The organism is Paenibacillus sp. CAA11 (genome assembly GCF_003060825.1).
GTDB lineage: Bacteria > Bacillota > Bacilli > Paenibacillales > Paenibacillaceae > Fontibacillus.
Genome location: NZ_CP028922.1, coordinates 1732501 through 1790171 on the forward strand (window position 1 = coordinate 1732501; position 57671 = coordinate 1790171).

Genomic DNA, 57671 nt, shown 5'->3' on the forward strand with positions numbered 1-57671 from the left:
AGTTGCACAGACAACCAGGATGTTGGCTTAGAAGCAGCCACCATTTAAAGAGTGCGTAATAGCTCACTGGTCGAGTGACTCTGCGCCGAAAATGTAACGGGGCTAAACACACCACCGAAGCTATGGCTTGATATGAATGTATCAGGGGTAGGGGAGCGTTGTGTATGCGTTGAAGGTGTACCGTAAGGAGCGCTGGAGAGTACACAAGTGAGAATGCCGGTATGAGTAACGAAAAGATCAGTGAGAATCTGATCCGCCGAAAGCCTAAGGGTTCCTGAGGAAGGTTCGTCCGCTCAGGGTAAGTCGGGACCTAAGGCGAGGCCGAAAGGCGTAGTCGAAGGACAACAGGTGGAAATTCCTGTACCACCGTAAACCGTTATGAGCGATGGGGTGACGCAGTAGGGTAGTGACGCGGACTGATGGATGTCCGTCCAAGCAGTGAGGCTGGTGTGTAGGTAAATCCGCACACTTTAAGGCTGGGCTGTGATGGGGAGTGAAAATTACAGTAGCGAAGGTCATGATCTCACACTGCCAAGAAAAGCCTCTAGCCAGGTGAAGGTGCCCGTACCGTAAACCGACACAGGTAGGCGAGAAGAGAATTCTAAGGCGCGCGGAAGAACTCTCGTTAAGGAACTCGGCAAAATGACCCCGTAACTTCGGGAGAAGGGGTGCCTCGGTAGGGTGAATAGCCCGAGGGGGCCGCAGTGAAAAGGCCCAAGCGACTGTTTAGCAAAAACACAGGTCTGTGCGAAGCCGCAAGGCGAAGTATACGGGCTGACGCCTGCCCGGTGCTGGAAGGTTAAGGGGAGCGGTTAGGGTAGTCCCGAAGCTGTGAACCGAAGCCCCAGTAAACGGCGGCCGTAACTATAACGGTCCTAAGGTAGCGAAATTCCTTGTCAGGTAAATTCTGACCCGCACGAATGGCGTAACGACTTGGGCGCTGTCTCAACGAGAGATCCGGTGAAATTTTAATACCTGTGAAGATGCAGGTTACCCGCGACAAGACGGAAAGACCCCATGGAGCTTTACTGCAGCTTGATATTGGACTTTGATACGATTTGTACAGGATAGGTGGGAGCCTAAGAAGCCGGAGCGCCAGCTTCGGTGGAGGCGACGTTGGGATACCACCCTGATCGTATCGGAGTTCTAACCTGGTACCGTGAACCGGTGCGGGGACAGTGTCAGGTGGGCAGTTTGACTGGGGCGGTCGCCTCCTAAAGAGTAACGGAGGCGCCCCAAGGTTCCCTCAGAATGGTTGGAAATCATTCGAAGAGTGCAAAGGCAAAAGGGAGCTTGACTGCGAGACTGACAAGTCGAGCAGGGACGAAAGTCGGGCTTAGTGATCCGGTGGTACCGCATGGAAGGGCCATCGCTCAACGGATAAAAGCTACCCTGGGGATAACAGGCTTATCTCCCCCAAGAGTCCACATCGACGGGGAGGTTTGGCACCTCGATGTCGGCTCATCGCATCCTGGGGCTGAAGTAGGTCCCAAGGGTTGGGCTGTTCGCCCATTAAAGCGGTACGCGAGCTGGGTTCAGAACGTCGTGAGACAGTTCGGTCCCTATCTGTCGTGGGCGTAGGAAATTTGAGAGGAGCTGTCCTTAGTACGAGAGGACCGGGATGGACGCACCGCTGGTGCACCAGTTGTTCCGCCAGGAGCACAGCTGGGTAGCTAAGTGCGGAAGGGATAAGCGCTGAAAGCATCTAAGCGTGAAGCCCCCCTCAAGATGAGATTTCCCGAGTTAGTAAGACCCCTTGAAGACGACGAGGTAGATAGGCTGGGGGTGGAAGTGCAGCAATGCATGGAGCTGACCAGTACTAATCGGTCGAGGGCTTATCCTAAAATGACCCCACAAAGTGAAGAAGAGGCTTCGAGGCTGATTCCGAATACTTTGCGGGGACCCTGAGAAGATCTAAATCACAATTTCGTTTCGTATCCAGTTTTCAGGTGATCAAACATCTGAACAATTGTGGGTGGATATCAAGGTTTGATATTTTCTCGCAGGCTGTTTTTGAAGGTGGGTTATTTTCCTTGATGAATTTCAGGGAGCGATAGCGACCGGAAAAAACCTGTTTGGTGGCGATAGCGGAGGGGTTCCACACGTACCCATCCCGAACACGACCGTTAAGCCCTCCAGCGCCGATGGTACTTGGACCGCAGGGTCCTGGGAGAGTAGGACGCCGCCAAGCACATCTCTATGAGATGATACATTACATATATATCAAGGCCCGTTGGTCAAGCGGTTAAGACACCTCCCTTTCACGGAGGTAACAGGGGTTCGATTCCCCTACGGGTCACCATTTATTCTGTGGAACCGTGGTGTAGAGGCCTAACATGCCTGCCTGTCACGCAGGAGATCGCGGGTTCGAATCCCGTCGGTTCCGCCATATTTACAATTTAACAATATGGCAGTACAATGTTTTACATGCGGTCGTGGCGGAATTGGCAGACGCGCACGGTTCAGGTCCGTGTGGGCTAACCCCCGTGGAGGTTCGAGTCCTCTCGACCGCATCCTATTTTCACATCGGGATGTAGCTCAGCTTGGTAGAGCACCTGGTTTGGGACCAGGGGGTCGCATGTTCAAATCGTGTCATCCCGACCATTATATTTTGCGGGTGTAGTTCAATGGTAGAACTCCAGCCTTCCAAGCTGGTAGCGTGGGTTCGATTCCCATCACCCGCTTAACCGAAAGCTCTTGCATAGGCAAGGGCTTTTTTTTGCATTCTAAAAGTCATATCCCCATGAAGTTGAATGTTAACTTTTCATGGTAATGATTTCTTGATCATAAACGGTCGTAAATAATCATAAAATGACTATTTACACTTCGTGAAAACGCTGTTATAATCATAAATGAGCAAAGGTAATCACAAACAATCATGAAATTGCTCATAACTGCCCGTTATAAAGGGGTGATGTAAACCGTGTTCGAAGAAGAAAGAAAGCAAAGTGTTATCCAGTACTTACAGAGACACCAGCGAGCGTCGGTTCAGGAGCTTAGTGAAGCATTTGAAGTGTCTGAATCAACGATCAGACGTGATCTTAAGGAGCTGGAAGAAGCTAAGCAGCTTAAGCGTACCCATGGAGGTGCAGTTTCGCTGCAAAGCGCCAACTTTGAGCCGAACATGATCGAGAAGGAAGACTTTTTTCGCGAAGAGAAAGAGAGAATTGCCAGACTTGCTGCCGAGCTTATTCAAGAAGGTGACACGATTCTATTGGATTCTGGAACAACGACGTTGCATCTGGCTCGAGAGCTTCGTAAATTAAACCAAATTAGAGTGATCACGAATTCACTAATTGTTCTGAATGAATTAAGGGATTGTCGAAATATTGAAGTTTCGCTTACGGGCGGGTTGTTGCGGCAGGAGACTTTAGCATTTGTCGGTCCGATGACAGAAACGTCCTTGGATATGGTTAGAGTAGACAAAGCCTTTATTGCAACCAATGGCATTGACTTAAGAAACGGGATAACCACTCCGAATATGATTGAAGCCGCTACCAAGCGCAAAATGATCGAGATTGCCAAAGAGGTTATTCTGCTGACAGATCATAGCAAAATCGGGCAGATTGCCTATGCAAAATTCGCTGATTTGACAGCGCTTCATCAATGTATATTCGATGTTGGTGCTCCGGATGAATTTATTAAACAGCTAAGAAAATTAGGTGTGGCTGTAACCCTTGCGTAGATTGGAGTCAAAACTAATGAAGCATTCAGTTCTAACAATAACCCTTAACCCGGCTCTAGATAAGACGGTGAACCTCGATCAGTTTGAGGTTGGAGGATTGAACCGGGTATCTGAGCTTCGGATTGACCCGGGTGGTAAAGGAATTAATGTAGCTAAAGTACTCCGGCAATTTGGAGAATCGGTTATAACAACGGGATTTGTTGGTGGATATACGGGAGAACAGCTTCTGACATTTCTAGACTCATTGCAGATTAGACATGAATTTATTGAGGTTAGCGGCGAGACCCGAACCAATCTGAAAATCGTGGATAATACGAAAAAAATAACTACAGAGATTAATGAACGGGGACCGGAGATTTTATCTGGTGAAGCAGAGGTTTTTAAGCATCAGATTGGTTCCTTACTGGATGAGACAGCTGTGCTTGTGCTGGGAGGAAGCGTCTCACCTGGCATATCTCAGGACATTTATCAAGCTCTAATCGAAGCAGCTAAGCTAAAGGAAGTTAAGACGATCCTTGATGCTGACGGAGAGGCGCTAAAACATGGGCTAAAGGCTAAGCCTTATGCGATCAAGCCTAATATTCATGAGTTAGAACAGCTGCTAGGGAAGAAGCTCGATACAGAAGAGGAAATTATAAGTGCTGGAAATGAATTTATCCGGCAGGGTGTTAGCTGGGTCATCGTCTCCATGGGAGGGGAGGGTTCCCTATTCATCAGTCAAGATGAGGTCGTAAGAGCCCATCCTTTCCCGATTACACCAAAGAGTACAGTAGGCGCCGGTGATTCAATGGTAGCTGCGATATCAGCTTGCTTGCTGCATGGACGCAGCCTAGAGGAAACGGCAAGGTGGGCTACTGCTGCTGGGACTGTAACCGCTTCAATGCCCGGTACAGAAGTTTGCAGCTTGGAAGAGGTTGAGACTCATTTGGATCAGGTTCAAACATTTAAACGTGTGAACACCAACCATTAAAAGGGGAAGTCAATATGAAAAAATTACTCGCAGTTACCGCATGTCCAACAGGAATTGCCCATACGTATATGGCTGCAGAGTCTATAGAGAAAGCAGCAAAAGAAAAGAACATTCCGATAAAAGTAGAAACACGGGGGGCAGTGGGTGTTGAGAATGGTCTGACACCGGAAGAAATTGCAGAAGCCCATGCTATTATTATTGCAGCAGATACTGATGTGGATGAATCACGTTTCGCTGGCAAGCCAGTTGTGAAGGTACCGGTGGCTCAAGGTATTAAAATACCTGCTCAGCTCATTGAGCAAGCACTTGCGAAGGAAGCCTCTAGTGGGGCAGCTGCAGCAGCTCCAAAAGCACCAGAGAAAGAAGCTAGTACGGGAAGCAGCATTTATAAACACCTGATGAACGGTGTTTCCAACATGCTTCCGCTTGTAGTCGCTGGTGGATTGATTATTGCGATTTCCTTCCTGTTCGGTCTGAATCCTGTTGATGGATCGATTGGCGCAAAATTGCTTAGTATAGGTAAAGCAGCGATGGGGCTCATGGTTCCCATTCTCGCAGGATTTATCTCTTACTCTATTGCTGGCGGTAAGCTTGGCCTGGCTCCTGGTCTGGTTGGCGGTGTTCTTGCGAATGAAGTAGGCGGCGGCTTCCTAGGCGGTATTATTGCCGGTTTCCTTGCAGGCTACATCACGAAATGGCTCATTAAATATGTGAAATTGCCTAAAGTAATGGAGGGACTTCGTCCAGTACTGATCATTCCTTTGTTGTCAGTTCTTGCAGTTGGTCTTTTGATGGTCTTTGTGATTGGAAACCCTCTAAATTGGCTAATGATGACATTAACGGATTGGCTCAAAGATATGGGTGAAGCGAATGCGATTATCCTTGGCGCTGTACTTGGCGGGATGATGGCGATCGATATGGGTGGACCATTCAATAAAACAGCGTATACTTTTGCAGTAGGCTTACTCGGTGCAAGTGTGTATGAACCAATGGCTGCTGTCATGGCCGCAGGTATGACCCCGCCGCTTGGAATCTGGCTGGCTACAATGATTGCTAAGAACAAGTTCACGAAGGAAGAACGCGAAGCCGGTAAGGTCGCTTCTGTTCTAGGGTTGTCATTTATCACAGAAGGGGCAATACCTTTCGGAGCAGCTGACCCGCTGCGTATTATCCCAGCCTTCGTGATTGGATCGGCGGTTACTGGAGCACTGTCCATGATGTTTAATGTTACCCTGATGGCTCCGCATGGCGGCATATTCGTTCTATTAATCCCGAACGCTATTGGTCATATCCTCTGGTATGTGCTTGCCATTGCAATCGGAACTGTAGTGACTGGCCTGCTGGTTAGCTTCTTTAAACGTAACAAGACTGTATCTGCTTAAAAATTGAGATTAGAAAATGGAGATGGATAGAATGAACATTCACGACTTATTAACCAAAGAAACGATCTTTCTGCCGCTTGAAACGGGAACAAAAGAAGAAGTTATCCGAAGAATGGTTTCCGGTCTGACAACGGCCGGAGCTGTAACAGATGCTGAAAGCTATGTGCAGGCTGTACTTACTAGAGAGCAATCGAGCTCCACGGGAATCGGGTTTGGCGTTGCCATCCCTCACGGCAAATCAGCCGGGGTAGCGCGAGCAGGTCTGGCCTTTGCCCGGCTCTCTGCCCCAACAGATTGGGAGTCGCTCGACGACAGCCCCGTAAATATGGTGTTCATGATCGCTGTACCGGAGGCTAATGTAGGCAATGAGCATCTGCAGATTTTGGTCGCTCTCTCCAGAAAGCTGATCCATGAAGAATTCAGACAGAAGCTGCTAGGAGCACAAACTGCTGAAGAGGTAATTGAAATTCTCAAAAATATGTAATAGATAAAAATCTTGAACAAAAGCCGGACGCTTGCCGTCCGGCTTTTTTGTAATAGAGGATTGCTCTGGCTCCTTAATGAAAAAGCCCACAAAGCCAAATCGCTTTATGGGCTGATGCTGTGTTATTGAGTTTGGTTCTGACGAGAGATCATAAAGAGAGTCGTCCAGATCAGGATGAAGCCTAGACATTGTGCCAAAGTTACAACTTCTTGGAACACAGCCCAGTTGATAATGACACCCACCATAGGAAAACTCAGCTCTGCTAATGTGGCGATAGATGCCTTTGTATTGGAAAGACCTTTATAGTATAGAAGCAGGCTCAGCAATCCTGGAAGAGCAGCTTGAAAGATAATGTTGATGACTATAGCTGCGATCGGGCCGCCTTCAGAAGGAAAATGCCAAGCAGAGCCTTCAAAAGCTGTAATCACAAAGAGTAAGGGAAGGGCCAGAATAAATCGGAGTGAAGTTACGGTCCCATACTCCATTTTGCCGAGCATCAATCTGCCCATAACTGTAGAACCGCCCCAGAGTGCCGCCGCTCCCAGTGAAAGAAGACTGCCGATTTGAATGAACTCGTTCACATGGCCGAAAGGAATATTCCAGCCGAAGGTAAGCAGATAGGTTCCTATTAATGCGATTGGAAATAAGAAAGAAAAATGCTTAGGCAAGGATTCACGCAGAATCACTCGGGCCAGGATGATCGCGAACAAAGGTTGGAGCTTCTGCAGCAGTACAACTGCATTCGCGTTACCCGAAGCAAGGGCTTCGGTAAACAGAAGGGTGGCTAAGGCTGAACCTCCCCAGGACAAGAAGAGAAGCGCCCCGACATGCTGCCATTTAAGACCGCGAAGTTCACTTCGATGTACCCATAGAACTGGGGCAGCGAATAGGAACAACAGAATATGCTCGAGCAATACAATTTGAGATGAGGTCAAATAGTCGAGCAGTAATTTGCGGAAGAGAGGATCGACACCCCAGAGGGCAGCCCCTAGAACAACGAGCCAGAATCCGCTTTTGATACGTGCAGGACGGTAAGTTACAGCTTGATTAATGGTTTGCATATAGACTCCTTCTGTGGATCTTGAAGCGTAAAAAGCCCCTGATTGTCCGTGAATAGGCAAACAGGGGCTGATCAAATAAACCTGCGGTATTATCGGCCTAAAGGCAGAATTAAAACAGCAAGATTATCAATGACCTTCTTCCATCCGGACTTTACCGTCGGCCTCGGAATTACACCGAGTCAGTCCCCAATTTATATTCTAGATAAATTAGGGAGTCGCGGGCTTAAGCTCGTATAATGAGCCTCACCGCCGGTTAGGAATTTCACCTCACCCCGAAGATCCTAATATTTAGATTTTTTTATAACTTAAATTAAGTATACGAAAATTATAAGAGAACCACTGTCAAAAAAGTCATAGTCTCTTGTTAAAGATCTCGTTTGATCCAAGCAGCAAGTTCCCGTAAAGCCTCCTCATTACGGCGATAATAGGTCCACTGTCCGATCCGTTTAGCCTCCAGCAATCCGGCGCGCTGCAGCATGGCTAAATACTGTGAAGTTGTAGATTGTGAAAGCCCCGCCTTCTCTTGAATAGAACCTACACAAACACCACCGTTGAAATCTCCGGTATCACAGTGCTGAGCGTTAGTTGTGAAGTGTTTGTTAGGCTCCTTGAGCCATTTAAGCAACTGAAGCCTGGTCTCATTGGAAAGGGCCTTGAAAATTAATGTATAGTCCATAAATGTAATTATATCGAGCTTTTTGAATATGTCAATTTAAGTTTTGGATCAAGATCCAGTTCATGAGGAAAATGGTCCAGATGCGTTAGATGCCGAACATCATCATGATGACCATCATTCCTGCAGCAATCAATCTGTTGATTGTTATCGGGTTAACCTTGGCTCATAGTTGGATCGTTGCTTTATTCTTCATTCTTATGGCACCAGCCTCGATCTACTTGGTGAGAGTATTCAGAACTAAGATGTCTAACAACAACCGTGATGTCCGTAAGAACATCGAGAAGATGTCCGGTAAAATATCCGAAACTGTCGAAATGATTCCCGTTACCCGGGCACATGGCTTAGAGGATGTAGAAATACGCAAAGTGGATGCGGCGCTCCAAAATATAAGAGAACGGGGATATCGGCTGGATATCGTGGAGGCTTATTTCGGCTCAAGCAGCTGGGTTACGTTTCAGTTATTCCAGGTAGGCTTTCTGTTCTTTACAGCATTTTTGGCCCATCGCGGGTATATGGAAATTGGCGATATTGTAATGTATCAAGGCTTCTTCAATATGATTATCGGTTCGGTGACGTCGATATTAAATGTTTACCCCAACCTGGTTAAAGGCTTTGAATCTCTTCATTCCGTAACTGAGGTGCTGATGTCTCAGGAGACCGAAGAATATAAAGGACGAACTAAGCCGGAGCAAATGCAAGGGGAATTAATTTGAGAATGTTGGCTTTAGTTACAAAGAGGGAGACCGGCACGTGCTTGATGACTTCTCACTTCACGTTAAAGCTGGGGAGAAGGTGGCCTTTTTTGGGGAATCTGGATCAGGGAAATCTACCATTCTTAATCTGATTATAGGTTTTTATAAACCGCAGTCAGGCAAGATATGGATCGATGGAGTTCCTATGGATGAACTGAGCATGAAGCGCTATCGTCAATCCCTGGCGATTGTGCTCCAGAATAACATTTTATTCTCCGGTTCTATTCGTGAGAACATTACCTATGGCCTCCCGCATATCTCTGAGGAGCGTGTACAGCAAGCTGTATGGATGGCGAACCTGCAGGATGTTATTGATAGTCTTCCTGACGGCCTGGATACTCTAGTCGGAGAGCATGGAGGCAGGTTATCCGGGGGACAGCGTCAACGTATTGCGATTGCGCGGGCGGTGGTACGTGATCCGCAGATTATCATTCTGGATGAAGCCACCTCCGCTCTGGATAATTTGTCAGAACGACATGTTCAGCAAGCGATGGAGCAGCTCATGGAGGAACGAACTACATTCATTGTAGCCCACAGGCTGTCGACGGTTCGCAATGCGGATCGCATTGTAGTCATGAAGAAGGGAAGGATTGTAGAGTCAGGAACTTATGAAGAGCTTCTTGCCGTGCAGGGAGAATTTTATAAGCTAAAAAATCTGTAATACTGTAAAGAAAGCTGTGCCTCAAGAGGGTGCAGCTTTCTTTGTACCTATAAGGTAAGTCGTAGATTAGTCTGGCTTATATACATAGTCGGCATAGTAAGCGTAATAGCGCCGCCCATAGTTTGCTTAGTAACTGTGAGCTTAAGAGATTCTCCTCATTTATCCAGGTCAGCAGGAAATTGGTGGGTTTTCAGAAAATGAAACTTTGATTAAGTTTGTTTATTTTCATTATTGTGTAAAAATATATATATTTTTCGTGCAAACATATTGACATTTGTCTCAAAAAATTGTTAGATAGTTCGTGTGCGAAATATTAAAAACAATAACTAATTCGTAAAGGAAGGATCGTGACATGGAATCTCAGGATAAAATTCATATGCTCATCGACTCCTTTCGAGAGGTGAAGAAGGCCTCAAATCAGTTATTGTCCAGACAGGCTGAACAATTGGGGATAACAAGAATTCAATTTATGACTTTGACTGCTTTAATGAAGCAGCCCCATATCGGACTGACCGAGCTTGCTGATTCCCTGCGCATGGGTAACAGTACGATGAGCGGGATCATCAACCGTTTGGTAAAGGCAGGATTAGTGGAGCGCAAGCGTGTAGATACGGACCGCAGATCCGTAGCGCTTCAATTAACAGAAAAGGGGAAGGAGGTTGAGAAGCAAACATACCTGCTATATTCGGAGGCTTTGTCCGCACTGTCGGATATACCTGACGAGGACATTGATAATTTGATCGCCGTTCACAGGCAAATCATAAATAAATTAGAGAAAGAGAGAGAAGGAACCTTACATGAACACAAACCAGGCACAAGCGACGGCGCCGACCTTTAAGAAGGCTCCCATTGTTGTCGCTCTTCTGATTGGTGCTTTTGTCGCCATTCTGAATCAGACACTTATGAATGTAGCTTTACCTAAAATGATGGCAGATTTAAATGTTGAAACAACGACCATTCAATGGTTGACCACTGGCTTTATGCTGGTAAACGGCGTACTTATTCCGATTAGCGCATACTTAATGGAGCGTTTTACGACACGCAAGCTGTTTATCACAGCGATGATCCTATTCTCGATAGGTACGGTGATATGTGGTATAGGAAGCAGCTTCTCAATGGTGCTGGTAGGACGGCTGATTCAGGCTGCTGGCGCTGGCGTACTTATGCCGCTCATGACTGTTATCTTCCTGACGATCTTCCCGATTGAGAAGCGCGGACAGGCGATGGGGATGATGGGGATCGCGATGATCTTTGCCCCGGCGGTTGGTCCTACTTTGTCCGGATGGATTATTGAGCATCATTCCTGGCATCTGCTGTTCTGGCTGATTCTGCCTTTTGGTGTCCTCTCCGTATTGCTCGGTATTTTCTTCATGAAGAACGTGACGAAGGTATCGAACCCGAAGCTGGATGTCCTGTCTGTCATCTTATCGACACTTGGTTTCGGCGGTATTCTGTACGGCTTCAGTGAAGCCGGTAGCAGCAATGATGGTTGGAGTGGACCGGAAGTTATTATCAGTCTGGTTGTAGGTGTGGTTGCACTTGCCTTGTTCTTATGGCGTCAATTGGTTTCCGAGAAACCGATTCTTGAATTCCGTGTATTTAAGTACAACATGTTCTCATTGACTACAGTCGTGAATGTTGTTGTAACTATGGCTCTTTATGCAGCTATGATTCTCTTGCCTATTTATCTGCAAAATATTCGCGGCTTTACCCCGCTTAAATCGGGTCTGCTGCTGATGCCTGGCGCGATTCTCATGGGGATTATGTCTCCAATTACGGGGATTATCTTTGATAAGATCGGTGCGCGTTGGCTGGCTGTTATTGGTCTGGCAATTACAACGGTAACCACATGGGAATTCAGTAATTTGTCCGAGACAACTACTTATACGCATTTGATTCTGCTGTACACGGTTCGTATGTTCGGGATGTCCATGGTTATGATGCCTATCCAAACTGCGGGTCTGAATCAGCTGCCTGCCCGTCTGAACGCACACGGAACGGCCATGTCCAATACACTTCGGACGATCGCCGGGGCACTTGGTACGGCACTTCTTGTAACGATCATGACCAACCAAACCAAGGATCGGGTCAAGGAATTGATCGTTTCGCAAGGTGTCAATCCTCAGGATAAACTGGCGATGGCCCAAATCACCAAAGAAGCTACCATACATGGGATTGATTATGCCTTTGTTGTAGCAACTGGAATTACACTTCTTGCATTTATTCTTGCCTTCTTTATTCGCAGAGTAGCGATTAATAAAGAAGGTGCAGAAGCCCCGCTTGAAACAAAAACCGTTTCTGCTAAAGGTTAATATACATGACTAAAGAAGGGCCTGCATCTTATGCAGGCTCTTTCCTTATTTATACTGGACATACCAATCAAGGAATGCTCTTGATACGGCTTGACCGGCCAGTCCGTTCGGATGAGGGTCATCCTGGGAGCTCATGAAATTGGGCCTTACTCTGTGTTCGTTGGGCTTGGACACGGAGAGTACGGCAGCAAGATCAAATACACGATCAGCTCCAGGGATACCAGCCATGCGGATCGTCTGGTTCACCGTTTTGCGAGCTTGCTCTTTGTCATCAGTAAAGTTAAAGGGTGGAACTGTACATAGCGTGATTATGGCAGAGGGATTCACATTCTTAATCGCGGCAATGACCGAGGTTAAGTCTTGAATCAGTTCAGGTGCCTTTCTCTGACCAATATCCAGATCGTTGACTCCTAATGCAATGACAATCTCGTCCGCTTGCTTGGCCTTAAACAGCCAAGGGCCATCCCCTGCTGCATCGTAGGCTCTAGCCCAACCCGAGCCAAGATTCCATATTCCATAATCGGTGCCCAACTCATCTCCGATACGCGCAGCCCAATATTCATAGGCATCTACAGAGGTTCTGACTCCTTGGGTTATGGAATCTCCAAAGAATACAAGCTGCTTCGCAGTGTTCTTCTTATAACCGATGAAGCTTGGAAGCACCAGTTGGTTGTTGGAACGTTCAAATGAACAGGAGCTCGCCTGGTGTGCCAAACGGCCTGGTGCATCATAAGCGGTAGCAAGCATTTGCTCCACATTGAACGGGATAGATTTGCCGGGAGCCTTAGTGCTTATTGTCCAAGAAAGACATAGATAATGATTGTCGGGTATGAAAAGGCTGACTTCATCACTCCAAAATTTCTCACCAGGGGCTACATCTTTAGACACACTCCTTTTAAAGGTAACCGCAGCTTCGGAACCTATGGCGATCGATCCATCTGGCTGAAGTCCACCATCTGCCAAATAGGCAGCCTCAATTCTCCAGGAGCCGCCCGGTTCGCCTGCGCGTGCATCTTTACCGAGGTCCCAAGTTGAATCCACGGCATTGCTGTGCCAAAGTCTAAATTGCAAAGAGCCATATTCTCTTAGCCGAATGTAGGTCCGGTAGGTACGAGTGAAGGGCTGGTCAGCATTCGTAATAAAATTAGAAGCCGTCGAGAGCAGGGTGGCAGAGGCATACTTCGAATCTTTATGTAACGGAGAGTTCTCTAGTATGGCAGTACTCATGTAGATCCTCCTAATCGTAAGGGCTGGGGTCCAACCCGCTAGTTTAGCAGTATGGACCCTAGCTATGAGAATAAAAGGTAAGGAATATGATTCCGGTATCTGGTGTAAAGCAATTACAAATCAGCCTAATTCAACATGGACTTCATGGCGTTTGCCATCCAGAACGGGAGGGATGATATTGCTAGATAGCTCTCTGCCATCAAGTAGGATGTGCTTGATTCCCTTGGAGACATGGCTAGGGTTCGTTACCTTGATCACATAGGTATCTCCTCGGAAGCCGCGAGTAATTTCGAAGCCGTCCCAGGCGGAAGGAATACAAGGATCGACTTTGAGACCGTCGAAGTCTGGCTGAATTCCTAAAATCGCTTGGGTGATGGCCACATAGTTCCAGGCTGCTGTTCCAGTCAGCCAAGAGTTCTTGGCCTCCCCATGCCGGACTGCATCTTTACCGGCGATCATCTGAGCATAGACATAAGGCTCCATACGATGAAGCTCGCTGATCTCCTCCAGATAGGCTGGCGCGATCTTGGCATATAGCTCGAATGCACGGTCGCCGTGCCCAAGCACGGTCTCAGCAATCATAATCCACGGATTGTTGTGACAGAATATACCGGCATTTTCCTTATATCCCGGAGGATAAGAAGAGATCTCTCCTAGGTTGAGATAATACTCGGAATAAGGAGGCTGCTGCAGCATAATGCCATACTTGGTTTCCAGACGCTGCTCAGTCGATTCCAACGCTTTTGCTGCCTGGCCTTCTTCCACACCGATACCAGCCATAACGCAGATGCCTTGAGGCTCGATAAAGATTTGGCCTTCCTTATTATCCTTGCTGCCGATCTTCTCCCCGTAATGGTCATAAGCACGAAGGAACCAGTCGCCATCAAATCCGTGCTCAAGGGTAGTTCTTCGCATCGTTTCAATATGCTCTTCGGCTTTGGCGGCTTCCTCATTCAGGCCGCGATGGCGGCACAGCTCTACATAATCTGGTCCGACAAAGACGAATAATCCAGCGATAAAGACAGATTCGGCAACCCGTCCTTCAATGTTGGCCGTGGTCTGGAAGGATTCGCCCGGCTCTTTGGAGAAGCAGTTCAAGTTCAGGCAATCGTTCCAATCCGCACGTCCGATCAAAGGAAGCTGATGCGGACCCAGGTTGTTGATGACATGCTCGAAGGAGCGTTTTAAATGTTCAAACAGGCTTGCGCTGCGGTCCGGATTGCTATCAAAAGGTACGTCTTCATCTAAGATGCTGTAGTCACCTGTCTCCTTGATGTAAGCAGAGGTGCCAAGGATGAGCCACAGCGGATCATCGTTAAAGCCGGTGCCAACTTCATTATTTCCTTTCTTGGTCAGCGGCTGGTATTGGTGATAAGCACTGCCGTCTTCAAACTGTGTAGAGGCAATATCCAGTATCCGTTCTCTTGCCCGTTCGGGAATCTGATGCACAAAGCCCAGCAGGTCCTGGTTGGAATCACGGAAGCCCATGCCGCGTCCAATACCGGATTCGAAGTAAGATGCGGAGCGGGACATGTTGAACGTCACCATACATTGATAAGGGTTCCAGATATTTACCATCCGGTTCAGCTTATCATCACTGCTTTGAATTTGATACTTGGATAAGAGGCTGTCCCAATACGCTTTCAGTTCACCTAGAGCTGTACTTACATCTTCATCACTCTTAAAGCGTTCAATCATGGCGAGTGCTGGCTTCTTGTTAATTACGCCCGGTGACTCCCATTTGTCATTCTCATCCACCTCAACATATCCCAAGATGAAGATGAGAGACTGCTCTTCTCCTGGAGCTAAGGTCAGCTGAATGGAATGGGACCCGATTGGCGACCAGCCGCTGGCAACTGAACCTGTGGATTTGCCCGCAGAGACAGCCTGCGGCGCTTCCAAGCCTCGATAAGAGCCGACAAACGATTCGCGGTCTGTGTCATAGCCATCAATGCTGCGATTGACGGAGTAGAAGGCATAGTGATTTCTGCGTTCCCGGTATTCGGTTTTGTGATAGATCACCGAACCTTGAACTTCAACTTCACCTATGCTCAGATTGCGCTGGAAGTTGGTCATATCATCATAGGCATTCCACAGACAGAACTCTGCGAAGGAGAAGAGGGTAATGCTCTTATTATGGTCCGAAGTATTGCGCACGGTGAGCTGATGTACTTCTCCGTTGTATTTCAAAGGAACGAAAGCAAGCTGATTAACCGAAATTCCGTTGCGCTCCCCAGTTATAGAAGTGTAGCCCAGTCCATGTCGGCATTCATAAAAATCCAGATCGCGCTTAACCGGCATCCAGCCAGGAGTCCAGAAGTCTCCTTCATCATGAATGTAGTAATAACGCCCGTTGGAATCCAGCGGAATATTATTGTAACGATAGCGGGTTAAGCGGCGGAGCCGCGCATCTCTATAGAAGGAGTAACCACCGGCGGTATTGGATATAAGACCGAAGAATTGTTCGTTGCCAAGATAGTTGATCCATGGATATGGGGTCTGCGGCGTGTTAATTACGTATTCCTTGCGAGCGTCATCAAAGGTACCAAATTTCATGGTTATCATCCTTTTCAGTAAGGTGTGAACGCGCGTTTATTCTGTGCTGTAAGCATCCCCTGGGGGGATGCTCTAACAAATGTGCTGCAGCAGGAGCAGGTGAATATATGGATTACATGTTAGCAGGTCCGCAGGATTCGCGGACAATCAGTTTAGCTGGCAAGCTCCTGGTGCTGAAGGCAGGCTCTTCGGCCTCGCAGAGCTCGATGACTTTCTCTACCGCCGCTTTGGACATCTCGTAGATGGGGAGCTTTACCGTAGACAGCTTCGGGGCAATACCCGAGGCGACCGGAATATCGTCAAAGCCGATAAGCGACAGGTCCTGAGGAACGGAAAGGCCATATTCTGTCAACACTTCCATAGCTGTAATGGCCATGTCGTCATTGGCGGCAAACAGTGCGGTCGGCAGGTTCCCGGAGGCAAGCAGGTTCCGAATAGCTGCTGCGGCCTTTAGCTTGGAGAAGTCCCCTTGAAGAATATGCTCCGAACGGATCGGCAGCCCATGCTTAACTAACGTATCCGTATAGGCTGCATAGCGCTCACGCCCTGAGTAGGTATTCATACGGCCGCAGAGCATGCCGATCCTACGGTGACCCAGCTGAATCAAGTACTCCATGGCTTCCACCGTACCGTTATAGTCCATAGAATTGATGACAGACAACCGGCTTCGGTCCAGGTGTTCGGCGATAATCTCTGAAATATCATAGTCGACTAGAACAAGGGGGGCATCCAGCTCAACCAGCTCGCGAACGACATTGATATCTTTGCGGGTTCCTACGAGAATTCCGCCATCAATGCGCTTTTGCAGAAAGGCCTGCTTTACCTTGAGAAAATCATCCTTCGAATATACGGTATGAATCAGAACGTAGAATCCTAAGGCATTCGCCGTCTCCACAACAGCTTCCACAAAAGGGGCAAAGTAGCTGTTTTGATAAATGTGAGACGCATCGGTCTCCTCATCCCAACTAATCGCGAAGAGTCCGATCGTTTCGGTTCGCTTGCCTGCCAGCGCTCTTGCGAAGCTGTTGGGTTCATACTGGTACTGTTCAATGACTTTCAAGACTTTCTCTCTTGTGGCTTCAGGGACATTGGCATAATTGTTAATAACGCGGGATACGGTACTGCGTGATACTCCCGCAAGCTTAGCTATATCTTCGCTGCGCATATTTCCTCCTGTTGTAAACGCGCGTTTATATCCAGGATTGTAAACGATTACTTGATACAAATCAATAGAAAAAACCGGGGAGTTTTGTCCCCGGTTTAAGGCGAGTTACTTCGCTGTCAAATATTTCTCAATAAATTGAACGGCTTTCTCTTTGTTCTTAGGATCAATTCGAATCGCTGCAATCATGTCATCCCTGCCCAGAGGAAGATCCTTGAGAAGCGGACTTTGTGTAATGTCAATGCCATACACACGCGGCGCGGGATCATCTTCGCTCTTCGCCTTCATCCGCGCTGTCTCGGGTGCAAGATTGACAAGGTTCTCGTCTAGCGGCTCCAGAACGGTGCTTTGCCCCAGCCATGCGAATGTGGACTTGTCGAGAATATAAATGTCAGGGTTCTCGGTCATGACCTCTAGCTGTGCTTTCTGCCGCATAGCCATATCCATTTGCCCCATGCCTAATTCGTTCTCCGTTTCGGGGGGAAGATAGGTTAATTTGAGCGACAAGCGCTTCCAATCCGGAAAATTTTTAAGAAAAGCCTTCTCCAGATTCTCCACGCCATGCTCGTCGTCATTGGTTCCGAAATTACCGATCAGCATGATGGACAAGTCTACCGGGGGAAGCTTGGCAAGCCGGTTCTGTTCATCCCTATAATTCTTATACGTTACACCACCCGCTATGAGAACGCCTACAATAATAACGGATAAAATGACTCTAAACTTATACAAGCGAAAAAAATCGCTGACTTTCTCAGCAGGGCCCGCAAGACTTCCCCACTTGGCATATCGCTCCTGGTTCAGCTGCTCGATCACCTGCTGGTCTTCTTGGTCGACAATGGTACGGTAGGCCTTAATAACTTCGTCAAAGTCGCTATCTCCTGACTCTCCGGCACGCTTGCGGGAGCGATCCTGGCGAACTAGGAGATCAAACCGCTTCTCGACTTCTTCCCTTGTGGCTGTTTCGGTGAGACCAAGACGCTCATAAGCTTTCTTTAATTGTTCCATAACCGGATTCTCCTCTTTGTAAAAAAGTAATGCAATTCTATTATACGTGGTATAAGAGCATAAGGCTATTCATCATCTCACGCTTCCCCGTTGGAATAGAGTCTGATGATGGAGAGGGCTTGATCAACCACATGCTGTCTTAATTCTTCGGGACAAAGCACTTTAATATTGTCCGTATAACGGAGCAGCAGCTCGCCAGCCGACTCAAGCGTGTGAAATTCAGCTTCAGTTTCCAACCACCCGTTATCTAGAGGGATAGGGGGGACAAGCTGAACAAATTTTTCGCGGGTAAACCGGTCCCAATGCTCTTCTCGGATCTGAAGCCTGGCTTGATAGCGGGGGAGGGCGGCTTTAAATTGAGCTGTAGAGGCTTCCCAATAAGAAGCTAAATGAAAATCAGCGGGCCGTTCGAAGTGTTCAGATAGCGGCTCGGCACTGAGCATTCTGGACACGCGGAAAGTTCTGAGCTCTGCATCTTGAACAAGGGCTACAACATACCAGATTGTCCCTTTCGCGACCAGGCCTAGCGGGCAGATCGTACGCTCTTCGGTGTAATCTCCTTTGGGGTACCGAATCTTTAATGGCCGCTGGTCCCATACGGCTTCGTAGAGAGCTGTAAGCAGTGGTGCGGACTCATTCTTCGGAAACCAGCTGATGCCATCGATATGAATGCGTTCATGCAGAATTTCTGCATCCTTGCGGATCTCAACAGGTGATGCAGCAAGCAGCTTCTCTGCGGCGGCTTGGCTATCGGAGCGGCTGCCTAGGTCTTCCAGCAGGTGGGCTGCTCCTGACAGGGACAGCAGCAGGGTGGTAAGCTCTGCCGATTTCATCCCGGTAAGCCTGGTACGGTAGCCTTCGGCAAGGGTCCAGCCGCCATTGGAGCCGCGCAGTGCATATACGGGAATGCCTGAAGAGGCTAGCGCCTCTAGGTCGCGGACCACAGTTCGACTGGATACCTCCAGGCGTTCGGCCAGGTCGCGGACTGACATTTTCCCGTGATTTTGAAGCAAGAGCAGAATCGTAATGAGTCGGTCGGCTTTCATAGTCATCATCCTTCGGAAAGATAGAGTTACTTCAAATTTTACCCTAGTAATATGACAGTACTTGTCATCATTCATGAGATATATTATCGCTGAGTTCATTTTATTATGAAAGGAGTTTGTAAGATGAGGAATTCAAATTCATATCAACCATTGATTGGTCATGTTGCAGTAGTGGCCGGAGGAACACGCGGTGCAGGTAGAGGGATTGCCGTAGAGCTTGGAAGGGCGGGAGCCACAGTCTATGTAACGGGAAGAAGCACCCGTAAGGCCAATTCTCCCATGGGACGAAGCGAGACGATTGAGGAAACGGCAGAACTGGTAACCGCAGCGGGTGGAACAGGTATTTCGGTGAAAGTGGATCATACTGTAGAGTCTGAAGTAAAGGCACTGTTCGAACAAATTGAACTGGAGCAGAAGGGCAGACTGGATTTGCTTGTCAATGATATTTGGGGCGGAGACCCGCTTACGGTATGGGGAACGCCATTTTGGGAGCATTCCCTTGCAGATGGGCTAACAATTCAGAAGAATGCAGTGGTTTCCCATATGATCACGAGCTATTATGCTGCTCCTATTTTCATTCGTAGAGGAAAAGGACTTCTGATCGAAATTACGGACGGAATCGATTACCGGTATCGCGGGAATCTCTATTACAGCCTGGCTAAAGTATCGGCAATTCATTTGGCAAAGGCCATGTCTGAGGAGCTTAAGCCTTTTCAGGTTGCAGCTGTAGCCTTGACGCCAGGCTTTTTGAGGTCGGAAGCGATGCTTGATCATTTTGGCGTACAGGAACAGAATTGGAGGGACGCGGTGGCTAAGGAACCGCATTTTATCGCTTCGGAAACACCTGCTTATATAGGCAAAGCGGTAGCTGCTTTGGCGGCAGATCCGCAGATCATGTCCAAGACCGGGCAAGCTCTATCGAGCTGGGATTTATCTGACGAATATGGATTTGAGGATGCAGATGGAACTAAGCCTCATTGGGGAAACTATGCTAAGGAGCAAGGTCTATGATATTCCCTAAAGACAGCTTATAAAATGGATGAAGGTTTAAGCCCAGCCCCGAGTTGATCGGGGCTATTTGATTATAATAAAATGGCCGGAAATTAAGGAGACTGCGGTGAATGTTGACAAGTGGAGAGAAAGAGTTTACTATATCGGAAAACGAGGAAAATATTATGTTATTTTTGTTTTCCAAGAGAGAGGGTGATCCTAATGAGAGAACGAATTGTTGAGGCGGCGAGCAAAGAAATCAGAAGAAGAGGATTGCGGTTTACTATGGGGGAATTGGCAAAGCAGTTAGGAATAAGCACGAAAACGATATATAGTATTTTCCCATCCAAAGATGAGCTTATTCACGCGCTTCTTAATAAAGCAATTTCAGAACTCGTAGCTAAAGAGCAGGAGATCCTAAATCACCCAGAATACAGTACGGAAGATAAATTAAAAAAATGTCTCATCCTCGTTCCTGTAGACTTTCAGTTTATTAAGATGAGCCTAATTATCGAACTTCAGCGTTATTATCCAAAGCAGTGGCAGATGCTTGATCAATTTCTAAATCATCAATGGGACAGCATCATAGCTTTGTTCCGCGATGGCACCGAGCAGGGACTGTTCAGACCCTTTAACACCGCAATATTTATTGACTTATATGTCGGAGGATTTTATCGACTCATTGAGGAAACTTCAGACCGTCAAAACAGCGGCACTCTTCTTGAGAATCTACAGGATTTGACTGACATTCTTCTATCCGGGATTCTCTCGAAGAGCGGTTAGTTCTTGATTCAGATCATGAAGTAAGGGAGATTACAATTTTGAGCAGAGCGCTAAAAATGTTGTTTTTATTTACGGATATCGGATTTATTATTTATTGGATGGTTACTGCATTAAGCCTTATACCGAAACAGTATTTATACCAGGACTATACAGATAACATGTTAGTTACCTGGAACTGGTCGTTCTTTCCGCTTGATATTATGATTTCAATTACAGGGATATGTAGTCTTTATTTGCACAGACGAAACAATATGAAGTGGAGAGGTCTTGCCTTGATCTCACTCACCCTGACGTTATGCTCAGGACTGCAAGCAATAGCCTTCTGGATGATTAAGTCTGATTACGACCTTATGTGGTGGCTGCCCAATCTTTATCTCATGCTGTACCCCTTGTTCTTTATCCCAAAGCTGTTACAGACGCGAGAAACAGAGAATTCATGAAACGGTACAAGCACCACTCGGTATGTGAGGCCAAATTATTATAATTCCCTGATCCAGGTCATCATCCGGTTTACAGCTTTCTCAAACAGTGTATCAGCAAATATATGGCCCGATTGTGGATAGCTGTGGAGCCAAACCTGCTTGTTCAGCGACTTCAATACCCGGTACATAGTTCTACCCTGTTCAATGTCAACCTGAGTGTCCTGTTCTCCATGAATAACAAGCACTGGACAGTTCAGATCAGGCGCAAAGAGAGCTGGCGATCGGAATTGATACGCTTCAGGAACTTTGGACGGTGTTCCGCCGAGCACGCGCTTCAGCATCCGGCGCAGATCGACCCGCTGTTCATACGTTTGGGCTAGATCGGAGACCCCGCCCCATAGAATCAGTCGATGTACATCCTTCAGCTGGCTGGCAGCTTGTGCAGCGTTGATAGCTCCTCGGGAGAAGCCCATGATGGAAATCTCGGCAGGGTTTACAAAGACAAGCTGCTGAAGGAAGCGGTATGTACTTGCTACATCCTCAAGGTCAGCACCGCCAAATTCATCTCTGCCTTCGCCGCCTTCATTACCTCGATAGCAGGGGGCAAAGACGATATATCCATGTCTGCAAAAGGACTCCATCCACTTTGTTCTGACGCTGCCGAACTTTCCCATTCCACCACGGCAGTATATCAATACAGGATATTTATCATCAGGCGCTGGCTCGAATTGGATCCGGGTTGCAGAAGGGGCGTACGAGTCAGATAGTTTGGTCACATTTAGATTATAGACTTCATAATGATCATGCAGCGCCTTAGCGAGCGTGTCTTCAGAAGCAGACAGGTTGCCGGGCAATCCAAGATAGCCTACTACTCTATATGGACCAGAGGGGTAGGTAAGACGAAATAAGTTCATGCTGATAAATCCTCCTGTCCTCATCTTACCTGATTCAATCTCTGTGTTCCAACAAGGATTCAGTGAAAAGGCATAAAAGCATCCAAAGGCTAGCTGCATCATTCACCAGTTAGCCTTAGGATGCTTTTTATAGCTACTGCTTAGAGGACACGCCGCATGAACAGCCTAACTCCCTTCCAGTATCCGCTGTCCATATCACTGATCTGAACCCCCGGCTTCCCCCAGGTGTGAATCATTTTCCCATCTCCGATAAAAATGCCTACATGTCCGGGAATGCGATCGGATTGAAAACGGCCAGGCACCGTGAAGAAGATCAAGTCACCTGGAAGAAGCTCGGAACGATTGACCCCTTGTCCCGTATCCCCCTGATCCCTGGCCAGACGTGGTAGATCCACTCCAAAGTGCCCAAAGACATGCTGAGTAAAAGAAGAGCAGTCGAAGGTGTGGGATTGTTCGTAAGGCTGAGCTCCGAACTCATATTTTACACCCATAAATTGCTTGGCGTAATTGACCAATTCGTCCCTGTTCACATTTGTGCTAGCTGCTCGAAGGCGGCCCTCTCCACCTGGTGCAGTTTGCTGCTGCTCAATTCGTCTTGGAGGCGTGATCTGGGCAATACTGAGCTTGCGAGTTGGCTTGTTCCAAGTCACGTTGGCACCGAACAGCTCTGTCATGGCCTGAGGCGTCATATAAACCTGGCCATTCCGGTTTTTCGGAACTTGTGACAGAACAATCGGTCGACCCATGGAGAGGGCCTCAGTCTTATTCAATGCTACTTGGTACATGACGTCGGTATACCCAATCTCCACCTTGCTTCCCGATTTCTTCATATGAAGCCCCAACGACTTAACGGCAGAGCTTAGGGGTACATACTCGTCTGTTTGCTTAATTTGTTTAGGCTGCTCCGAAGCGTTCAAGGTTTTCGGCTTCGGGCGTGACTCCGGCTGGGGAGAGTTTGCTGAATTTGGTTTGTTACCGCAAGCCCCACAGGACAAAATGAGAGTTATGCCGACGAGTATTGCAAGGTACTTTTGTTTGCTGTGTTTGTTTAGCATGAGAGATTACGCTCCTTTAGAATCGCGCTGGAATTAGGAGTAGTATGGGACGAAATATGGGTAACTATGTGTGTAGAGGAATTAAAACATTGCGAACGAAAGCGCTATCCGGTAAACTACGTTATCAGAAGGAAGAAAGGAGATTGATAAAGTGAGTCTGTATCAAGCTTATGAAGACAGTTACCAAGGAGAGAAGGCAGTTTACTTAAAGGCAGGACGCTATGAAGCTGTAATGCTGCCAGAGCTTGGAGGAAATATGATCGCTTTTCGTGATACTGAAAACGGTTACCGATTTCTGCGCGAACCTGCCGAAGGACAGATTGAAGACTTTAAAGCAAATCCGGGTGTTTATGGGATTCCTGTTCTTTTTCCGCCGAACCGTTATGAGGACGGTAAATTTCCTTGGAATGGAGAGGTGCTTGAGTTTCCGGTAAATGAAACGGCTACAGGGAATCATTTGCATGGATTTTTACATACGACCGCCTGGGAAGTAGAAGAGCTGGGCACAACGAAGCAGGAGAGCTATGTTACAGTAAAAGCGGTCATCGATGACCAGCATCCCGTCTACAAATACTTGCCTTTTCATTTTACGTTTAAGCTTCGCTATACTCTTAGTGACGAAGGCTTGTCCCAGCAAGTATATATCAAGAACAATGGTTCTAAGCTTATGCCTTGTCTGTTTGCATTCCACACCGCGATAAGCGCTCCATTCTCAGAAGGAAGCAAGCCGGAGGATTACCGTGTCAAAGCAACGATTGGGAAGCGCTGGCAGCTTAACGAGCGGATGCTTCCAACAGGAGAGTATCAGGCGCTGAATTCATTTGAAGAGCAGCTGCAGAGTGAAGGCGTCTATCCGTTTGCAGAAGCTATGGATAATCATTACACCATGCAGTCGCAGCAAGGACGTAACCGGATGGAGCTTACCGACACGAGACTTGGTGTTACCTTAGTTTATGATGTAGGCACCTCATATAAGGAATGGATGATCTGGAATAATAACGCTACTCCAGGCTTCTTCTGTCCAGAGCCGCAAATCAATCTGGTGAACGCGCCAAATACGGACTTACCAGGCGAGGAAATTGGTTTATTTGGCCTAGCAGAAGGAGAAGTTTGGGAATCGGTGTCCAGAATTTATATTAAGGCATAATTCATAACATCAGAAAAGTCCTTATCCCGTTAACTTGGAATAAGGACTTTCTTCAATTGGGGCCCCGTATTAATTCGCGAGCAGCTTCTTTACTTTCTGCTCCTGGCGTCTTGACACGCTTAAGGTTAAAGGATAAGAAATTTTATCCCGGAAATAAATCAGGTGATTCTCCGTAGCTGCAATTTTGGACGTATTTACATAACACTGTAAGGAGACGCGTACAAAGCTAGGATGGGTAACTAGACTATTCAGCTCTTCAACGGACATTCTCTTTTTCTTTGTATAATTTCTGCCATAAAAGCTAACGAGTCCGTGGCTCCCCGTTCTAAAAAAAAATGCATCCTTTACAGGTTCGAATCCTTCAAATACGTCCTTCTCAGCCATCACTACATTCATCTATCCAAATCCCCCTCTAGTAGATGTTTGTGTTAGCGCTTTCATTATAACACGGATTTATACAAATATTAAGGATATATTTGGGAATGGGTAAAGAAATTATGACGCTGGCTTGCCAGCGCCATATACGAATTATAATCATGATTCTACAGAGACACGGGTTTTGCCAAAAAACTGGGATAGGGCAAAGGAGGCGGCACCGAGTACCGTAGAATCCAAATTTAGATGTGAAAACTCAATGCGCACCGCGTTACGGTGGAAGAATAATGACCTCTCATTAACCGTCTTAATGATGGTGCTAGCGATAAATTCCTCGGCCAGGGCCATTCGGTTGCCGATGAGGATTAGCTCCGGATTGAACACATTGACCAGGTTCGCTATCCCAATCCCAAGATATTTTCCAGTCTGCTTAAATAGCTCCACAACTTGGTCGTCTCCACCGGCTGCCAGCTCAATCAGTTCTTCGAGTGTGTTCCTCCTATGCTCAGCAGCTCCGGCTATCTTATGCGGATGAAGCAGCCGGTCGGCTTCTTCAAGGAGTGCATTCTCGGAAGCGTACAGCTCCCAACAGCCGTAGTTGCCGCAGGTGCATCTTATGCCGTCGGCAACGATGGAGAAATGCCCGGCTTCTCCAGAGAAACCGCTCGCCCCTTTGTAAATTTCCCTGTTTAAAATGATGCCGGTGCCGATCCCGTGGCTGACGCTTAAGTAGATCAGATTGTCGACATCACGGCCGGCGCCAAACAGCTTCTCGCCTTCAGCACCGGCATTAGCTTCATTATCGATAATTACTGGAAGCTGCAGCTCATGCACCAATATTTCCTGCAGCTTAACCTCCGACCATCTCAAATTAGGGGCAAATAGTACAGTGCCCGAGCCATCTACAATTCCTGGAACGCCGACGCCAACGCCAACGATGCCATAAGCGCTTGGAGGCGCAAGCTTTGCGAGTTCCTCGACAGCTGTTCGAATCGCACGGATAACTGCGGGGACCTCTGTTTCACTTAGCTCTACAGAAGTCCTGCCCAGTATAGCTCCTTGTAGATCTGTTACCACCGCTGAGACGGCATCGACCTGAATGTCAACGCCAATGGCATGCCCGGCACTGCGGTTAAATATTAGAATTAGCGGCTTACGGCCGCCGCTGGATTCCCCCGGGCCTAATTCAGAAACCAGGTCGCTCTCCATCAATTCACTGACAAGGCTGGACACGGTTCCTTTATTGAGCCCCGTCAGTTCGGAAACCTTGGCTCTGGAGATGGGGGAGAAGCTGCGAATGGTCTCCAGCACTATGCTTTTATTAATTTTCTTGACCAGAAATTGGTCGCCGGTCTGTTTCATCACTCACCTCAATCTATAGGCAGCACGGGTAGGGAATTAGATCATAACAATAAGGCTGGTAAAGGCTGCATAACCCAAGTGTAGAACGGAAATAAAAATTTCGCAAATACTTTGTTTATCCAATCGACAAACTAATAAACTTGGGTTATTATAGGGATGTAAGCACTTTATTTTTAAAATCATTCCTGTCTGGGAGGGTAAAAAATGAGTTATTTTACAAACGTTAATGAAATCGCTTACGAAGGCGGATCTTCCAAAAATCCATTGGCATTCAAGTATTATAATCCGACAGAGGTTGTTGCAGGCAAGACGATGGAAGAGCACCTTCGATTCGCAATCTCTTATTGGCATACATTCACTGCTGACGGAACTGATATGTTCGGCAGAGGCACGGCGATTCGGGGCTGGGATCATTTAAGCGGACTGGATCTGGCTAAAGCACGTGTGGAGGCATCTTTTGAATTTTATGAAAAAATCGGTGCTCCGTTCTTCTGCTTCCATGATGTTGATATCGCTCCACAAGGGGATACCCTGCAAGAGACGAATAAGAATCTTGACATCATCGTAGCGATGATTAAGGAATATATGAAGACCAGCAAGACGAAGTTGCTGTGGAATACGGCAAATATGTTCTCCGACCCGCGGTTCACCCACGGTGCAGGTACATCAAGCAATGCTGCTGTCTATGCCTATGCAGGTGCACAAATTAAGAAAGGGCTTGAAGTCGGCAAAGAACTCGGTGCACAGAACTATGTGTTCTGGGGCGGACGTGAAGGCTATGAGACACTGCTTAACACCGATATGGGGCTTGAGCTGGATAACCTTGCTAGACTGTATCAAATGGCGATTGATTATGCGAAAGAGATTGGCTTTGACGCCCAATTCCTGATCGAGCCTAAGCCAAAAGAGCCAACCAAGCATCAATATGACTTTGATGCGGCTACAACGCTTGCCTTCCTTCACAAGTATGGCTTGAAGGATCATTTTAAACTGAACCTGGAAGCCAACCATGCTACGCTCGCCGGACATACCTTTGAACATGAGCTTCGGGTTGCCCGCATTAACGGAGTGCTCGGCTCCTTGGATGCGAACCAAGGGGATGTGCTGCTGGGTTGGGATACAGATGAATTCCCTCATGATCTGTACACATCCACTTTGACTATGTATGAGGTGCTGAAGAACGATGGACTCGGCAAAGGCGGCATCAACTTTGATGCGAAGGTGCGCCGCGGATCCTTTGAGCCGGAAGATCTGTTCTATGCTCATATCTCCGGAATGGATGCTTATGCTAAAGGTCTGAAGGTAGCGGCGAAAATGATCGAGGACAACGTGTTCGAGAATATCCTTGCAGAACGGTATGCGAGCTTTAAGGAAGGAATCGGCGAGACGATTGTATCCGGTAAAGCTACGCTCCATACTCTGGAAGAATACGCTTTGCAAAATAAACCATTTAACAATAAATCCGGCCGCCTTGAGCTGATTCGTGCGACCCTTAACCAGTACATCCTTGGAGATCTGTAATCCATAATGTTTAGAGTAATTCTCTTAAGGTAAGGAGATTGACCATGAATTATGTAATCGGGATCGATCTGGGAACCAGCTCGGTTAAGGCACTGCTTGTAAATCGCGAGGGCAAAGTGTGCGGTGAAGCTTCGGAAGCCTATCCGCTGATTCAGCCCAAGTCGGGTTATAGTGAACAGGATCCGGAGCAGTGGGTGAACCAGACGCTTGCCGCACTTAGTAAGCTTATGAAGCAGACGGGAATCCAAACGAACGACGTAGAGGGAATCAGCTTCTCGGGCCAAATGCACGGGCTGGTACTGCTGAATGCAGAGCATCAGGTGCTTAGGAATGCTATTCTATGGAATGACACAAGAACGACCAAGCAGTGCCGCGAGATTGAAGCTAAGCTTGGTGAGCAGCTGCTGCAGCTGACCCGCAATCCTGCTTTGGAGGGCTTTACCCTGCCGAAGATACTTTGGGTGAAGGAGCAGGAGCCCGAGCTGTTCCAGCAGGCCGCGTTATTTCTTCTTCCGAAAGACTATCTGCGCTTCCGATTGACGGGAAGTCTCGGCATGGACTATTCGGATGCGGCAGGAACGCTGCTGCTGGATGTAGCGGGCAAAAGATGGAGCCAGGAGATTCTGGAGGCGTTCGATATACCGGAGTCATTATGTCCGCCGCTCATTGAATCTGATGAATGTGTAGGCACCCTGCTTCTGGACATGGCAGCGGAGTGTAACTTAAGCAAAGAAGTAAAAGTGTTCGGGGGCGGAGCGGACAATGCTTGCGGTGCGATTGGGGCCGGCATTCTGAAGCCTGGAGAGACCATGTGCAGCATTGGCACCTCTGGCGTAGTCTTGTCCTATGAAGAGAGCTCGGCAGCGGATTACCACGGTAAGGTTCACTTCTTTAACCATAGCAAACGGGATGCCTTTTACGCGATGGGGGTCACTCTTGCCGCAGGCAACAGTTTGACCTGGTTCAAGGATACCTTTGCTTCGGGTATCTCTTTCGATGAACTGCTGGCAAATCTGAATCAGATCCCGGCAGGTGCGGGCGGCCTTCTCTTCACGCCGTATTTATCCGGCGAACGCACACCGCATGCGGATTCTTCGATCCGGGGAAGCTTTATCGGCATGGATACCGGACACAGCAGAGATCATTTTGCCAGAGCAGTAGTGGAAGGAATCACCTTCTCGCTGCGGGAATCGCTTGAAATTCTGCGCAGCTCCGGGAAGGACATTAGCACGATTGTCTCCATTGGGGGCGGAGCCCGGAATGAGACGTGGCTGCAGATCCAGGCCGACGTCTTCGGCGCAGAGGTAGTTCGGCTGGAGAGCGAGCAGGGACCAGCAATGGGCGCTGCTATGCTAGCCGCTTCAGGTCTGGGCTGGTATGACTCCCTGGAGGCGATTGCCGAAGTGTTCTTGCGGCGCGCAAATGTATACAGACCGGATGCCGAGCAAAGTGCCAAATACGATGAGTTATACCAGATTTATCGTGATATATATGGCAGTACTCGTGGGTTAAACGAGAGATTAATGAATTTTAGACAATAAATATTTGAATGAGGAAGCTGTATTTTGGGGCCATTCGGCTGCAAAGTACAGCTTTTTTGCGCGGAGCCAAGGCCAAACATGCTCGTCCTCTGACTTATTGTACAGGTGCAAACGAGCCAAGGTTGTGATATGTTGATATCAACTGACTAAAGATGAACGGGGTACCTAAAATGCAGCAGAAAATGAGCAGGGATGCCGGAAAGCTATCTGAGCAAATGAAGGAGCATATCCTTCAAATTATACAAGAGGACGGGCTTAAGCCGCATGATCCGCTTCCCTCTGAAGGAGAACTGGCGGAGAGGTTTGGCGTAAGCCGCATGACAAGCAAGATGGCGCTTCAGGCTCTGCAGAAGGAAGGCATTGTCTACCGGATTCCGCGGCGGGGAACCTTTTTGGCAGAACAAGCAGAAATGCATTTTGCTTCGGGCAACTTTTCGACTAATCACAGAACGAAATCGCGATATATCGCTTTAATCGTACCTGGGATTGATGAGTTTGTTGGCAGGATGATAAAGGAAATCGAGCATGCCGGCAGATCCAAGGGACTTAGCTTTATTATCAAGGTGGCTGATCATTTTAATGAGGAGAGTGCTTTGCTTGAGGAGTTGTCAGTACGCAGAGATATCTCGGCCATCCTGCTGTTTCCTGTGGACCGGACGATCTGCGGCGAATCGCTGTTAAAATTAAAGCTGAATCGGTATCCCATTATTATTTTGGATCGTGAGTTTCATGAAGTGGAATTTGATGGTGTGAGTCACGATCACTATGAGGGAGCTTATAAAGCTACTGAATATTTGCTCGATCAAGGTCATGAAGGGATTGGATTTATTACCGAGGAGATCAACAAGGCTACAAGCCGGGAACAGCGTTATCAAGGATACCTTGATGCCTGCATTAGCCGTCAGGCAAGAATAGGGGAGAACCGTATTCTCCATTTAGGGTCTCGTTCAGCCGAGGAGATGCGCGGGGAGGATACAGAGCAGAAGATGAAGGCTTGGCTGAAAGAACGTCATGATATTACCGCTGTCTTCTGTATGAACGATGATCTTGCACTGAGGATGCTTAAGGCGGCTCAGCAGCTTGGGCTCAGTGTGCCTGAGGATTTGTCTATTGTAGGATTTTCCGGCCATCGTATGCTCGAATATGCCCCCATTCAGCTAACAACGGTTCAACAGCCGATGAAGCCATTTGGAGAAGCTGCCGTGCAGCTGCTGTGTGACAGGCTTGCCAATCCCGAGCAAGCTCCCCGGAATATCAAAGTTCCTACCGAACTTGCAAGGCGGGATTCCGTGGCTCACAAAGGCTCCTACAAATAAGTTTAATATTCATATGGATAAGATAAACTCCCTGATTGATTGAGGGAGTTATTTTTTTGGCGAAAAAATGAAATTAAAACAAAAAGATATATGTCAGTTGTTATTTTGTGATATATTCATACCAATTGACATATCAGCTGTCGAATACAATCCTTCTGGAGGTGCTGTTATTGCCCTATCCTAAAATAAGACTGGAAAGATTGAAGAGCTGGAAACTTGATATTGAAGAACGAATTTACAGTCCTATCGCTGAGCTGCAGGTAGAGGCTTGGGTTACTTCTGAACCTGTGTTATATGTTAACCGGAAAGCGGGAAGGAGAGTGGAGCTTAAGCCTGGTGAGCGCTGGGGCGAGCTGTGGGATTGCGCGTGGTTTCATTTCCAGGGGGAGATCCCGCAGGAAGCCAAGGGTCAGCCTGTTGTTCTGCTCATAGATATGAATGGGGAAGTATGTCTCGTTGACCGTGAAGGAACACCGTTTCAAGGGCTGACTAACGTGAATTCCGAGTTTGAACGGCCTCTTGGATTGCCAGGGAAGCGTGTCGTACATATCACCTCCTGCTCAGCTGGCGGGGAAAGGATTGATATGTGGGGCGACGCCGGGTGTAACGATTTGTTCGGATATTATCGCAGCGGAACGCTGAAGGAAGCTGTAATTGCGGTGTGTAATGAGGAGATGCACCAGCTGTATTATGATGTGGAAGTCCTCCTTGAACTGGCGGAGAAGCTGCCGGAAACCAGCTCCAGACGAGCACAGGTGCTGCAGGCGCTCTATGATGCTTCCCTGCTGACGAGCGACTTCACCGAGGAGGAGATGGTTAAAGCTCGTTCTCTTCTGGCAGAACAGCTCTCCAAGCAGAACGGTGATGTCAGCTTGACCGTAAGTGCAGTCGGACACGCGCATCTGGATTTGGCTTGGCTGTGGCCGCTGCGGGAGACGATTCGAAAAGGAGCCCGCACCTTCTCCACCGCGCTGCGCATGATGGAGCGTTACCCTGACTATATTTTTGGCGCTAGTCAGCCCCAGCTCTATCAATGGATCAAGGACAATTATCCTAAGCTATATAAGCAGATTAAGGATAGAATAGCTGAAGGACGTTGGGAGATTCAAGGTGCGATGTGGGTGGAGCCGGATTCCAATATCTCCGGAGGCGAGGCGCTGGTCAGACAGATCTTATACGGGCAGCGGTTTTACCAGGAGGAATTCGGAAAGACCGTAGATACGCTTTGGGTACCGGATATCTTTGGGTACAGCGCCGCCTTGCCGCAGATCTTACTTAAGTCAGGGCTTAAGTATATGGTGACCCAGAAGCTGTCTTGGAATGAGCATAATGATTATCCGCATCATACGTTCTTCTGGGAAGGGATTGACGGAAGCCGGATTCTTACGCATTTGCCGCCGGAAGATACTTATAACTCACCTGCTGCTCCACGTTCGCTGCTTAGGATCGAGGAAGAATATTTGGATAAGAACGTATCCGATCGTGCTCTGATGCTCTTTGGAATTGGAGACGGAGGCGGCGGACCAGGAGAAGAGCATCTGGAGCGTCTGAAGCGAGAGCAAAATCTGCTCGGCCTGCCTAAGGTTGTGCAGGAGACTTCTGCCGATTTCCTCAAGAAGCTGAGTGAGCAGCAGCACCGCTATCAGACATGGCGGGGTGAGCTGTACCTGGAGAAGCACCAGGGAACTCTAACCTCACAAGCGAGGAACAAAAGATATAACCGCAAAATGGAGAAGGCTCTGCGCGAGCTGGAATTTGCGGCGGTGCTCGCCAAGCATCTATGCGGTCTTGATTACCCTGGTGAAGAATTAGAGGGGCTCTGGAAGGAGACGCTCCTGTATCAATTTCATGATATCCTTCCCGGTTCGTCTATTAAGCGTGTCTATGATGAGTCGATTACCAGGTACGAGTCGATGCTGGAGAAGGCAGAGCAGCTAATTAATCAGTGCTATACAGTGCTAGCGACTGCTGCTGGCGGGGAGTGGGCCGTCTTTAATTCCTTGCCTTGGGAGCGAAAGGAGTGGATCAAAGTCTCGGGGAAATGGGCTCATATCCAGGCTCCCGCTATGGGCGTTGTCAGATGCCAGCTGAATGCTGCTGCCGGGAACATTGGAGCGAGTTTAATGGCAGAGCAGAACTGCCTCCAGAATGAACTTCTATACGTCCAGTTTGGAGATTCAGGTTCTATAGTCTCCATTAGGGATAAGCGGGAGAACCGTGAGCTGCTTCTCCCTGGAAGGAACGGTAACGAACTGATTCTGTTCCAGGATGAGGGTGGGGATGCCTGGGATTTCCGGGACGATTACCGGCTGAGGGCGTCCAACGTGCTGAAGCCCAGTCGTTCCCGCGCCTATCTGGATGGGCCAACAGCTGTTATGGAACAGACCTATGAGTTTGGCTCTTCCGCTTTGGTGCAGCAGATTGTTCTTACTGAAGACAGTGCCCGGCTTGATTTTATAACAAGGGTAGATTGGCATGAGAAAAATAAAATGCTGCGGGCAGCCTTCCCGCTGGATGTGCGCTGCGACTATTCGTCAGCCGAAATTCAGTTCGGCCATATCCGCCGCCCGGTGAATCGGAATACCTCCTGGGAGGCGGCCAAGGATGAAATATGCGCCCATCAATGGATTGACCTGTCCGAGGCTGGGTATGGAGTAGCCTTGTTAAATGATTGCAAATATGGTTTCCGCGCAAGCGGCAGCGAACTGGAGATTAACCTGCTGCGAAGCTCGACGTACCCTGACCCCGAAGCAGATCAGGCCATGCATGAATTTGTATATTCTCTGCTTCCGCATAAGGGTGATGCTGCAGCGGCTCGTGTCTATCGGGCCGGCTATGAGCTGAATGTTCCGCTTAGAATGATTCAGGCTGAGGCCGGACTTAAGAATACCTTGATTACGCCATGCTTAGGACAAGGCTTCTCCAGCTTTGTGCTGGACCATGACCAAGTGATGATTGAAGCGGTGAAGCAGGCAGAGGACGATGAGGGAGTCATCATTCGGCTATATGAAGCAGCAGGAGGCAAAGCAAACACTAGACTTAGAATCTCACTTCCATTCCGCACAGTGGAAGCTGTTAATCTCGTGGAAGAACCTGTACTTGAGCCGCAAAATGTTGTGGATGATGAGGTGCTGCTGACCTTTGAGCCCTTTGAGATGAAGACGCTGAAAATTCAATTTTAAAGTTTCATCATGGATTCCCCTCGTTTAAGCTATTTAAAAGGGGGAATCGGCGTGAAGAACCGGACAAAGCTTCGATGGGGAATTCTCGGCTGCGCAAATATTGCTGAAAGCTCAATCATGCCAGCGATTCGGGATTCCAGCAGCGGCATGATTGAGGCGGTTGCCAGCCGAGAGCTTGGCAAGAGTCAGCGGCTTGCCAAGAAGTTTAGAGTCGGCAAGGCTTATAGCAGCTACGAGGAGCTCTTGTCAGATCCAGCCGTAGATGCCGTATATGTGCCTTTGCCTAACCATCTGCACAAGGAATGGGTTATCCTTGCAGCGAAGGCCGGCAAGCATATTCTCTGCGAGAAGCCGATGGCACTTCATGCCTCTGAAGCTGCAGAAATGGTTGAAGCTGCCTCAAAGGCTGGAGTTGTGTTGGCCGAAGCGTTCATGTACCGTCATCACCCGCTGATGTGGGAGATTAAAGAGCGTATCATGTCAGGGGATCTCGGCAGCCTTCGCGTGATTCGTGGAGTTTTTACCTGCAATAGTGCTGAGGATGTGAGCAATATCCGCTTCCGCAGAGAATATGGGGGTGGTGTGCTGTATGATCTGGGAGGATATCCGCTCAGCGCGGCACGTTTCTTCACTGGAGCAGAGCCGCAGGCTGTTACTGTGCATGCTCAGTACTCTCATGAGCATGACGGAGTGGAGATGACGGCGGCTGGACTGCTGGAATTTCCAGGTGGGGTATCCTGCTGCTTTGATGTAAGCTTGTGGGCGGAAGAACGCCGCTGCCTTGAAATTGTAGGAAGCAAGGGGAGGATCGAAATTCCCTTTGCCTTTTCCGGGAAAGCCCAGTCTGGCTACCGCTGGATTCGAAATGGAGTAGAGCTTGTCTTTGAAGAAGAGCATCATAACTCTTATCTCCTTCAAATCGAGGATTTTGGGGCAAGTGTGCTGCAGGGAAGAAGTCCCAAATTCTCAGCTTTGGACGCTGTAAATAATGCCATGCTGCTGGAGGCTTGTCATACGGCTGCGGAACAACAGCAGCGTGTCGTTATGCCTGTCCAAGGGAAGGGACTTGGTTAGAGGATGAAATAAGTGATATGATATATATCATATTGTACATATTATGACTACTGGAGGGAATGACATTGTCTAAAGATCAGAAGTTGCTTCTCTTCATCGGATCTTACGCAGAAGCGGAGAATTCCGGTGTTTATGTCTATGAAATGAATGAGGAGACGGGCTCCTTAACAAGACGGGATGAAGTATCCGGTCTGAAGAACCCAACTTTTCTAAATGTGGATACAGCTGAGCGTAGACTATACTCTATTGGTGAAAGCGCTTTGGAGTCTGGCGGGAAGGCAGCCGAGGCCGTAGCGTTCTCTATTGATGGGACAAGCGGCAAGCTGACTGAGCTGAACCGGGAAGTGAACCTGGATGCGACCACCTGCCATATTAACCGCGATTCCAGCAATCAGGTTCTTATCGTGTCCAGCTATCATGGAGGTAAGGTAGGCCTGGTTCAGCTTGAGAAAGACGGACGGGTTGGTAAGCTTCTGGATGAGAAGCAACATGAGGGACGCGGAGCACATCCGGAGCGCCAGGACCGTCCTCACGTCCACTCTGCCTTCTTCAGCCCGGATGAGCGCTTCTTGTTCGTCAATGATCTGGGTCTGGACATCGTTCGTGCCTATACCGTTGATCTGGAGCAGGGCAAGCTTCATTTCCATGCCGACATCAAGACAGAGCCAGGTGCAGGACCAAGACATCTTGCATTTCATCCAAGTGGGAACTATGTATACGTTATGAATGAAGTGAACTCCACGATCGCTTCCTTCCGTTATGAAGCAGCAACCGGTCATATGGAAGCTGTGCAAGTGGTCAGCACTTTGCCTGATGACTTTGAGGGCGAGAACACCACAGCTGAGATCGCCGTGTCTCAGGACGGCCGGTTTGTATATGGCTCAAATCGTGGCCACGACAGCCTGGTTGTTTACGCGGTAGATGACAAGACGGGTGAGCTTACATTGGTTGAGCGCATCTCTTCTGAGGGTGCCCATCCAAGACATTTTGCCTTGTCGCCAAACGGAAATCACCTCATTGCAGCCAACCGGGATACCAATAACCTGGTGACCTTTAAGGTTGACAAGGAAAGCGGACGACTGAAATTCACTGGAGTTTCAGAAGAAGTATCCAAGCCGGTATGCGTTAAGCCAGTGTACATGTAACAGAGTATAGGAAAGGCCCTCGCTTCATTATGAAGCGGGGGCCTTTTGCGTGTGCGCCCGGCATGGGCGATAACTCGGCGGTGAAAGTCCGCTACAGGCTTGGCAGTAGGAACTGTTAGCTGAAGGCAAGGGTGTCCGCCGCGAGGCGGAATCTGAAGGAAGCCGGAGGCAAACCCTCGGTCTGACGAACAGAAATCACATAGAAGGCATCATGGGACGGACGAGCTTGCACTACAAAGCAAAGTCCAATACTGCCCGAATCCCATGGTGTAAATGTGGCAGATAGATGAGGGGAAGGTTATCGCTCTTACCCGGGGAGGTCTCACAGACGACAAGTAGGAAAAAAAAACCGAAAGACGGAGTAAAGCTTGCTGTGAGAAGTCAGCAGAGGCCATAGTACCCGGAAGGTTTTTTTTTCGGGGAAGGGCCGAACAATCGTAAGTCTCGAGTACATACCGAAAGGAGAGCTGACGCGATGAAAGCAGAATACCGAAAGGGCTACCTGCAAAGGGATAGCGTGGAACGCGAAGAGCATGCGGGAGTGCGGAGCGCCGGCACTCGGGAACGTAAAGAAAGAGGCGGTGCAACAGACCTGCTGGAGCAGATTCTGGACAGAGACAATTTGAACAGAGCCTACAAACAGGTCAAACGCAACCATGGAGCGCCAGGAATCGACGGAATGACCGTAGAAGACGCGCTACCCTGGCTGCAGGAACATAGAGACGAGCTGTTGCAAAAGATCCGGGAAGGCAGATACAAGCCCAGCCCAGTACGGCGCAAGGAAATTCCCAAAGCAGATGGAAGCAGAGTACGGAAGCTTGGCATACCCACGGTCGTAGACCGAGTGATTCAGCAGGCAGTCGCCCAGCAGCTCCAGCCCCTGTTCGAGCCGCTCTTCTCGGAGGGAAGCTATGGCTACCGCCCCGGTCGGAGCGCACAACAGGCCATTCGCAAGGTGAAAGACTATGCAGAACAGGGATACGGCTACGCAGTAGAAATCGACCTCTCCAAATACTTCGACACGCTGAATCATGAGCTGCTTATGCATCTTTTGCGCAAACAAATTCAGGACAGACGCGTAACCGAACTGATTAAGAGATACCTGAAAAGTGGGGTTATGGAGAACGGGGTGCACTGCAAAACAGAAGAAGGCTCCCCTCAGGGAGGCCCCCTGTCGCCGCTTCTGGCGAACATCTACCTGAACGAATTTGACCAAGAGATGAAAGGCCGCGGAGTGAACGTCATCCGCTATGCGGACGATATTGTGGTGCTTGCCAAAAGCAAACGGGCAGCGGTGCGGCTACTGGAATCCTGCGGAAAGTACCTGGAGACCAAACTGAGACTCCAGATCAATACGCAGAAAAGTAAGGTCGGTAGCGTAGTGGCTCGAAAGCACTTCAAATTTCTCGGCTTTGCCCTGGGAAAGAACAAGAACGGCATGTATATCCGTGCCCATGGACAATCCCTCGCAAAAGCGAAGAAGAAGTTGAAAGAACTCACAAGTCGCAGCCAGGGCAGAAATGTTCGCCAAGTCATGGAAAAGGTAAAAGTCTACATTCGGGGATGGATTGGTTACTACTATGTGGCCGACATGAAACGGATCCTGCAAAGCTGGAGCGAATGGTTGCGAAGACGACTGCGGATGTACATCTGGAAACAGTGGAAAAAGCCGCGAACAAAAGTACAAAACCTGCGGAAGCTGGGGATACCGGAATGGCAGGCTTACCAGTGGGGCAATTCCCGTCTCGGGTACTGGCGCATCGCCGGAAGTCCAGTGTTGTCTCGTTCCATAACAAACAAAAAGCTCGTACAGGCAGGATATTATGACTTTCCTGCGCAATACGAGCGTTTACGTAAATTGCACTTATGCGGTTGAACCGCCGTATACCGAACGGTACGTACGGTGGTGTGAGAGGTCGGCTACTCATCTAATGAATAGCCTCCTACTCGATTTTTTTGCGTCTGTGCGGTGAGAGACAATTAAGCCTGTCCGTGGAACAATCCTGATGCCAGAATCCCGTCCCATAATTCGTTAAATTGTGGGATATTCAGCTGTTGGGCTGCATCGGATAATGCGGTCTGCGGCTCCGGATGAACCTCGACCATCACGCCGTCGGCTCCAGCTGCAAGCGCGGCCTTGGCGCAAGGCAGCAGAATATCTTTGCGCCCGGTGGAGTGAGTGATATCCACGAGCACCGGCAGATGTGTCTCCTGCTTCAGCAGCGGAACAGCGGAAATATCGAGCGTATTGCGTGTCCATTTCTCGTAGGTGCGTATTCCGCGTTCAATCAGCATGAGGCGAGTATTGCCGCTAACAGCGATATATTCTGCCGCATGTACGAACTCTTCAAGCGTTGCTGCAATTCCGCGCTTCAGCAGCACGGGAACCTTTGCATTGCCCGCTTCCTTGAGCAGTTCAAAATTTTGCATATTGCGGGCACCGATTTGGATGATGTCGATATAATCCCCGGCGAGCTCAATATGAGCGGGATGTACAATTTCACTGATGGTTGAGAGGCCGAATTCGTCCGCCACCTCTTTAAGCATCTTCAGCCCGTCAATCCCCAGCCCCTGGAAGTCGTAAGGTGATGTTCTCGGCTTGAAGGCTCCGCCGCGCATCACGCGAATCCCGGCCGCCTTGAGTGCTGCGGCTACTGTACGAAGCTGTTCATAGGACTCGACCGAACAAGGACCGGCAATCATAACCTGCGTGTTCCCGCCAATCAGGGTTCCATTTACATCAATAATGGTATTATCCGCCTGTTTCTTACGGCTGACCAGAAGCTGCTGTTTGTGATCTTCCTCCTGAAGATTAAGAGAAGCTTTGAAAATTTCCTTGAACAGGTGCTTGATTTCCGTATCTGAAAACGGTCCTGGATTTTGTTTGACCAATTCATCGAGCATTGCTTTCTCACGAACAGGGTCGAATCTTGGAACGCCTTGCTTTTCCTTGATTTCCCCTATGGCTCTTACAACTTGCGCCCGTTCATTCAAGAGACGAAGCAGGTTTTCGTTCAATTCATCCAGCTGGGCTCTCAGCTGTTCCAGTGATGTAGACATTGTTCATTTCTCCTTCCAAGTCTCTAGGTGGGACAAGAACAAAAAAAGCCGTCCAGCAAGGGACGGCCTATGGCCGCGGTACCACCCTTGTTAGACAGCTAGAAACGTCTCGCTCCGGTACAGATAACGGTGTACATCCGGATTTTCCTAGTAGAGCCAGCTGCCCGTTCAGAAAATCTACTCGTGGAGTGAATTTCAAAGGGGCGCTGGCCGCAGCAGGCTCTCAGTCTAGGCCCGCCCTTCCTGTCGGAACGCTTCCTCTTACTTATCTCCGTCGGCGTATTTATGAGTTACACGCATTATAGGACGTTCTTTCCGTATTGGCAAGCCCTTATTCAACCGCCCTAAATAATTCCCGGCTTCATTTCAGCTGGTCTAAATACCGGGATATCTCTTCTGGCGCAGCTTTTAGCTCGGGGTATTTCAACTTCAGGCTTTCCAGCTCGTGGACAAGAATCTGCAGCACCACATAATCCCGATACCATTTATGGTGTGCGGGAATCCAGTACCAGGGAGCATGCTCTGAACTGGTAGCTGTTAAAGTATGCTCGTATGCACTTTGATAAGCGTCCCAATATTCCCGTTCTGCTAAATCAGCAGGGTCAAACTTCCAGAATTTCTTAGGCTGTTCAAGCCGTTCACGGATTTTCTCGCGCTGCTTGTCTTTGGAGATATGCAGAAACAGCTTAACAATCCGAGTACCTTCAGCCGCTAGCAGCTCTTCGAAATGCCTGATTTGCTGTAATCTTTGCTTGAGCTCTTCATCGGAAAGCGTACCGTGGACTTGAGGGACGAGGACATCCTCATAATGTGATCGGTTGAATGCCGTGATGTATCCTTTGGCCGGTACCTGCTGGTGTACTCGCCACAGGAAGTCCCGGCTTCTCTCTTCCTCTGTAGGCTTCTTAAAGCTGTACACATGAAATCCTTGAGGGTTGATGCCGGCAAACAGATGCTTGATGGTTCCGTCCTTGCCGCTGGTGTCCATCCCTTGCAGAATCACAAGCAGGGCATGGCGTTTGTCCGCGAACAGAATATTTTGAAGATCGGACAGTCTTTCCTTAAGGCTCTTTATTTTTTCTTCTGCATCGTCTTTGACATGGAAGTGTCCCGTATCCGAAGGATCGGCTGTCCGCAGTGTGAATGGCGAGCTGTGAACTTTATATTTTTCGAGATCCACCTTAACCCCTCCTTTTATTGTTACGATTAACCTGTCAGGTTCTTCACTAATCATAAATATGCCTTATAAAAATTATGAAACCTAACTCTTGAATTAGCCGTATTGTTATAGAGCTTGGAGCGAGGCTTATCCCTATGAATAATAATGGTGCAAGCCGCTTCATATAACTTATAATGAAATTATGGTGGAATGATTGATTTTGTAGAAGGAGCAGAATGCTTATATGACCTTTAAAGAGTTTTTTCATCTTCCGGGAATTCGGCGATTTGTCGCCTTACTCACCGCGATCGCTGTGCTTTACATTTTCCGAAGCATGCTGAACCTGATTTTGATCACGTTTATATTGACTTATCTTGTGAATCGGTTGCATGGGTTTATTGTGAAGAGGACGGGCAGATTTGTGAAGCTGAGCAGTCCATTGGTTGTCATATTGATTTATGTGGCACTCATATCGCTCTTAGTTATAAGTGCCTATAGGTACCTACCTTTGTTTGTCGCTGAACTGAGTGATTTGGTCAATCAGGTGATATCCTTCTACAATAAGCCGCCGGAGCTGCCGGATAATGAAATTGTCAATTATTTAATGGAATCGCTGAAGGATATTGATCTGGCTGCGTACATTGACAGTGCATTTGATTTTCTGCTGCACACGGCAACCGACATTGGTGAATGGAGCTTTAATCTGTTTGTGGCGCTTATACTGAGCTTATTCTTCTTGCTGGAGAAAGAGAAGGTAACCCACTTTACAGCGAATTTCCGGAAGAGCAAGGCCGCGTACATCTTTACGGAGCTTGAGTATTTCGGCAAGAAATTCGTCTTGTCCTTCGGAAAGGTGATGGAGGTACAGTTCCTGATCTCCTTGGTCAATTCTATACTGTCTGCTTTCTTCTTATGGATTCTTGGGTTCCCGAATCTGTTTGCTTTAGGGATCATGATCTTCCTGCTTGGGCTTGTTCCTGTTCTTGGCGTGTTCGTATCTTTAATTCCATTATGTGCGATTGCCTTTAAAATTGGCGGTGTCATGAAGATCGTCTACGTTCTGATCATGATCGTAGTGCTGCATGCCATTGAAGCTTATATTCTGAATCCGAAGTTTATGTCCAATAAGACGCATCTGCCTATTTTCTACACATTTATGATCTTGATGGTGGGCGAGCATTTCTTCGGAGTATGGGGATTGATTGTCGGGGTTCCGGTATTCATGTTCTTTCTGGATCTGCTGGAGGTTCCGATTTCAACAACGGGGGCTCCCAAGCTGCCAAAGCCTCCTAAACTGAAAAAGAGCAAGCTTCCTCCAAATCAAAATCAATAAGACAAAAGAGCGCGGGTATCTTCTCATTTTAGAAGAAGCCCGCTCTTTTTGATTCGTGTTAATTAGCTGGGTCAAAGCAAGGCTGCATATTGATTACATAAGCGCTGCAAGTCATGAATGCTTCTTAAAAATCCGCCCGGGCGGCTTCTGCTGCTCCAGGCTGCCATATACTCGGTGAGCAGCTGCTGCAGATGGTCCAGCTGGTGTCTGGCCATCGTTGAGATCTCGGGACAGTTTGGCTCCGCACTTCTATCTTTGAGAGCGAGCTTCAGGCGCCCAAGCCCAACGGCGTGCAGTTGAAACTGCAATGCCGTTCGCAGCTCATGAATGATATAGTCTGCATCATCAGTCCCCGGCACAGCCTCTCCCAGCCTATTGTCTATGTCTAACAAATAATTCTCCATACGATCCAGAGACTCCTTGGACCATTGGCTCGCAATCCGCAGGTTGTCAAGATCACTTCGAAGGAGCATCATCAGCTCGGTGTCATTAGGCCTTGGTGTACCTGTTCCCTGCAAATAACTGTTGCCAAAATCCAGCAGGGTCTGCCCCAGCTTGTCTTCAGAATCTTGGAACACGAATTCGTCCAAATAGGAAGCCAGTAAGTTCTCAGCATGCTCATGCTCAGCATTCCAGCTCAGGAAGCCGCTGAATACGATGCCTGGATAGCTCACGGACAAAGGCTGCAGGTGCCCGTTGTCTCCCCAATCTGTGACCAGGAAACCGATCGCGCCATGAGCCTTGCCATGTACCGCAGCATTTCGGATGTTGGAGAGCATATTTGTGGTTCGGCCGGATAACGAGTTCCAGGAGCTGGTGCCTGGGCAGACGTAGAAGGGGATGCCTGCGGAAGCAAACTGCGCACCGTGTAGATCGAAAGGATGCTCGCCTTCATATCCCCATTCCAAGGCGATGATATCGTTAGGCAGTTCAGGAATGAGCTCAGGATGCTGCAGAATGATGTCTCCCCAGAACATCATAGTTTTACCTCTTGTCTTAAGCAGACTGTATATTTTGAGTAAAAAATCAAGGTAGACCCTTCCTTTACCTAATCGCTCACTTAAGGCTTTGCTATTCCCGAGGCCAAGCTCAAAGGTCTCATCGCATCCAACGTTAAATAGCCTTGAATCGAAGTAGGGCAGCAGGTCATCATAGGTTCTTTCAAGAAATGGCAGGACCCTGGGATCAGAAGGATCCAAGGTGCCTGGCGGACGTGGCCAGCCATTAGGATACATATCCGGATCCACATGATCTCTTGGAAATTCAAAGCCCTCAGGTTTCTCAGCCAAATCTCTAAAATCAGGATGGGCCAGCCAATCCTCCATATGGCCAAAGCTGTTCTGATTGGGAACAAGCTCGATGTACCGCTCCTGGCAGTAGTTTGACAGCTGCATGATTTCATCACCTGAAATAGGCGTTTGCCCCTTCCACATGTGGGGGAAAGATTCATATGCGAAGGGAACTCCCTCGATATACAGCTGGAGCTGATTCATTTTTAAATTTGCCATCAAGTCAACTATTCGAAACAAGGTGTTCAGCTTAGGAATTCGATTTCGACCAATGTCAAGCATGAGCCCTCTTGCAGCAAAATCCGGCTGATCCTCTATAGTGAGTCTGGATACGTTAGCACCGCACTTGTGAATGATCTGGCATAAGGTCACCTTAGCATAATGAAGGGCTTCTGGAGAGCCTCCATAAATTTGGAGCTGATTACCTGTTGAGTCCAAAATATACTGCTGTTGATCTAAGAGCGTATCCAGCTTAAGGAAGATGGAGCCTTTAGGAGCTGCATTCGGGACGGCTGACAGTGACGGACGAATATGAATGAGAGATTGCAGGTCGGTTTGAAGCTGGCGGGCAATCCGGTTGATCTGAGGATTTGGGTCGACGACGACAATCGCCGTTTCTCGGCTAAGCCGAATAACCCCCTCATGCAGCAGCATTTTTTTCGGCTCCGGAAGCACCTGCAATTTAGGAATGCTTAGGCCCATTTTATTGCACCTCTGTTTCTTGTAAAATTTATGAAGAGCACAGTTCCAAATTAGCACCTGTTCATGATGGAAGGAATAGATATGATGACCAAGTACATGGATGATATGATCAGTCCTTATCCGATCCGGATTGTTGATTTGAAGGTGGACCCTTCCAGACTCAAGCTGCAGCATCTAAAAATTGGCCAGGTAGGGCACTTGCCCGGCCGTACTCTGTATAGAGAGAAGGCTGTATTTAAGGAGTGGGCTCTCGTCTTCATCGCGGATGGACGAGGAGTTTATCAGGAAGGAGAGGAGAAGGAGACTGAAGTGCAAGGAGGCGCATACTTCTTCTTTGAACCGGGTAAAGAGTATTGTTTCGGTCCGAAACCTGCTGAAAGCTGGGATGAATATTACATTAACTTCCGCGGGCCCAGAGTTCAGGAATGGCTGCGTGAAGGGCTTGTTTTTCAGGGAGAGGTTAAAACAGCACCGGAAGTGCATAAATGGGTACATAAATTAGAGGCTCTCATTCAGTTGATGGATAGCGGAATCCCTACAGGTGCAGACAGGGCAGCTTTGCAGCTGGAAGCCCTGTTGTATGAGCTGATGATTTCGAATGATAGCGGAAGGGAAGGCGATGACGAACACTGGCCGGAAATTCTGGAGGATTTGAACCGGATGGTGTATGAGCCGCTTCATCCAGAGCTTATTGCCTGCAGGCATCATATTTCCGTTTCTACCTTAAGACGAATTACTAAAGCGCATACAGGTTATCCTTTGGGGGATTACGCAACCCGGCTCAAAGTTGGAGAGGCTAAGCATTTGCTGATCAATACAAACCTGCAGATCCAGGAAATTGCACACTTGCTTGGATATAAGGATCCTTTGTATTTCTCGAGAGTGTTCAAGAAAATTACAGGGGTATCTGCCGGGCGGTTTCGAGACATGATGTAGCTCTATCTAGTTGGAGGGATGATAATGGATGAGAAGGATTATGTTCTGGGGATTGATATCGGGACAACGAGCCTCAAAGCCGTCCTGTTTGGTTCTTGTGGCAAGGTAAAGGCTAAGGAGAGTGTAGGATATCCGTTATATCAGCCAAAGCCTGATTGGGCTGAGCAAGAGCCGGAGGAGATCCTACAAGCGTTGATTGATGCAGTGCGTCATGTGCTGATCAAAGGCGGGATCGCGTCCAACAGGGTTAAAGCCATCGGGCTCAGTACGGCGATGCACTCTTTGATTGCCCTGGATCGTGAGGGGCGGCCGTTGACCAGATCCATCGTCTGGACCGATAACCGAAGTGTTAAACAATCGGACGCGCTTAGAGAAAACGGGGGTCTTAATATTTATCTTCGTACAGGTACACCTATTCATCCCATGTCCCCGCTCTGTAAAATTCTCTGGTTAAAAGAAGAAGCGCCCGAGATATTCCATAACACAGCGATGTTCGCTGGAATTAAGGAATTCATTTTGCACCGCCTATTCGGGGAGTATGTTGTTGATTATTCCATAGCTTCTGCAACAGGAATTCTTGATCTCAGCAGCTTGAAATGGGATGAAGAGGTTCTTCAGCTTCTGGACATCGATACAAGCCGGCTCCCCCGAATTGTTCCGACAACCGAGGTGCTTGCGGGAATGGATAGCGGACTCGCTAATCAGATGGGACTTGATCCGAAGATCCCTTTCGTGATTGGAGCAAGCGATGGCGTACTGGCGAATCTCGGAGTCGGTGCAATAGGCCCTGGAGAGGTGGCCGTAACGATTGGTACAAGCGGTGCTGTACGGATGGTAACCGACGCTCCGCTTACCGATGAGCGAGGCCGGACCTTCTGCTATGCCCTGACTGACCGTCATTGGGTTGTAGGGGGTCCAACCAATAACGGCGGGATCATGCTTCGCTGGCTCCGGGATGAATTTGCTTCTTCTGAGGTGGAGATCGCCAAGCGGCTGGGGAAAGACTCTTACGATCTGATGATTGAGTATGCCGAAAAGGTTCCGGCAGGCGCAGAAGGACTGCTGTTTCTGCCGTTTCTTACAGGGGAACGGGCTCCTTATTGGAACCCGAATGCACGAGGAGTGTTTTTTGGCATCAGTCTGAGACACCGCCGAGAGCATTTTATCCGGGCCGTGCTTGAGGGTGTGGTGCTGAGCATTTTCTCGGTTGGCGTGGCTCTTCGGGATTTGGCTGGCCCGGCGAATCAAATTATCGCCTCAGGCGGGTTTGCCCGTTCTTCCGTCTGGAGACAGATTCTCTCTGATGTGATGGGGAAAGAGTTGCTGGTGCCAGAGGTAGAGGAGGCCTCTGCGCTTGGTGCAGCAGCGCTCGCTATGTACGCTATCCATGAGCTGTCTTCATTCGAAGAAGTAAAGAGCTGGGTGCGGATCACTCATCGCCACGAGCCAAATCTGAAGAGCAGCGAGGTATACTTACAGCTATTTGATATGTACGAGCGAATCTACAACAAGCTGGAAAGCGATTTCGAACTCATGGCGGAATTTCAGCGGAGCGGAGATTTCGAAAAAGCCACCGGGAAGTCTTGAATAAAGAAAGGAGCCGGCAGCATGCGGCTCCTTTTTTTCTGTTATGGAGTGGTCAGTGAATTGCTTCCTGCGGACCACACAGCCTCGTGGCCTGTGTGAGCTTTTCCTGGGAAGCAGCCGCGCCCCGGATTGGCCTGATCCTGCCGACCCCATTTGTGATGAATGGCCTCCTTTAACTTTGCTGGCAGGCTTTGTTTGATTTTACTCGCTTGCTCCTCTGACAGTTTGCCGTCCTTTACCGCCTTGGAAATCCTGGAGGCGGTTGCTGTCTCCAGCTTGGACAAATACTCGGCCTCATTCCAGCCTTTTGAGGCTTGAACAACTTGAACGAGGGATTTGCCGGTTTGCAGCTGCTCCATCAGTGCTTGCGGCTTCATATTTAGCAGCTCAGCCGTATTGAATACCACATGGCATTTGAAGAAGCGGCCTGCTTTATGGGAATGCTCCATTTTAGCAGGGGAAGCTGGCAGCGGGGCAGCTTGAGCATGCCCTAGATTCAGAAATAGTGTCCCTGGCATGAGCAGGGCCGTGGCAAGAAGAAGGTTAATCCGGAACTTTTTCCAACCCTTCATGGACATTTCTCTCCTGTTCGTATAGAATATTTTGGTCTACGCCTTCTATTTTGGTCAAATTTCCTATGAATTTTTCTTAAGATTTGCTTAGTTGAATAAAATTTTAGTTTTCTACGGCTTGCTTCTATAACATCTTAATGGATTCGTAAAAAATACCGGGTAATATATAGAGATACTGCTTGTCATTTTAGGAGGGGTGCATTTGACTTTCGGTGCCAGAATGCTAAAAACAGGCTTAGCTGTTACTTTAGCACTTTATGCCAGTGTATGGCTGAACTTTTCTTCGCCAGTCATAGCCGCGGTGGCTGCCATTTTTGCCATGCAGCCTTCTATTTATCGTTCATGGCGTTATTTAATGGACCAGCTTCAAACCAACACGCTCGGGGCTATCTTAGCGATGCTGGCGGGTACCGTGTTCTCCAAGGAACCCTTTGCGATCGGTCTTGTCTGCATTTTGGTTATTATGATCTGTTTAAAGCTGAAGATGGGAGATACGATTGGAATTACGCTGGTGACGGTCGTGGCCGTTATGGAGGCGTCGGGTCAATGGGAATTTGCAGTGAATCGCTTTGCGATGAGTTTGATCGGGATTGTATCGGCATTCTTGATCAACATTATCGTATTTCCACCAAAGCCTAGAGTACAATTTGTGGTTCAGGTCAAGAAGACCTTTGAACAGCTATCCCTGCTGCTGCGTACAGCGGTGTCCGACGAAATGAAAGAATCCGTATTTCGTAATGAGAAGCGTTCGCTTGAGGATTCAATCAACTCCTTAGGTGATAAATATAAGCTTATGGAGGAAGACCAGAAGAAGCTTAAAACTCCCAAGTTTGCAATCAGCCGTCAGCTGGTCGTCTACAAACAGATGTTGAATACGCTGCGAAAGGGCTATGAAGTGCTTGAAGCGGTAGAGGAGCATTATTTCCAAGCTGTAAGAACTAAGGAATTGAACGAGATCTTTGATGAGCATATGGAGAAGCTGATTAAATTTCATGAGCATGTCATGTTGAAATTTGATCATAAGCTGAAGCCTGGAATTGTAGAATCGAAGCTGCTTGAGCGAGAGAACGATGCTTTCTTAAGAAGCATGCTTGACCGTTATGCGGCTCAGCGGGAGGGCGTATTAAGGTTGTCCATTGTATCTGCGGTTATGTATGATTACGGACATCAGCTGGAACGCTTGAACAGGCTGGCGGATCACTCTCCGGATCTACCGGATTCGTAGTGTTAAGGGTAGACAAAAAAAGTCCCGCCGACGGCGGGACTTTAACTATTATACCCGAATGGGATTGAACTCTAAGACACAAACTGATAAAATGAAAAATGGACTTTCAAATGGGAATGACTTGAATATTAATATCCTAATAAGATTATATCATGTGTATTTCTATTTGTCAATAGGTATATAAGAGGCTACGAAGGAGTTGATCAGTATGGCGGATCAGGACTGGCAAGAGGAACAGGAACGTGTAGGCCAGGTTACGGAGGTTATTCGCGAGCGCATAAGCCGTCTGGAATATGAGGCAGGAACGGTACGTTCAGATGTGGTTGAGATGCGGAAGGATTTCTGGGATGAAGTTACTGTTAACTTCAGTGAGGCAGATGATGTAGGTGAGACTTCGACCAGTTTAAGGCAGCAGTCGGAAGTGCTGTCAGATCGGGAACGAAGCCATAAGCACGCCTATGCCGCTCTTGGCAAAATGAAGCGGCTGCTTCAAAGTCCTTATTTCGGCCGGATTGATTTTGCTGAGACGGGGGAAGCTCCTGAAGCGATATACCTGGGTATAGCTTCCCTGCTGGATAACGATGACGAGACGTTTCTCGTTTACGACTGGCGTGCCCCGATTTCCAACCTTTATTATGACAGTGCTCCGGGACCTGCATCTTACCGCACACCAAGCGGAATCATTGATGGGGAGATGCTGCTGAAGCGGCAGTTTGTGATTCGTGACGGTGAAATTAAGCTGATGTTCGATACAGGGGTCACCATCGGCGATGAATTGCTGCAGCAGGTATTGGGCCGAAGCTCGGACGCCCAGATGAAGAGCATTGTCGCCACGATTCAGAAGGAGCAGAACCGGATTATCCGCGATGATAGAACGCGCATGCTCATTGTTCAGGGAGCTGCCGGCAGCGGAAAGACATCTGCTGCGCTGCAGAGAGTGGCTTATCTCTTATATAAATACCGGGAAAGCTTAAAGGCTGACCAGGTTATTCTATTCTCACCTAACCCGATGTTTAACAGCTATGTGTCTACCGTACTACCTGAGCTCGGCGAAGAGAACATGCTCCAGACGACGTTTCAGGAGTATTTGGAGCGCAGGCTGGGCAGAGAGTTCCAACTAGAGGATCCCTTTGTGCAAATGGAATATGTACTGTCGGCGGGACTTGAGCCGGGCTATGATGCTAGAATCGAAGGAATCAGATATAAATCCTCGTCCCTTTATCTTAAAGCCATTAACCGGTACCGGGATATCCTGGAGCAGAGCCGCATGATGTTCAAGCCGCTCAGGTTTCAAGGGAGGGAAGTTATTGGCGCGGAGACGATCAAGGAGAAATTCTATGCTTACGATCCCTCGATCACGCTTGCTAACCGATGTGATCTGCTCAGAGAGTGGATGCTTAAGGAACTGGCGGAGTTTGCCAGAGGGGAGCTGAGCGAGCCATGGGTCGAGGAGCAGATTCAACTGCTGGATATCGAGGACTATCAGCGGGCGTATCAGCGGTTGCGGCGTCAGAATCGGAAGAAAGAGGAGTCGTTTAGCGATTACGAAGATGAGAAGCGCATCCTTGGCAAAATGGTTGTTAGCGACCGACTTAAGCCGCTCCGGAAATGGGTAAAGGCCCATCGCTTTGTGGATGTTAAGGGCCTGTATCAGCAGCTTCATACGGATCGTGCTCTGATGAGTGATGCCGCTCAAGGGGACTTACCGAATCATTGGGAAGAGATTTGTGAATATACACTGAAGAGGCTTGCACAGGGAGAGATGGCATATGAGGATGTAACCCCGTTCTTATATCTTAGAGAGCTGCTGCTTGGGTTCCATTCTAACGGAAATATCCGTCATGTCTTTATTGATGAGGCACAGGATTACTCTCCGTTTCAGCTTTTCTTCTTGAAGAGGCTCTTTCCAAGGGCCCGAATGACAGCCCTCGGAGACTTAAATCAGGCCATCTATGCTCACTCCTCTGTTCTGCAGCAGACCTCTGCCTTAACAGATCTGTATGGTCAGGATGAGACAGAGCAGATTACGCTGACCCGAAGCTATCGCTCGACTCGTCAGATCGTGGAATTTACGCGCGAAATGATTCCGGGAGGGGAGCATATTGTTCCGTTTAACCGCGAGGGGGAATTGCCTGAGGTACGAGAAGTGAGCAGTCTGGAGCAGCTTCACGTTCAGATTCGCCAAGACATTGAGGGACTTCGGGCGCAGAATTATGAGACCATCGCTGTGATCTGTAAGACTGCCGAAGAAAGTGCTAAGGCCTTTGAAGAGCTTGGCTCAATACCGGATGTTAAATTGATTAAGAAAACTACCTTGTCCTTTGAAAAAGGGATTCATATTATTCCCGCCTATCTTGCCAAAGGTGTGGAGTTCGATGCCGTGCTGATCTACAACGGATCGGCAGATCAGTATGCCAGAGAAGCGGAGCGCAAACTATTTTACACGGCTTGCACAAGAGCTATGCATCTGCTTCATGTCTATACGGTCGGCAGGGTCAGTCCGTTCGTAGAGCAAGCTTCCAAGGATTTATATCTCTTTAACAGGGTTTAAGTCCTTTAAGGGGGAATCTGTGAATAACAAGGCTGCCTTTCATCCACAATAACGACTAATGGACATGATTTGTCGTTACTGAAAGGTGGTCGAAGAGCTTGGGCACACGAAAAGGGGATTTGGTTGCACTTGCGTCTATTCCGGTGATTATGACACTTGGAAATTCCATGCTGATTCCTATATTGCCCGAAATATCGCGGGAGCTAAATATCAGTTCTCTCCAGGCGAGTCTGCTGATTACAGTTTATGCTGTAGTGGCAATAATCCTTATCCCTATCGCCGGTTATCTATCTGATCGATTTGGCCGTAAGACCGTGATCATTCCAAGCTTGATTCTTGCTGGAATTGGCGGCGCTATTTCCGGGGTTGCTCCATGGTTTGGAGAGAACCTTACGGCTTACTGGATCATATTAGGGGGGAGAGTTCTCCAAGGGATCGGTGCCTCAGGTGCTTTTCCCATCGTAATTCCGTATGTAGGGGATATGTTTGATGATGAGGAGGAGGTCAGTAAAGGACTGGGCATTATAGAGACCTCTAATACCTTCGGCAAGGTGCTAAGTCCGATTTTGGGAGCCCTGCTCGGAGCGTGGCTTTGGTATCTTCCGTTTCTGACCATTCCTTTTCTGTGCTTGGTTTCACTGCTCATGATGATTTTTCTGACAAAGTCACCCAAGCTGTCACGTGAAGCGCCGCCCGTAAAAGAGTTCCTTCATCAAGTGTTTCAAATTTTGAAAAAGGAAGCCAGATGGCTTCTGTCTATTTTTGCGATCGGCGGTATATGCATGTTTCTGCTCTTCGGGGTTTTGTCCTACCTCTCCGATGAACTGGAGACCGATCATGGGCTGCGGGGTGTCGTTAAAGGGTTGGTGCTTGCCATTCCTTTAGCTGCGCTGTGCTTGGCTTCGTACCTGACCGGGAAGAAGATCGGCAACAACAAAACTTTGATGAAATGGAGCAGTGTTGCCGGCATGGTTCTTTCTGCTGCATCGCTGTTTGGCGTCGGATTATTCAATAATATTTACTTCGTGATTGCCTGCTTGCTGGTTTGTGGGATCGGCATCGGCATTGTCCTGCCCTGCACGGATTCTCTAATTACGGAGGGTATTGAGAAGGAAATGCGGGGGACGATTACTTCGCTGTACAGCAGCATGCGGTTTATAGGCGTGTCTTTGGGGCCGCCCGCAGTAACTATCTTGGTAGGAACCAGCCATATGACCTTGTTCTTTGTTATTGCTGGTATTGCGGCTATTGCCGTTCTGCTGATTTTGTTCGCCATCCGTCCCAAGCCGGAAAAACAGCTTAAACAGAAGCAGCCGAAAACTGCTCCTCAAGGGTAAGCTTTGGGGAATTAGTTTTCCTATAATCTCCATACCTTTTTTGGAAATTTATCATAGTCATGCATCCATGCATCCCTGTACAATTTTCGAAGCAGTTGTATTTAAGGGGTGTGGTTAAAGGATGAACAATAAAAAGTGGCTAGTTCCGGCGGACTCATCATGACTGTTGTGTCCAGATTCGAATTTGGCTGCACTGGCGGGAAGAGTCCTTGTACCAGCAGGATCAGAACTTCTTCTGGAAGTATCATGAAGAGATGACTCGCAAGCAGGGGGGATAAGCATGAGACATGTGCCACGGAGGAATTTATCTTGAGTCTGGTCCAAGATGCTATTCCTCAGGCTGATCTGGAGCGGCTGAAGACATCTCATACGAAGGAATCGCAGCTGTAATAAACCAAAATTAGCTTTACATATGGATAACATGAAGCTCCAGCTTCTTAGCTGGAGCTTATTTGCTATGGCTTACTAGCGGCTTCTTCAAAAAAAGGATTTTGGCCCGTTCAACTTTTTTGGTATGATAGAGCATGCGAGGACAAGGCAGGCCCTAATCTCTATGAGCGCTTATAGGTGATAAGCGCCTGTAGGTTCGTGGAGCATTGGAGCACTTATTCGAGCATAAGGATCATGTTTAATTCATTGATTTTAATATTATACTACAGGCCGGGATTTTCGGTTAAAGTTCGCATATTATTTGGAGGGATTATAAATGAACGGCAAGCAAGCGGCAGGATATCGGGCAGTGGAGCTGATTGAGGAGGGAATGACAGTTGGACTCGGAACAGGCTCAACAGCCTACTGGGCCATTATGAAGCTTGGAGAGAGGGTGAAGGAAGGTCTGAAAGTGCGGGCCATTGCAACTTCACTAGCGTCAGAGAAGCTCGCCCGTGAATTGAATATTCCACTCGCCGCGGCGGCGGATATTGAGCGCATTGATCTTACAATAGATGGTGCTGATGAGGTCAATCCGGATATGGCTTTGATCAAGGGCGGAGGGGGCGCACTGCTGCGCGAAAAGATGGTTGCCCTGCAAAGCGACCGCTTTATAGTCGTGGCGGATGCCAGTAAAGATGTGCCATGCCTAGGTGGATTTAAACTTCCCATCGAGATCATTCAATTCTGCCATGAATGGACCCTTCGTAAACTCCAGGAGAAATATGCTGCAGCTTTTGAATTGCGGCGTAAAGACGGCGAGCTCTACATAACTGATAATGGAAACTATATCGTAGATGCTGCTTTTGGTAAAATTGAGAATCCGGCCAAATTGGCAGAAGAGCTCAAAGCGATTACGGGTGTAGTAGAGCATGGATTGTTCGTAAACATGGCGGATATGGTCATTATTGGCCATGAGGACGGAACGGTGAATACACGAAGTCGTTCCTAAGAGAGACACCTAAGGTTTAGGCTCTCGTGAGAACAATTCATCTTTTTGGGTAAACCTAGTATGAGAGAATGAAGGCTGTCCTCAGACTAAGCGAACCGAAAGGAGACTTATGGCATATGGACCGTTTTGAGCAGGCAAGACAGGCAGAGACGGATTACCATAAAAGGTTCTACCGTGAAAACGAAGTATTTGAGAACGGAACCTGGATTTCAGAACCGAATCGGATCGTCATGGAACTGTTGGAGCGTGTTCCAGATTCTGATCCTCAGGTGCTTGACTTAGCTTGTGGTGTTGGCCGGAATACGCTGCCGATAGCCTCTATTCTTAAGGAGTCCGGAGGGAGGATCACAGGAGTCGATCTGCTTGGGGATGCGGTAAACACATTGAAAAAGAAAGCCCGGGAGCTCGGACTTGACGATGTGGTCGTCGCTGTAGAATCGGATGCAGAACAATTTGATATTAAAAAGAATGCTTATGATTATATTCTGGCTTGTTCCTGTCTGGAGCACTTATCCTCGGAGGAAGCGATGCTTCAAATGATTGACCGCATGCAGCAGGGGACTAAGGTAGGAGGCATCCATTGTCTGTCCCTCTGTACGGATGTTGTTGAAATTGATAAGGTAACCCGTGAGGCGATGGAGGCTCTCATTGAGCTGCCCTTGTCTTCGGATCGGGCTTGGCAGCTGCTGAAGGAACGATATATGGGCTGGAATGTACTGAGAAGACAAGTGGTTCCGCAGTGTATCGATGAGACGAAATATGACAAATCTATTGAATTTCGCACGAATTTGCTGACCTTTGCGGTTCAGAAAGTATAGGCGTTCATTTTAAAGGAGGATTTTATCGTTGTTATTGGATATGAAGCCAAGAATCGCAGAGCCTGAGCTTCAGGAGCTGCTGGGATATGCTGTATTTCCCGAGCAGACGGCTCTGGACCGAGCGACACATAGCTATTTGGCCGAGGAGACCAACAAGCTCCTAGGTCTGATTGATGAAGAGGCAGATATGCCGATCGGGCTCATTGGTTACAGAGTGGATGAGACGAATCAGCTGCAGCTTCTCCATATTTCCGTACATCCGGAATATCGGGGACAAGGGTATGGCAGGCTGCTTGTTCTTGAGGTATTAACGAAAGAGAACCCTGAACGAATCATTGCGGAAACCGATGAGGAAGCCGTGGACTTTTACCGCAATATTGGATTTGTAGTTGCCAGCAAGGGTGAGCTGCCAAATGGAATTGAGCGATTCCGCTGCGTATATGAGGTTGAAGAAGAGGACGAGGATGAGGCATAACGTTACAGCCGGTGAGAGATCACCGGTTTTTTTGTGTTTTCTAAAGTTCTATGATGGGATGTGATGAGATTAAATTGACAGAAGCCTAAATGGGGGATATAGTTTCATTGTTGAACTGTTTTATTATCGAACTGTTTTGTGTATCGAGAGGAGGGATGATATGGATAAACAAAGTCTAGCTACTTGGTATAACCGTTATATGGAGGCCTGTTTTGCTGTCACCAGACGAACCAATGCGGAGATTATGGAGGCGGTGCACGATGATCTGACTTCAGATCAATACCAGATTCTACGATACATTGTTCAGAAGGGAAGGTGCACCTCCACAGAACTATCAGAAACCTTTAGGGTGGGGAAAAGTTCAATTACTGCCATGATTACAAGGCTGGTGGACCGTGGAGTTCTGGAACGAACCAGGGATGAAGCAGACCGGCGACTGGTGTATCTTTCACTTACTGAGCATGGCAACTCCGTATTTGATCAGGCCGAATTGAAGGTGCAGGAGCTCATTTTGTCCTATCTCGATCATTTTGACAGGCAAGAGGTCGAAACCTTTATAGCGACATTTGAGAAGTTGGCTCGTTTAGTCAGTGAAGGGAGCAAAGAGGTATGAAATTCATATTGAAAGCAAGATGGTGGATCGTTCTGCTGTGGCTTGCATTAGCGGCAGTCTTAATGTTCACCGCGCCTTCCATGGCCGACCTCGTACGAGAGAAAGGGAACGTCACTGTACCTGACGGCTACTCCTCCTCTAAGGCATCTGCTATTCTTGCCGAGGTGTCAGATGCGAAGGGGGGAGAGAAAGAGAGTCAGATTGCGCTCGTCTTCCATGATGAGAATGGCATCTCAAATAGCAATAAGCAAGACATCGGGAAGGCTATTGATCAGCTGCGAACCAAGCAGTCGGATATCGGAATCGTCAAGATTACGGATCCTTTCTCTGTCCCGGAAGCTGCAGACAAGATGATCTCCAAGGACGGGAAGACGATTCTAATTTCGCTTTCTGTCAGCCTGGGGGACCGCAAGCTGAAGGATATTGAGGGTGATATCAAGAGTTCGCTAAGCTCCGTAAAGGTCGATCACTATCTGACCGGCCAGGAGCAAATCAATGAGGACACGGTCATCAGCTCCGAAGAAGGACTGAAGAAATCGGAGTACATTACGGTTATTTTTATTCTCGTAATTTTGTTTGTAGTATTCCGTTCCGTTATTGCTCCATTTGTTCCACTGCTGACCGTAGGGATCAGCTATCTGGTTTCTCAGCAAATTGTAGCGTATTTGGTTGACTATGCTGATTTTCCGATATCTACGTATACCCAGATCTTTATGGTTGCCGTCCTGTTCGGAATCGGAACGGATTATTGTATTCTGCTGATCAGCAGATTCAAGGAAGAATTGCAGCATACAGATGATGTATGGGAAGCGATTCAGACGACTTACCGTACAGCAGGGAAAACGGTGATTTTCTCAGGTCTGGCTGTTCTAGTCGGATTCATGGTCATCGGATTATCGCAATTTATTCTGTATCGTTCTGCTGTGGCTGTGGCCGTTGGGATTGCTGTTATGCTGATTGCACTCTTAACGATTGTTCCCTTCTTTATGGCGGTACTGGGCAAGAAGCTGTTCTGGCCGGCCAAAGGGTCACTGGAGCATAAGGAGAACCGGTTCTGGGGAGCTATCGGTTCCTTCTCACTGAAGCGCCCTTGGGCTGCATTAATTGTGGTAGCTGTGGTAACCGTCCCTTTCTTGGTTACATATACCGGCAAGGTGTCCTTCAACAGCATGGAGGAAATTGGCGAAGGCTATGACTCGGTCAAGGCTTTTAATATTATTGCCGACAGCTTTGAGCCAGGGGAATCACTGCCGACACAAGTGGTTATTAAAAACGATGAGCGCATGGATAGTGCCGAATATATGGCGCTTGCCGAGAAGATTAGCCGCGAAGTTGGCAAGACGGAGGGTGTAGCTAGTGTGCGGGGCCTGAGCCGGCCGACTGGGGAGGAGATGGATGAATTCCAGTTGAACTCCCAGGTTATGACGGTTGGAAAAGGCATTGGCCAGGGAACCGAAGGACTGAATACGATTCAAAGCGGATTGTCTGAAGCCAGCAAGGCGTTGAGCCAAAATGCGCCGAAGCTAAAAGCAGCCGCAGATAGCACGGGTCAGCTGGTTGAAGGAACAGCAAAGCTGAAGGACGGTGTCGGCCAGCTAAGCGACGGCCTTGCCGCGATTGAGAAAGGTATTCGCAGCGGATCAAGCGGGGCAGGCCAGCTGAAGGATGGCTTGGCTAAGGCGAAGAAAAGCGCTCAGCAGCTGGCTTCCGCCGAGGAGCAGCTGCTGAGCTCATACAAGCAGCTTGGTGCAGGCTTGAAGCCGATTGCAAAAGGCGTAGATCAGCTGTCGGAGCAGCTTAACAGCGTGGCCCAAGGATTGACTGGGCTAAATGGCCGCTTTGCCAGCCTGGAGGGGCGCTACCCCGATTTAGCGCAGGATGCAGATTATATCACGATTAAGGGGACTGTGACCCAGACGGGCCAAGGAGCCTCGCAAATTGCAGCAGGACTCCAACAGGTTCAGAGCTCCCTCTCGAAGGTATCTGCTGGAATGGTGCAGGCTAATCAGGGCTTTGCTCGAGCCGCTGCGGGACAAAAGGCGCTCGCGGGTGGGTTTGATCAGCTGATTACCGGCATTACACAGCTGGAGAATGGTCTGGATCAGGCAGCTTCCGGACAAGGACAAATCATAAGCAAAATACCGGATGTCGTTCAAGGGCTGTCACGGATTCAAGCAGGCCAGGAGCAGATCCAGACTGGGTTTGGGCAGTTCTCTGGACAGATTTCTCAGCTGACGAGTGGTTTGGACCAGAGTGTGAGCGGGATCTCCCGAGTGTCTGGAGGACTCGAAACAGCGCAAATTTACCTTACACAAGTAGCAGATACGGACAACGGACTAGGCGGCTGGTATGTTCCGGAGGAAGCCTTGCAAAATGAACAGATTACGCAGGTGTTCGATACGTATCTGTCCCCTGACCGCAAGGTAATGACCCTGGATGTAGTTCTGTCTGATAACCCCTATGGGATTAAGGCAATCAATGAAGTAGATCAGATCAAGGCTTCGGTTGACCGTGCAGTGAAGGGCACCCCACTTGAGAATGCTGACATTGCCGTGGGCGGTGTGAGCAGTACCTTCAATGATTTGAAGCAGATCTCGCGCGACGATTACACCCGTACTGTCATTCTGATGCTTTCCGGTATCTTTATTATCTTAGTGCTGCTGCTTCGTTCGATCGTTATGCCGCTGTACTTGATTGCTTCTCTAGTATTAACGTTCTACACCTCGCTTGGGGTGACAGAACTTATTTTCGTTAAATTGCTGAATTATTCCGGCATTAGCTGGCCAACCCCATTCTTCGGATTTGTCATGCTGGTCGCTCTGGGGAT

The 57671-nt window shown here is 48.4% G+C and carries 45 protein-coding genes, 5 tRNA genes, 2 rRNA genes, 1 riboswitch and 1 other annotated feature (2 of these 54 only partly in view); of the genes, 37 read left to right on the forward strand and 15 right to left on the reverse strand.

What is annotated here, in order from left to right; translation table 11 throughout:
* The 11 genes from DCC85_RS08170 to DCC85_RS08220 all read left to right on the forward strand — a co-directional run.
* Positions 1 to 1843 (forward strand): 23S ribosomal RNA (locus tag DCC85_RS08170); it begins 1088 nt to the left of the window's first position.
* Positions 1844 to 2074: 231 nt separating this feature from the next.
* Positions 2075 to 2191: ribosomal RNA gene (gene rrf, locus DCC85_RS08175) — 5S ribosomal RNA — on the forward strand.
* Between the two features lie 36 nt (positions 2192 to 2227).
* A tRNA-Glu gene (locus tag DCC85_RS08180) sits at positions 2228 to 2302 on the forward strand.
* 10 nt (positions 2303 to 2312) lie between these two features.
* Positions 2313 to 2389, forward strand: a tRNA-Asp gene (locus tag DCC85_RS08185).
* Positions 2390 to 2429: 40 nt separating this feature from the next.
* Positions 2430 to 2513 (forward strand) — tRNA-Leu (locus DCC85_RS08190).
* Between the two features lie 14 nt (positions 2514 to 2527).
* A tRNA-Pro gene (locus DCC85_RS08195) sits at positions 2528 to 2604 on the forward strand.
* A 9-nt stretch (positions 2605 to 2613) separates the two neighbouring features.
* Positions 2614 to 2684: transfer RNA gene (locus DCC85_RS08200), tRNA-Gly, on the forward strand.
* Positions 2685 to 2923: 239 nt separating this feature from the next.
* Positions 2924 to 3685: a DeoR/GlpR family DNA-binding transcription regulator gene (locus DCC85_RS08205; RefSeq protein ID WP_199909987.1), complete on the forward strand. Its 762-nt coding sequence runs from the start codon at positions 2924 to 2926 to the stop codon at positions 3683 to 3685.
* Positions 3686 to 3701: 16 nt separating this feature from the next.
* Positions 3702 to 4655: a 1-phosphofructokinase gene (gene pfkB, locus DCC85_RS08210; protein ID WP_108465135.1), complete on the forward strand. Its 954-nt coding sequence runs from the start codon at positions 3702 to 3704 to the stop codon at positions 4653 to 4655.
* Between the two features lie 14 nt (positions 4656 to 4669).
* On the forward strand, positions 4670 to 6037 hold the full coding sequence (locus DCC85_RS08215) for a PTS fructose transporter subunit IIC (RefSeq protein ID WP_108465136.1): 1368 nt from the start codon (positions 4670 to 4672) through the stop codon (positions 6035 to 6037).
* A gap of 31 nt (positions 6038 to 6068) precedes the next feature.
* Positions 6069 to 6521, forward strand: a complete 453-nt coding sequence (locus DCC85_RS08220) for a PTS sugar transporter subunit IIA (RefSeq protein ID WP_108465137.1) — start codon at positions 6069 to 6071, stop codon at positions 6519 to 6521.
* Between the two features lie 122 nt (positions 6522 to 6643).
* Here DCC85_RS08220 and DCC85_RS08225 read toward each other — a convergent pair whose 3' ends face one another.
* Both DCC85_RS08225 and DCC85_RS08230 read right to left on the reverse strand, forming a co-directional pair.
* Entirely contained in the window at positions 6644 to 7582 is a 939-nt protein-coding gene (locus DCC85_RS08225) for a DMT family transporter (RefSeq protein ID WP_108465138.1), read from the reverse strand.
* A gap of 128 nt (positions 7583 to 7710) precedes the next feature.
* A riboswitch (FMN riboswitch) is annotated at positions 7711 to 7866 on the reverse strand.
* 80 nt (positions 7867 to 7946) lie between these two features.
* The gene (locus tag DCC85_RS08230; RefSeq protein ID WP_108465139.1) at positions 7947 to 8258 is read right to left on the reverse strand and encodes an ArsR/SmtB family transcription factor; all 312 of its coding nucleotides are present in this window, start codon (positions 8256 to 8258) and stop codon (positions 7947 to 7949) included.
* Positions 8259 to 8347: 89 nt separating this feature from the next.
* On the opposite strand from DCC85_RS08230, the gene DCC85_RS23345 reads away from it, so the two are divergent.
* The 4 genes from DCC85_RS23345 to DCC85_RS08245 all read left to right on the forward strand — a co-directional run bounded on the left by DCC85_RS23345 (position 8348) and on the right by DCC85_RS08245 (position 11983).
* Positions 8348 to 8971 carry an ABC transporter transmembrane domain-containing protein gene (locus tag DCC85_RS23345; protein ID WP_234414383.1) on the forward strand — a complete coding sequence of 208 codons (624 nt, stop codon included), beginning with the start codon at positions 8348 to 8350 and terminating at the stop codon, positions 8969 to 8971.
* A gap of 37 nt (positions 8972 to 9008) precedes the next feature.
* Entirely contained in the window at positions 9009 to 9671 is a 663-nt protein-coding gene (locus tag DCC85_RS23350) for an ABC transporter ATP-binding protein (protein WP_234414384.1), read from the forward strand.
* A gap of 352 nt (positions 9672 to 10023) precedes the next feature.
* Positions 10024 to 10509, forward strand: coding sequence for a MarR family winged helix-turn-helix transcriptional regulator (locus DCC85_RS08240; protein WP_108465140.1), 486 nt, complete (start codon positions 10024 to 10026; stop codon positions 10507 to 10509).
* Positions 10469 to 11983, forward strand: coding sequence for a DHA2 family efflux MFS transporter permease subunit (locus DCC85_RS08245; RefSeq protein ID WP_108465141.1), 1515 nt, complete (start codon positions 10469 to 10471; stop codon positions 11981 to 11983). Before DCC85_RS08240 ends, DCC85_RS08245 begins: the two co-directional genes overlap by 41 nt.
* Positions 11984 to 12028: 45 nt before the next feature.
* Here DCC85_RS08245 and DCC85_RS08250 read toward each other — a convergent pair whose 3' ends face one another.
* The 5 genes from DCC85_RS08250 to DCC85_RS08270 form a co-directional block, all read right to left on the reverse strand.
* Positions 12029 to 13210: an SGNH/GDSL hydrolase family protein gene (locus tag DCC85_RS08250; protein ID WP_108465142.1), complete on the reverse strand. Its 1182-nt coding sequence runs from the start codon at positions 13208 to 13210 to the stop codon at positions 12029 to 12031.
* Between the two features lie 120 nt (positions 13211 to 13330).
* Positions 13331 to 15766 (reverse strand): glycoside hydrolase family 94 protein, encoded by a 2436-nt coding sequence (locus DCC85_RS08255; RefSeq protein ID WP_108465143.1) that lies wholly within the window; start codon positions 15764 to 15766, stop codon positions 13331 to 13333.
* A 112-nt stretch (positions 15767 to 15878) separates the two neighbouring features.
* Entirely contained in the window at positions 15879 to 16931 is a 1053-nt protein-coding gene (locus DCC85_RS08260) for a LacI family DNA-binding transcriptional regulator (protein ID WP_108465144.1), read from the reverse strand.
* A 105-nt stretch (positions 16932 to 17036) separates the two neighbouring features.
* Entirely contained in the window at positions 17037 to 17933 is an 897-nt protein-coding gene (locus tag DCC85_RS08265; RefSeq protein ID WP_108465145.1) for a molecular chaperone DnaJ, read from the reverse strand.
* 77 nt (positions 17934 to 18010) lie between these two features.
* A complete protein-coding gene (locus DCC85_RS08270; RefSeq protein ID WP_108465146.1) occupies positions 18011 to 18979 on the reverse strand; it encodes a helix-turn-helix transcriptional regulator in 969 nt (322 codons plus the stop codon).
* A 123-nt stretch (positions 18980 to 19102) separates the two neighbouring features.
* Here DCC85_RS08270 and DCC85_RS08275 point away from each other — a divergent pair, with 123 nt between their 5' ends.
* From DCC85_RS08275 to DCC85_RS08285, 3 genes are all read left to right on the forward strand, one after another.
* Complete coding sequence (locus DCC85_RS08275) at positions 19103 to 19990, forward strand: SDR family oxidoreductase (protein ID WP_108465147.1); 888 nt, start codon at positions 19103 to 19105, stop codon at positions 19988 to 19990.
* Between the two features lie 201 nt (positions 19991 to 20191).
* Positions 20192 to 20752, forward strand: coding sequence for a TetR/AcrR family transcriptional regulator (locus tag DCC85_RS08280; RefSeq protein ID WP_108465148.1), 561 nt, complete (start codon positions 20192 to 20194; stop codon positions 20750 to 20752).
* Between the two features lie 38 nt (positions 20753 to 20790).
* Positions 20791 to 21192, forward strand: a complete 402-nt coding sequence (locus DCC85_RS08285; RefSeq protein ID WP_108465149.1) for a YvaD family protein — start codon at positions 20791 to 20793, stop codon at positions 21190 to 21192.
* Positions 21193 to 21230: 38 nt separating this feature from the next.
* On the opposite strand, the gene DCC85_RS08290 is transcribed toward DCC85_RS08285, so the two are convergent.
* Complete coding sequence (locus tag DCC85_RS08290; protein ID WP_108465150.1) at positions 21231 to 22088, reverse strand: alpha/beta hydrolase family protein; 858 nt, start codon at positions 22086 to 22088, stop codon at positions 21231 to 21233.
* Positions 22089 to 22228: 140 nt separating this feature from the next.
* Positions 22229 to 23143 carry a C40 family peptidase gene (locus DCC85_RS08295; RefSeq protein ID WP_108465151.1) on the reverse strand — a complete coding sequence of 305 codons (915 nt, stop codon included), beginning with the start codon at positions 23141 to 23143 and terminating at the stop codon, positions 22229 to 22231.
* A 151-nt stretch (positions 23144 to 23294) separates the two neighbouring features.
* On the opposite strand from DCC85_RS08295, the gene DCC85_RS08300 reads away from it, so the two are divergent.
* Positions 23295 to 24290, forward strand: a complete 996-nt coding sequence (locus DCC85_RS08300; protein ID WP_108465152.1) for an aldose 1-epimerase — start codon at positions 23295 to 23297, stop codon at positions 24288 to 24290.
* Between the two features lie 69 nt (positions 24291 to 24359).
* Here DCC85_RS08300 and DCC85_RS08305 read toward each other — a convergent pair whose 3' ends face one another.
* Together DCC85_RS08305 and DCC85_RS08310 are read right to left on the reverse strand one after the other, a co-directional pair.
* On the reverse strand, positions 24360 to 24686 hold the full coding sequence (locus tag DCC85_RS08305) for a LytTR family transcriptional regulator DNA-binding domain-containing protein (protein ID WP_108465153.1): 327 nt from the start codon (positions 24684 to 24686) through the stop codon (positions 24360 to 24362).
* 138 nt (positions 24687 to 24824) lie between these two features.
* The gene (locus DCC85_RS08310; protein WP_199909988.1) at positions 24825 to 26027 is read right to left on the reverse strand and encodes an ROK family protein; all 1203 of its coding nucleotides are present in this window, start codon (positions 26025 to 26027) and stop codon (positions 24825 to 24827) included.
* Positions 26028 to 26231: 204 nt separating this feature from the next.
* Between DCC85_RS08310 and xylA the strand changes: the two genes are divergently transcribed.
* The 7 genes from xylA (at position 26232) to ltrA (ending at position 37682) form a co-directional block, all read left to right on the forward strand.
* Positions 26232 to 27548: a xylose isomerase gene (xylA, locus tag DCC85_RS08315; RefSeq protein WP_108465155.1), complete on the forward strand. Its 1317-nt coding sequence runs from the start codon at positions 26232 to 26234 to the stop codon at positions 27546 to 27548.
* A 44-nt stretch (positions 27549 to 27592) separates the two neighbouring features.
* Complete coding sequence (xylB, locus tag DCC85_RS08320; protein WP_108465156.1) at positions 27593 to 29089, forward strand: xylulokinase; 1497 nt, start codon at positions 27593 to 27595, stop codon at positions 29087 to 29089.
* Positions 29090 to 29259: 170 nt separating this feature from the next.
* A complete protein-coding gene (locus tag DCC85_RS08325) occupies positions 29260 to 30405 on the forward strand; it encodes a GntR family transcriptional regulator (protein WP_159081816.1) in 1146 nt (381 codons plus the stop codon).
* Positions 30406 to 30605: 200 nt separating this feature from the next.
* Positions 30606 to 33587, forward strand: a complete 2982-nt coding sequence (locus tag DCC85_RS08330; RefSeq protein WP_234414385.1) for an alpha-mannosidase — start codon at positions 30606 to 30608, stop codon at positions 33585 to 33587.
* A gap of 51 nt (positions 33588 to 33638) precedes the next feature.
* Positions 33639 to 34661, forward strand: coding sequence for a Gfo/Idh/MocA family protein (locus DCC85_RS08335; RefSeq protein ID WP_234414386.1), 1023 nt, complete (start codon positions 33639 to 33641; stop codon positions 34659 to 34661).
* A 65-nt stretch (positions 34662 to 34726) separates the two neighbouring features.
* Positions 34727 to 35806 (forward strand): lactonase family protein, encoded by a 1080-nt coding sequence (locus tag DCC85_RS08340; protein ID WP_108465160.1) that lies wholly within the window; start codon positions 34727 to 34729, stop codon positions 35804 to 35806.
* 475 nt (positions 35807 to 36281) lie between these two features.
* A complete protein-coding gene (ltrA, locus tag DCC85_RS08345; protein ID WP_108465161.1) occupies positions 36282 to 37682 on the forward strand; it encodes a group II intron reverse transcriptase/maturase in 1401 nt (466 codons plus the stop codon).
* 104 nt (positions 37683 to 37786) lie between these two features.
* On the opposite strand, the gene DCC85_RS08350 is transcribed toward ltrA, so the two are convergent.
* Both DCC85_RS08350 and DCC85_RS08355 read right to left on the reverse strand, forming a co-directional pair.
* Complete coding sequence (locus tag DCC85_RS08350; RefSeq protein WP_108465162.1) at positions 37787 to 38866, reverse strand: bifunctional 3-deoxy-7-phosphoheptulonate synthase/chorismate mutase; 1080 nt, start codon at positions 38864 to 38866, stop codon at positions 37787 to 37789.
* A gap of 55 nt (positions 38867 to 38921) precedes the next feature.
* Positions 38922 to 39153: a binding site (T-box leader), on the reverse strand.
* Between the two features lie 74 nt (positions 39154 to 39227).
* Complete coding sequence (locus tag DCC85_RS08355) at positions 39228 to 40046, reverse strand: PPK2 family polyphosphate kinase (protein ID WP_234414387.1); 819 nt, start codon at positions 40044 to 40046, stop codon at positions 39228 to 39230.
* 223 nt (positions 40047 to 40269) lie between these two features.
* Here DCC85_RS08355 and DCC85_RS08360 point away from each other — a divergent pair, with 223 nt between their 5' ends.
* On the forward strand, positions 40270 to 41358 hold the full coding sequence (locus tag DCC85_RS08360; RefSeq protein WP_108465164.1) for an AI-2E family transporter: 1089 nt from the start codon (positions 40270 to 40272) through the stop codon (positions 41356 to 41358).
* A gap of 71 nt (positions 41359 to 41429) precedes the next feature.
* On the opposite strand, the gene DCC85_RS08365 is transcribed toward DCC85_RS08360, so the two are convergent.
* The gene (locus DCC85_RS08365) at positions 41430 to 43349 is read right to left on the reverse strand and encodes a beta-N-acetylhexosaminidase (protein ID WP_159081817.1); all 1920 of its coding nucleotides are present in this window, start codon (positions 43347 to 43349) and stop codon (positions 41430 to 41432) included.
* A gap of 81 nt (positions 43350 to 43430) precedes the next feature.
* Here DCC85_RS08365 and DCC85_RS08370 point away from each other — a divergent pair, with 81 nt between their 5' ends.
* Both DCC85_RS08370 and gntK read left to right on the forward strand, forming a co-directional pair.
* A complete protein-coding gene (locus DCC85_RS08370) occupies positions 43431 to 44285 on the forward strand; it encodes an AraC family transcriptional regulator (RefSeq protein ID WP_159081818.1) in 855 nt (284 codons plus the stop codon).
* 24 nt (positions 44286 to 44309) lie between these two features.
* Positions 44310 to 45872 carry a gluconokinase gene (gntK, locus tag DCC85_RS08375; protein ID WP_159081819.1) on the forward strand — a complete coding sequence of 521 codons (1563 nt, stop codon included), beginning with the start codon at positions 44310 to 44312 and terminating at the stop codon, positions 45870 to 45872.
* 41 nt (positions 45873 to 45913) lie between these two features.
* Here the strand turns inward: gntK and DCC85_RS08380 are convergent, their stop codons facing one another.
* Entirely contained in the window at positions 45914 to 46444 is a 531-nt protein-coding gene (locus DCC85_RS08380) for a hypothetical protein (RefSeq protein ID WP_108465168.1), read from the reverse strand.
* Between the two features lie 202 nt (positions 46445 to 46646).
* Between DCC85_RS08380 and DCC85_RS08385 the strand changes: the two genes are divergently transcribed.
* The 8 genes from DCC85_RS08385 to DCC85_RS08420 all read left to right on the forward strand — a co-directional run.
* The gene (locus tag DCC85_RS08385) at positions 46647 to 47669 is read left to right on the forward strand and encodes an FUSC family protein (protein WP_108465169.1); all 1023 of its coding nucleotides are present in this window, start codon (positions 46647 to 46649) and stop codon (positions 47667 to 47669) included.
* A 208-nt stretch (positions 47670 to 47877) separates the two neighbouring features.
* Positions 47878 to 50220, forward strand: coding sequence for an RNA polymerase recycling motor HelD (helD, locus tag DCC85_RS08390; RefSeq protein ID WP_108465170.1), 2343 nt, complete (start codon positions 47878 to 47880; stop codon positions 50218 to 50220).
* A 98-nt stretch (positions 50221 to 50318) separates the two neighbouring features.
* The gene (locus tag DCC85_RS08395) at positions 50319 to 51557 is read left to right on the forward strand and encodes a bacillibactin exporter BcbE (protein ID WP_108465171.1); all 1239 of its coding nucleotides are present in this window, start codon (positions 50319 to 50321) and stop codon (positions 51555 to 51557) included.
* A gap of 706 nt (positions 51558 to 52263) precedes the next feature.
* The gene (gene rpiA / locus DCC85_RS08400; protein WP_108465172.1) at positions 52264 to 52938 is read left to right on the forward strand and encodes a ribose-5-phosphate isomerase RpiA; all 675 of its coding nucleotides are present in this window, start codon (positions 52264 to 52266) and stop codon (positions 52936 to 52938) included.
* 116 nt (positions 52939 to 53054) lie between these two features.
* Positions 53055 to 53756 (forward strand): class I SAM-dependent methyltransferase, encoded by a 702-nt coding sequence (locus DCC85_RS08405; RefSeq protein WP_159081820.1) that lies wholly within the window; start codon positions 53055 to 53057, stop codon positions 53754 to 53756.
* Positions 53757 to 53784: 28 nt separating this feature from the next.
* Entirely contained in the window at positions 53785 to 54231 is a 447-nt protein-coding gene (locus DCC85_RS08410) for a GNAT family N-acetyltransferase (RefSeq protein ID WP_108465174.1), read from the forward strand.
* 160 nt (positions 54232 to 54391) lie between these two features.
* A complete protein-coding gene (locus DCC85_RS08415; protein ID WP_108465175.1) occupies positions 54392 to 54844 on the forward strand; it encodes a MarR family winged helix-turn-helix transcriptional regulator in 453 nt (150 codons plus the stop codon).
* Positions 54841 to 57671 carry the 5' portion of an MMPL family transporter gene (locus DCC85_RS08420; RefSeq protein ID WP_108465176.1) on the forward strand. The gene runs 328 nt beyond the window's last position, so 2831 of the gene's 3159 nt are visible here — the first part of the coding sequence; it begins with the start codon at positions 54841 to 54843; its stop codon lies beyond the right edge, outside the window. Before DCC85_RS08415 ends, DCC85_RS08420 begins: the two co-directional genes overlap by 4 nt.

What these genes read in the sequence shown, in the direction of transcription:
- DCC85_RS08325 (WP_159081816.1), top strand. Translation starts at nt 29,260, where the DNA reads ATGCAGCAGAAAATGAGCAGGGATGCCGGAAAGCTATCTGAGCAAATG.
- DCC85_RS08220 (WP_108465137.1), top strand. Translation starts at nt 6,069, where the DNA reads ATGAACATTCACGACTTATTAACCAAAGAAACGATCTTTCTGCCGCTT.
- DCC85_RS08405 (WP_159081820.1), top strand. Translation starts at nt 53,055, where the DNA reads ATGGACCGTTTTGAGCAGGCAAGACAGGCAGAGACGGATTACCATAAA.
- DCC85_RS08230 (WP_108465139.1), bottom strand. Translation starts at nt 8,258, where the DNA reads ATGGACTATACATTAATTTTCAAGGCCCTTTCCAATGAGACCAGGCTT.
- pfkB (WP_108465135.1), top strand. Translation starts at nt 3,702, where the DNA reads ATGAAGCATTCAGTTCTAACAATAACCCTTAACCCGGCTCTAGATAAG.
- DCC85_RS08245 (WP_108465141.1), top strand. Translation starts at nt 10,469, where the DNA reads ATGAACACAAACCAGGCACAAGCGACGGCGCCGACCTTTAAGAAGGCT.
- DCC85_RS08290 (WP_108465150.1), bottom strand. Translation starts at nt 22,088, where the DNA reads ATGAACTTATTTCGTCTTACCTACCCCTCTGGTCCATATAGAGTAGTA.
- DCC85_RS08360 (WP_108465164.1), top strand. Translation starts at nt 40,270, where the DNA reads ATGACCTTTAAAGAGTTTTTTCATCTTCCGGGAATTCGGCGATTTGTC.
- ltrA (WP_108465161.1), top strand. Translation starts at nt 36,282, where the DNA reads ATGAAAGCAGAATACCGAAAGGGCTACCTGCAAAGGGATAGCGTGGAA.
- DCC85_RS08380 (WP_108465168.1), bottom strand. Translation starts at nt 46,444, where the DNA reads ATGAAGGGTTGGAAAAAGTTCCGGATTAACCTTCTTCTTGCCACGGCC.
- DCC85_RS23345 (WP_234414383.1), top strand. Translation starts at nt 8,348, where the DNA reads ATGCCGAACATCATCATGATGACCATCATTCCTGCAGCAATCAATCTG.
- xylB (WP_108465156.1), top strand. Translation starts at nt 27,593, where the DNA reads ATGAATTATGTAATCGGGATCGATCTGGGAACCAGCTCGGTTAAGGCA.
- DCC85_RS08305 (WP_108465153.1), bottom strand. Translation starts at nt 24,686, where the DNA reads ATGAATGTAGTGATGGCTGAGAAGGACGTATTTGAAGGATTCGAACCT.
- DCC85_RS08265 (WP_108465145.1), bottom strand. Translation starts at nt 17,933, where the DNA reads ATGGAACAATTAAAGAAAGCTTATGAGCGTCTTGGTCTCACCGAAACA.
- DCC85_RS08215 (WP_108465136.1), top strand. Translation starts at nt 4,670, where the DNA reads ATGAAAAAATTACTCGCAGTTACCGCATGTCCAACAGGAATTGCCCAT.
- DCC85_RS08225 (WP_108465138.1), bottom strand. Translation starts at nt 7,582, where the DNA reads ATGCAAACCATTAATCAAGCTGTAACTTACCGTCCTGCACGTATCAAA.
- DCC85_RS08275 (WP_108465147.1), top strand. Translation starts at nt 19,103, where the DNA reads ATGAGGAATTCAAATTCATATCAACCATTGATTGGTCATGTTGCAGTA.
- DCC85_RS08255 (WP_108465143.1), bottom strand. Translation starts at nt 15,766, where the DNA reads ATGAAATTTGGTACCTTTGATGACGCTCGCAAGGAATACGTAATTAAC.
- DCC85_RS08250 (WP_108465142.1), bottom strand. Translation starts at nt 13,210, where the DNA reads ATGAGTACTGCCATACTAGAGAACTCTCCGTTACATAAAGATTCGAAG.
- DCC85_RS08370 (WP_159081818.1), top strand. Translation starts at nt 43,431, where the DNA reads ATGATGACCAAGTACATGGATGATATGATCAGTCCTTATCCGATCCGG.
- xylA (WP_108465155.1), top strand. Translation starts at nt 26,232, where the DNA reads ATGAGTTATTTTACAAACGTTAATGAAATCGCTTACGAAGGCGGATCT.
- rpiA (WP_108465172.1), top strand. Translation starts at nt 52,264, where the DNA reads ATGAACGGCAAGCAAGCGGCAGGATATCGGGCAGTGGAGCTGATTGAG.
- DCC85_RS08365 (WP_159081817.1), bottom strand. Translation starts at nt 43,349, where the DNA reads ATGGGCCTAAGCATTCCTAAATTGCAGGTGCTTCCGGAGCCGAAAAAA.
- helD (WP_108465170.1), top strand. Translation starts at nt 47,878, where the DNA reads ATGGCGGATCAGGACTGGCAAGAGGAACAGGAACGTGTAGGCCAGGTT.
- DCC85_RS08260 (WP_108465144.1), bottom strand. Translation starts at nt 16,931, where the DNA reads ATGCGCAGCGAAGATATAGCTAAGCTTGCGGGAGTATCACGCAGTACC.
- DCC85_RS08350 (WP_108465162.1), bottom strand. Translation starts at nt 38,866, where the DNA reads ATGTCTACATCACTGGAACAGCTGAGAGCCCAGCTGGATGAATTGAAC.
- DCC85_RS08415 (WP_108465175.1), top strand. Translation starts at nt 54,392, where the DNA reads ATGGATAAACAAAGTCTAGCTACTTGGTATAACCGTTATATGGAGGCC.
- DCC85_RS08295 (WP_108465151.1), bottom strand. Translation starts at nt 23,143, where the DNA reads ATGCTAAACAAACACAGCAAACAAAAGTACCTTGCAATACTCGTCGGC.
- DCC85_RS08280 (WP_108465148.1), top strand. Translation starts at nt 20,192, where the DNA reads ATGAGAGAACGAATTGTTGAGGCGGCGAGCAAAGAAATCAGAAGAAGA.
- DCC85_RS08310 (WP_199909988.1), bottom strand. Translation starts at nt 26,027, where the DNA reads ATGAAACAGACCGGCGACCAATTTCTGGTCAAGAAAATTAATAAAAGC.
- gntK (WP_159081819.1), top strand. Translation starts at nt 44,310, where the DNA reads ATGGATGAGAAGGATTATGTTCTGGGGATTGATATCGGGACAACGAGC.
- DCC85_RS08240 (WP_108465140.1), top strand. Translation starts at nt 10,024, where the DNA reads ATGGAATCTCAGGATAAAATTCATATGCTCATCGACTCCTTTCGAGAG.
- DCC85_RS08270 (WP_108465146.1), bottom strand. Translation starts at nt 18,979, where the DNA reads ATGAAAGCCGACCGACTCATTACGATTCTGCTCTTGCTTCAAAATCAC.